The organism is Azospirillum palustre (genome assembly GCF_002573965.1).
Classification (GTDB): domain Bacteria; phylum Pseudomonadota; class Alphaproteobacteria; order Azospirillales; family Azospirillaceae; genus Azospirillum; species Azospirillum palustre.
The window spans coordinates 1,223,591-1,281,261 of sequence record NZ_PDKW01000043.1; the positions used below are offsets into that span (position 1 = coordinate 1,223,591).

A 57,671-nucleotide genomic window follows, 5' to 3' on the forward strand; every position below is an offset into this window, starting at 1 on the left:
GATGCCCAGCTTGTCCGCCACAGGTCCCAGCAGGGGAACGATGATGAAGGCCAGCTCGAAGAAATCGAGGAAGAAGGCCAGGACGAAGACCAGGATGTTGCAGACGATCAGGAAGCCCAGCTCACCGCCCGGCAGGCCGATCAGCAGATGTTCCACCCAGAGGTCGCCGTTGACGGCGCGGAACACCAGGCCGAACACGGTCGAGCCGATCAGGATAAACACCACGAAGGACGACAGCTTGGCGGTCGAATCCATCGCCTGGCGCATCAGGTTCCAGCTGAGCTGGCGCTTGGCGAGCGCCAGCAGGATGGCGCCGGCGGCACCCATGGCGCCGCCCTCCGTCGGGGTGGCGATGCCGATGAAGATGGTGCCCAGCACCAGGAAGATCAGCACCAGCGGCGGAACCAGCGAGGTGATGACCCGAAGCAGAAGCTGGGCCCCGCGCAGCGTGCGGGCTTCCGGCGGCAGGGCCGGAACCATCTCCGGCTTGATGATGCTGGTGAGCAGGATATAGCCGGTATAGAGGCCGGTCAGCACCAGACCGGGGATCAAGGCGCCGGCATACATGTCGCCGACCGACCGGCCGAGCTGGTCGGCCAGCACGATCAGCACCAGCGACGGCGGGATGATCTGGGCCAGCGTGCCCGATGCCGCGATGACGCCCGACGCGACCCGGCGGTCATAGCCGTAGCGCAGCATGATCGGCAGCGAGATCAGGCCCATGGAGATGACCGAGGCCGCGACCACGCCGGTCGTCGCCGCCAGCAGCGCGCCGACGAAGATCACCGCATAGGCCAGACCGCCGCGGATCGGACCGAACAGCTGCCCGATGGTGTCGAGCAGATCCTCGGCCATGCCGGACCGCTCCAGAATCAGGCCCATGAAGGTGAAGAAGGGAATCGCCAGCAGCGTGTCGTTGCGCATGATGCCGAACACACGTTCCGGCAGCGCCTGCATCAGCGCCGGAGTCAGCAGCCCCAGCTCGATGCCGATCAGGCCGAACACCAGACCGTTGGCCGCCAGGGCGAAGGCGACCGGAAATCCCATCAACAGGAAAAGCACCAGGGCGCCGAACATCACCGGCGCCATATTGGCGGATATGAACTCTACCATCTGGGGGCTCCCGGTCCTTACGAATGGCTGTGCATCTTCTCGCCCGGCTCGTCACGATGGCCGGTGAGAAAGGCGATGCGCTTGATCAGTTCCGACACACCCTGTGCGGTGAGCAGGAAGAAGCCGACCGGGACCAGAAGCTTCGCGGGCCAGCGGATCAGACCGCCGGCGTCGCTCGACATTTCGTTGGTCAGGAAACTGTCCATGAACATGGGCCAGGACAGCACCATGATGAGGATCGTCATCGGGAACATGAAGACCAGGATGCCGAAGATGTCGACCCAAGCCTGGAATCGCCTCGAGAAACGGCCCAGCACGATGTCGATGCGGATATGTTCATTGCGCAGGAAAGTATAGCCGGCGCAGAGCAGGAACACCGCCGAGAACAAATACCATTGGAGTTCCAGCCAAGCGTTGGAACTGGTGTTCAATCCATAGCGGATGACCGCATTGGCCGAGCTGACGATGACGGCGACCAGCACGAGCCAGTAGGCGAGCTTGCCGATGCCTTCGTTCATGGCATCGATCAGCCCGCTCAGTCTGAGCAGACCTCTCAAAGGAGAAACCTCCCTGTTGCGGGGGCGCGGCCTTCGCCGTCCCCTTTTGCTTTTGTTGCAGCCGCATAGACACGGCAGTTCGCAACCCTCTCTCGTTCGGAGGGTATACCAAAAGATAGGATTTGAAGGGACTATTCCTTTCCCGCCTCCCAGCGGCAAGGGCTACGTTGGAGCTACGTAGAATCCCGTAGATCCCTGTCTTCCATGTTGAGTCCGGACCGGGTCCAAGGCACGGAAACCGCAGGCATTTTGCAAAATGCAATCCGCATATTGCCAAATCGCGACAATCGGAGGCGCGGCCTGTGATCGAGGAAAAGCAGATAGAGTATTGGATTCAAACAATATTTGATCTGCAGGAATCGCCAAGCCCTATGGCGCGCCTTTTGCTCAATTTGCGGGGAAGGAGAGCGCACATGCCTCACTTCCGTAAGGGTTGAGGGAGCAGTCTAACCAGCACCCTTACTCAGATGAAATACAGGTCGAGAGAAACCTCAGATCAGGAGCACCAGCCATGGCATGGATTTCGAACCTTTCAGTCAAGTCACGGACGCTTCTTTCGATCCTAACCCTTCTGCTATGCACGGCTGGCCTCGGCGTCTTTTCTTTGACCAAGCTCTCGACGATCAACGATGAAGCTGCTGATGTGCGCGATAACTGGCTGCCATCGGTCTCGGCAATTTCCAGACTTTACACCACCTTCGACTATTATCGCACATTGGAAGGCGCCCATCTGATCGCATCCACCGATGACGATATTAAGAGCGAGGACAAAGCACTTCTGGAAAGCGCCGACAGGATCGAACAACGGCGGATGGATTACCAAAAGCTTTTGACACCGGGCTGGGAAACCGAGACCTACCAGAAATTCGTGAAGAGCTATCAAGCCTACATGAAGATCAGCCAGGAGCAGCTTCTGCCGCTGTCGCGCAAGAACGATAATGATGGCGCCGGTGCCATATATCGTGGTTCGTCGCGGGATGAGTTCCGAACCTCCAAGGATCTTCTCCAGTCTCTGATGGACTTCAACGCCACCGAAGGCAAACGTGCGGCTGACCGCGGTGAACAGGTCTACCAAACCAGCAAGCTGTGGGTCACCGCTATCCTGGTGCTGGTCGTCGCCATCTGCGTGGGCGCGGCCTGGATGATCGTCCGCACGGTGATCCGGCCGATTCAGGCGATCACGTGGATGATGGGGCGCCTTGCCGACCGCGACATGACGGTTTCCATCGACGGGACCGACCGTGGCGACGAACTGGGCGCCATGGCCCGTGCGGTGCAAGTGTTCAAGGACAACATGATCGAGGCCGACCGCCTCGCCGCCGTCGAAGCTGCCGAGCAGCAGGCCAAGCTGCGCCGCGCCCAAGCCGTCGAGCGCTTGCTCACCGGCTTCGAGAATTCGTCGACGGCCGCCCTGCGCACCGTGGCAGCGGCCGCATCGGAGTTGGACGCCACCGCGCACAGCATGTCGGCAATGGCGCAGCAGACCAGCACCCAGGCGACCGTCGTGGCGTCGGCCGCCGAACAGACCAGCGCCAACGTCCAGACCGTCGCCACCGCCACCGAGGAAATGGCCAGTTCGATCCGCGAGATCGGCACCCAGATCGCCCGCTCCGCGCGGAGCGGGCGATCTGGGTGCCGATCTCGCGGATCGAACTGGCCATTTCCTCGGTGGCGGTGGCGACGGTCTGGACATTCGCGCTGGTCTGCTCGGCCGCCGACGCCACGACGGTGGCCTGGGTGCTGGTCTGCTGTGCCATCGCCGACATGCTGTGCGCGGTGGCGTCCAACTCCGATGCGGCCGCTGCCACGGTGCGCAGGGCAGCCGTCGACGAATTCTCGAATCCGGTGAGCAATCGCTCGACGGCTTGGGCGCGGCGCAGCTTGGCCTGCTGCTCGGCGGCTTCGACGGCGGCGAGGCGGTCGGCCTCGATCATGTTGTCCTTGAAGACCTGAACGGCGCGGGCCATGGCGCCCAGTTCGTCCTGCCGTGCCGTCCCGGGGATCTCGGTGCTCATCTCCCGGTTCGCCAAGCGGCCCATGGTGCCGGTCAGCGCGTGGAGCGGCTTCACGACCGCGTTCAGGATCAGCAGAGCGGCGCCGACACCAGCCATCGCTGCTACCAGTATTGCAAAGACGATCCAGTTACGGGAGGTGCTATAGATTTTGGCGCCGTTGTCCGCCGCCTTAACCCCCTCGACCCTGTTGAAGTTCACCAGCTCTTCCAGAATTGCCACGGCAGTGCGGAATTCCTTTCGCGACTCGCCGACGAACAGTCCGGAGGTCGCCGCCGTGTCGTTCGTGCGTGCGAGAGGGCGGAGCCTGTCCCGGCTTATGGCAAAATACCGATTGAGCGAATCGACGAGATTTCGATAGGTCTCGGTTTCCCATCCCGGCGTCAGCAAGCCTTCATACACGGCACGCTTTTGCTCGATGGTGCGGATGGTCTTTTCCAGGCTTTCTTCTTCCTTGCGGATTTGGGCCTCGTCCTGCACCGCGATCAACGCACCTTCGCCGGTCCGGTAGGAATAGAAGGTCGAATAGAGGTCGGAGACGGCGACGACCGAAGGCAGCCAGTTATCGCGAATATCAGCCGCTTCGTCATTCACAGATGACATGCGGTTGATCCCGAACAGGCCAAGCAGCGCGGTACAGATCAACAGCACCGTGAATGCTGCAACCACTTTCGCTCGGACAGACGCATTCATCAACCGGTCCATGGGCAACCCCCTTTATCTCCGACTGTTTTGAGTCTTAATAGGATCATAGGGAGATTAAATTGGGGCTTGCCCTTATCGCTTTCCTTTCATGGATTACGAAGGAAAACTACGAGAAGGGGAGCGAACTTCGCTTAAGCGCGGTTCAAAGCGCCACATTCATGTGGCCTGCAGCAATTCGCTGTTTTTGCTGGATAGGGACTTGGAAGGATGGTGATCCGGGTGGGATTCGAACCCACGGCCACATGATTAAAAGTCACGTGCTCTACCGACTGAGCTACCGGATCATCCAGCGCGGCGGTGGGAAACTGGCCCCCGCCGGAAGTGGGCGCACCATAGAAAGACGCGCCGCAAAGGTCAACCATGGGCTTGATGGCGGATGCAGGATTTTGCATCGAGCCCGCCGATCAAACCCATGGCTTCGAAGGTCAGGTCTGGCTGGTCGTCGGAACGGTGCCGTTGCCGGCCTCCAGCGCGAAGCGTTCGGCCAGCCGCTCGGCGACACGGGCCGAGACGAAATGGCGGATGTCGCCGCCCAGGCGCCCGATCTCCTTGACGAAGCGCGAGGAGATGAACTGGTGCTTCTCCGACGACATCAGGAAGATCGTCTCGACCTTCGGGTTCAGCCGGGCGTTCATGCCCGCCATCTGGAATTCATATTCGAAGTCCGAGACGGCGCGCAGGCCGCGGATGATGACGCGGGCGTTCATCTCAATGGCGAAATGCATCAGCAGATTGTCGAACGCCCGCACCTCGATGCTGGCCCCGCCGGCGTTCAGCCCGGCCACATCCTCGCGAACCATGGCGACCCGCTCGTCCGTGGAGTAGAGCGGCCCTTTGCCGGCATTCCTGGCGACGCCGATGATCAGGTGGTCGACCTGTCGGGCGGCGCGCTGAATGATGTCCATGTGACCGTTGGTGATCGGATCGAAGGTGCCTGGATAGACACCGATTCGATGCCCCTTGCTGATCTCGGCCTTGCTGGTCTCGGTCTGGCTGGTCGCCATGGGTTCCCCTTTAGGCCCGTCCGTTATTCGTTCGGCCCGGCGGTGCCGCCGGCTTCGCCGACCGACCCGACCGAACCGTTGGCGTCACCGCCGTCCTCGACCCCAGTCTCCCCGACGCCGTTCTCACCCACGCCATTCTCGCCCTCTTCCTCGGCGATGGTGGCGACGGACACCACGCGTTCGTCCGCCCCCACGCGGAACAGCGTGACGCCCAGCGTCTTGCGGCCTGCAACCCGCACATCGTGCAGCGGCATGCGGATCACCTGGCCGCCGTTGGTGACCATCATCACCTGATGGTTCGATTCGACCGGGAAGGCGGCGACGATGGAGCCGTTACGCTCACCCATCTCCATGTTCCAGATGCCCTGGCCCCCGCGTCCGGCGGTGCGATACTCGTAGGACGAGCTGCGCTTGCCATAGCCGCGGTCGGAGACGGTGAGAATATACTGTTCCTTTTGTTTCAATTCTTCGTACCGCTCCTGCGACAGGGTGACGCTGTCGGTCGGCACCTCGTCCGCCTCCGGAGCGGCCTCGCCCTCCATCTCCAGCCCCTCGTCGCGCTTCATCTTGAAGAAGGCGGCGCGTTCCTCGGGCGTGGCGTCGACATGGGCCAGGATCGACAGCGACACCACCTCGTCCCCGTCGGCCAGCTTTATGCCGCGCACGCCGGTCGAGGTGCGGCCGGCGAAGACGCGCACGTCGTCGACCGGGAAGCGGATGCACTTGCCGCCGCGGGTCGCCAGCAGGATGTCGTCGGTTTCCGAGCAGGTGTGGACGCCGATCAGCCGCTCGCCTTCCTCCTCCAGCTTCATGGCGATCAGGCCGTTGGAGCGGATGTTGGCGAAGTCGGACATGCGGTTGCGGCGCACGTTGCCCTTCGACGTGGCGAAGACGACGTGCAGATCGGACCAGGCGGCCTCGTCCTCCGGCAGCGGCAGGACGGTGGTGATGGTCTCCCCGTCGATCAGCGGCAGTAGGTTGACGAAGGCCTTGCCCCGCGCCTGCGGGTTGCCCAGCGGCAGCCGGTAGACCTTCAGCTTGTAGACCATGCCGCGGTTCGAGAAGAGCAGCAGCGGTGTGTGGGTGTTGGCGACGAACAGGTCGCTGACCGCATCCTCCGCCTTCATCGACATGCCGGAGCGGCCCTTGCCGCCGCGCTTCTGCGCACGGTAGGTCGACAGCGGCACCCGCTTCACATAGCCGGACTGGCTGACGGTGACGACCATGTCCTCGCGCTGGATCAGGTCCTCGATGTCGGACTCGAACTCCAGATCCTGGATTTCGGTGCGGCGCGGGGTGCCGAACCGCTCCTTCATCTCGACCAGCTCGTCGCGAAGGATCCCCATCAGCTTCGGCCGGTTGGCCAGCGTGGCGAGGAAATCGGCGATCTGGTCGGTGACGTCGGTCAGCTCGGCGCCGATCTTGTCGCGCTCCAGCCCGGTCAGGCGGTGCAGGCGCAGGTCGAGAATGGCGCGGGCCTGGACCTCGGACAGCCGGTAGGTGCCCTGTTCGCTGACGCCGCGGCCCGGCTCGTCGATCAGTTCGATCAGCGGGCCGACGTCATGGACCGGCCACTCGCGGTTCATCATCTCCTCGCGCGCCCAGACCGGGTCGGGAGCGCTGCGGATCAACTCGATCATCGCATCCAGGTTGGCGACGGCGACCGCCAGACCGACCAAGGTGTGCGCACGCTCGCGGGCCTTGCCCAGCAGGAACTCGGTCCGGCGGGTGATGACCTGTTCGCGGAAGCGGATGAAGGCGCCGATGATCTGTAGGAGATTCATCAGCTCCGGACGGCCGCCGTTCAACGCCAGCATGTTGACGCCGAAGGAGGTCTGGAGCTGGGTGTGGCGGAACAGCTGGGCCAGCACGACGTCGGGGACCGCGTCGCGCTTCAGCTCGATCACCACGCGCACGCCGTCACGGTCCGATTCGTCGCGCAGGTCGGCGATGCCCTCGATCGTCTTGTCGTTCACCACCTCGCCGATGCGTTCCATCAGCTTGGCTTTGTTGACCTGATAGGGGATCTCGGTCGCGACGATGGCGGTGCGGTCCTTGCGCACCTCCTCGAAATGGGTCTTTGCGCGCAGGATGACCGAGCCGCGCCCCTGGAGCAGCGCCGCCCGGCTGCCCGACCGGCCGAGAATCAGGCCGCCCGTCGGGAAGTCGGGGCCGGGGACGATCTCCAGCAGTTCCTCGTCGGTGACGTCGGGGTTGTCGATGTAGGCGCAGCAGGCGTCGATCACCTCGCCCAGATTGTGGGGCGGAATGTTGGTCGCCATGCCGACGGCGATGCCGCCGGCGCCGTTCACCAGCAGGTTCGGGAAGCGGGCGGGGACGACCGTCGGCTCGCGGCCCGAATCGTCGTAGCTCGCCTGGAAATCGATGGTGTCCTTGTCGATGTCGTCGAGCAGCGCTTCCGCCGACTTGGCCAAGCGCGCCTCGGTGTAGCGCATCGCCGCGGCCGGATCGCCGTCCATCGAGCCGAAGTTGCCCTGGCCGTCGATCAGCGGCAGGCGCATCGAGAAGTCCTGCGCCATGCGGACCATGGCGTCGTAGATCGCGCTGTCGCCGTGCGGGTGGTATTTACCCATCACGTCGCCGACGATGCGCGCCGACTTCTTATAGGGCTTGGTCGAGTCGTACCCGCCCTCCTTCATCGCGTAGAGGATGCGCCGGTGCACCGGCTTCAGCCCGTCGCGGACGTCGGGCAGGGCACGGCTCACGATCACGCTCATCGCGTAGTCGAGATACGATTTCCGCATCTCGTCTTCGATGTTGATCGGCGCGATGTCGGAGGCGGGAGGAAGGGGCGTATTGCTCAAGCAGGACACTCATTCTTCGTATGCGCCGCCGCTTGACGAATCCGCGGCAGTCACTGGCCTTGCGGGCCGAAGGTTTTGCCCAGGATATATAGCAACTCTCGCAATTGCACACAACGATTCGGGGCTGAAAAGCCGGCTCAACGCCGGCTCAGATACGCGAATCGAAGCGAGAGGATGGTGACCGATACCAGACTGGCGATCAGGATTCCCTCGAACAGCCCATGGGCACCATGGCCGAGGCCGAAAACCAGGAAGGCCGACACCGGAATCATCACCACGGCGTAGGAGGAGAAGTGCAGCGCCGTCGGGATCCAGGCATCGTGCCGGCCGCGCAGCGCGTTAGCCATCACCGTCTGGCCGCCGTCGGCGATCAGGATCCAGGCGGTGAAGGCGATCAGCGGCACCACCGCCTCCAGCAGTTGCGGGTCGTTGGAGTAGATGGCGCCCAGCGCGTCGGGCATGCTGCGATAGAGGATGCCGACGCAGGCCAGGATGGCGCTGGTGACGCCGAGGCCGGTCCAGCCGGCCAGCGCCATGTCGCTGCGATCGCCGCGGCCATAGGCGACGCCGACCCGCACCGCTGTGGCCGAGGCAAGACCGACCGCGGCCATGAAGGGCAGGGCGGTCAGGTTCAGCCCGACCGTGTAGGCCCCCAGCGCCAGCGGGGAGATCATGCCGGCGAACAGGCCGAGCCCGCCGAAAGCCCCGCTCTCCACCCCGATGCTGAGCCCGGCGGCATAGCCGAGGTGACGCTGGCGCGCGGCGCCGCTCCACCAGTCGGACACCGGCCGGCGGACCTGCCAGCGGTCATGGTCGCGCATCCACCAGACATAGGCGACGAGCCCCAGCCCCATGGCCCAGCGCACCACGGTGGTCGCCCAGGCGGAGCCGACCGCGCCCAGCGGTTCCAGCCCGACATGGCCCCACACCAAGGCCCAGGCCAGCGCCGCATTGACGATGTTGCCGATCACCATGGCGACCATGCCCGGCCATGGGCGCTTGACGCCCTCCAGGAAGAAGCCAGTGGTGATGTAGAGCATCATGCCCGGCGCGCCGAGACCCAGCACCGCCAGCACATGGGCGCCGCCGGCGGACATCTCCGCGGTCTGGCCGCCGGCCTGGAAGAGCGGAACGCCCAGCAGCGAGACCAGGGCGAACAGCACCCCCAGCAGCAGCGCATAGGGGACCGACCGCCGCCATGCCCGCCCGCAGTCCGCATCGTTGCCGGCGCCGAAGGCGTGGGCGGTGATCATCACGGTGCCCATCAGCAGACCGACCCCGGTGCCCACCATGATGTTGCCGGGCAGGTGGGCCAGCCCGTAATAGGCCAGCTCCTGAGCGGAGAAACGGCCGACGATGGCGGTGTCGACCGCCATCATCACCATCAGGCCGGCGCGGGAGACGATGACCGGCGCCGCCAGCCGCAGCAGTTCGCCGATGTGGGCGGCAAGGCGCGCGCGCAACGGCTCCGGGGCGGGCAGGGTGGCGGTGCTCATGACGAAACCTGTGGTGGAAGAGGGTGGTGTCGCGGCCTGTGCCGTGCCGCCGGACCGTAAGGCTTGACCGGAAAGCGGGCAGACTGCGCAAAAGCTGGTCATCTTGCCCGGTGGGCGTACCGCGTCAAGGTTTTCGGGCGTCTCGAAAGGACCGTTGCATTCACTGCATGGCGGCGAGGCCGGGTGCGGAACCAAGCCGCTGTCATTCCGTTGTCAGAAACAGAGACAAACGACGCCCCGGCCATCGCCCGATCACAATCGCTGATTTCCTTCTCCCAGCCCCACCCCAGACCGGAGAGACACCATGCAGCACGCCAAGAACCGCCGGCAGCGCGCCACCGCCCGCGCCATCCCGTTCCCCGCGCGCGAGATGGTGATCCTGACTTTCCTTATGGCTCTGGCGGCCATGCTGACCGGCTGCAACACGGTCGAGGGGGCCGGGCAGGACGTCCAGGCCGGGGGGCGGGCGATTGAACGGACTGTCGACTGACGCGTTATCCCAGGGCTACCCCCAGGGCCACCCTTTCGAAGGAGTTCCCGTATGAGCGAACCGCAGAAGCCGTCCACCCCCGGCGAGATTCCGCCACCGTCCAATCCGAACCCGCCGCAGCCCGACCGGCCGACGACGCCCGACCCCTATCCGGTGCCCGACAACCCCGGCATCCTGCCGGAAGTCCCCCCGCCGGCCGACGAGCCGATGCCGGGCATGCCCAATCCGACGACGGCGTGACGGCCTCGTTGCACTGTAAAGGACGGGGGAGGGGGCTTTGTCGCCGCTCCCTCCCCAAACCCAACTGCTTAGCGCCTAAGATCCTTGTCCAGGTTCGGCTCGGCCCGGTCGCCGTTGAGGCGGGCGCGATAGACCTGCACCGCCTCCAGCACGCGCTGGACATAGTTGCGGGTTTCGGAGATCGGGATCAGTTCGATCCAGTCGACCACGTCGATGGTCTCCGTGCGCGGATCGCCATAGGTCTGCAACCACTGGCGCACCCGGTTTGGACCGGCGTTGTAGCCGGCGATCGCCAGCACCCACGACCCGTTGAAGCGGTCGATCAGTTCGGCCAGATAGGCCGAGCCCAGCGTGACGTTGTAGCCGGGGTCGGAGGTCAGCCGAGCGTTCGTGTGCTTCAGCCCCAGCTTTCCCGCCACCAGCTGCGCCGTCGTCGGCATCAGCTGCATCAGCCCGCGCGCACCGGCGGACGAGACGATGGTGGGGTTGAAGGTGCTTTCCTGCCGGATGATGCCGTGGATCAGCGCCAGTTCCGGTGCGGCCGGCCGGGCGTCGATCATCGGATAGCCGGCCTCGACCAGGAAAACCTCGTTCTGGGCGGCGTCCTTGGCGGCGGCTACGGCCAGATCGCGGCGGCCGACGTCGCTGGCCAGCCGGGCGGTGAGCGCGTAATCAGCCGGCGTCTTGGCATCCAGGCTCAGGCGGCGAACGAACCCGGTCACCTGATCGGACGCATTGCCGCCGATCTCCGCCAGCAGGCGGGCGACGCGCACCACCTCGCGCCTGTTGAAGGCGGCCGTCTCGGCGCTGGACACGGTCGGCGGCGTCGGCAGGGTCACGGCACCCCCGGAGACATGGCGGAAGGCCAGCTGACCGTAGAAGGTAGTGGGGTAGGTCGCCGCCTTGGCGTACCAGTCGCGCGCCGGTCCGGTCTGGCCCAGCGCTTCCGCGGCACGGCCGCACCAGTAAGCACCGCGCGCCTTGCTGATCGGTGCGGTGACGGAGCGGTACAGCTTGTGGAAGTGGGTGAAGGCCTCCGACGGCTTGTCGAGGAAGCGGAGCGCCAGGAAGCCCGAGAGGAACTCCGCGTCGGCGAAGGAACTGCCCTCGCTCATCCCGTTGGCGCTGACCAGACGGTAGGCGAGATTGTAGTCGCCGCGCTCCATCGCCCGGCGGGCCAGCAGATGCCGTTCCGACCACCAGGATTGCGGGCGGCCCATGTCGGTGCCGGCCTTGGCGATGATTTCCAGCGCGCCGGCATCGTCCCCCTTGCGCCGCAGGTAGCGGGCACGGTCGTACATCAGGCCGGGATCGGTCAGCAGGCTGGGCGGCACGCGCGACAGGATCGCCTCGGCGCCCGCACTGTCGCCGTCCAGCGCGATGCGCGCCTCGATCAGCGCGTCATAGGCCTCATCGAAGAAGGGCAGCATCCGGCGGACCGGAGCCTCCTGCTTGGCCCAGAGCAGCCGGTCGATGCGCGCCTTGTGGTCCTGCTGGCGCAGATAGGGCGTGTAATGGGAGAGGAAGGTGGCTTCCTCGTCGGCGGTGAAGGTGGCGTCGGCCCACTGCTTGCGGATCAGGCTGGTCGCACGCTCCACACTGCCGGTTGCGATCAGCGCGTCGGCATAGCGGACGAAGCCGTCGTTTGTCTGCGGCGGGCTCTGGCGGAACCACTCCACCACGTCGGCCGGCGGGATGTCGGGCATCGCCATTTCCGCCTGACGGCGCAGCGCCGCCATGTTCGGCCAATCCGGATTCTCGCGGATGAAGGCGGCGATATCGGTGAAGCTGCCGCCGCCCGGGTTGGCGAGCGCGATCCAGCGCAGAACCTTCGCCGGTAACGGGTCCTGCGCGCTCGACGCCGACGCTAGGGCTTCGGAAAGCCGCTCGTCATTGGCGAGCCTGAAGGCCTCGCGGTAGATCGCGATGTCCTGCGGGCTCAGCGCCGCAGCGGGAAGGGCGCCGGGAAGCGCCGCGAAAAGGGTGAGGAGACCCGCAAAAACAGAGGTCCGGGCGCTCTTGCCGAGGGCGGCGGGGAGGGATAATGTGCGCAACTCTTTTTTCCAGCTAAGCCGACTGAGGAGGCAGCCATGTTCCACGGTTCCATCGTCGCCCTTCTGACTCCGTTCAAGGGCGGGAAAGTGGACGAGAAGGCCTTCCAGTCCTTCGTGGAGTGGCAGGTCGCGCAGGGCACGCACGGTCTTGTGCCCTGCGGCACCACCGGCGAGTCGCCGACCCTGTCCCACGAAGAACACAACCGCGTCGTGGAGCTGTGCATCGAGGCGGCCGGCGGCAAGGTTCCGGTGATGGCCGGAACCGGTTCCAACTCGACCGACGAAGCCATTGCCCTGACCCGCCATGCCCGCCAAGCTGGCGCGCAGGCGGCGCTCGTTGTCACGCCCTACTACAACAAGCCGTCTCAAGAAGGTCTGTACCAGCATTTCAAGGCGATCCATGACGCGGCGGATTTGCCGATCTTCATTTACAACATTCCGGGCCGGAGTGTCGTGGATATGTCTGTGGCGACGATGGCCCGGCTTGCAAAGCTGCCCAACATCGTCGGCGTGAAGGACGCGACCGCCGATCTGTCCCGCCCGTCCCGCCTGCTGCAGGAGGTCGGCCCCGACTTCATCCAGCTGTCGGGCGAGGATGCCACGGCTCTGGCCTTCAACGCGCAGGGCGGCGTCGGCTGCATCTCCGTCACCGCGAACATCGCGCCGGCGCTGTGCTCCGCCATGCAGACCGCCTGGGCCAAGGGCGACCTGAAGGAAGCCTTCCGCCTGCGCGACGTGCTGTCGCCGGTCCACGACTCGATGTTCGTCGAGACCAGCCCGGCGCCGGTCAAGTTCGCCGCCAGCCTGCTTGGCCTCGGCAGCGACGAGGTGCGCCTGCCGCTGGTTCCGGCGACCGAGACCGCCCGTGCCGCCGTGCGTGGAGCCATGACGAAAGCCGGCCTGTTGTCCTGAGTGACGGAACGGGCCGTATAGGAGAGAGATTTGGCGACGCGCGAGGAAGCTAAAAAATACGCGGCGCAGAACCGCCGCGCGCGGTTCGACTTCTTCATCGATGATGTCCTCGAAGCCGGGATCATGCTGACCGGGTCCGAGGTGAAGTCGTTGCGCGGCGGCCGCGCCAGTGTGAACGAGGCCTACGCCGGCCTGAAGAGCGGGGAGCTGTACCTGTTCAACGCGTACATCCCCGAATATCTCCAGGCCGGCCGCATCGATCAGCATGAGCCGAAGCGGCCGCGCAAGCTGCTGGTCCGTCGCCGCGAGTTGGACAAGCTCGCGGCCGGGATCAAGCAGAAGGGCGTCACGCTGGTGCCGATGTCGGTCTATTTCAACGACCGCGGCTATGCCAAGGTCGAGATCGGCCTCGCCACCGGCAAGAAGAAGCATGACAAGCGTCAGAGTGAGAAAGACCGTAGCTGGCAGCGCGACAAGGCGCGGCTGATGCGCGACAAGGGTTAATACGGTGGCACGTCTCGACAATCGGGCCACGGACCGCGACTCAACCGTTGCTGCCGTGGCCGCGGAAGCCCTGTCCGACATCCGGCCGCAGGGCCGGATTCTCGTCGCCTTCGACAGTGACGGCGCCATCGCCGAAGCGCTCCGCGAAGGCGGGGCGGATGTGGTGGTGTGGAACCGGCTCGCAACAGGCGGGCAGGCCGCCACCCCCTGGCCGGCGGAGGGGCCGTTCGACGGCGCCGTGCTGCGCCTGCCACGCGGCTGGGCCGGGTTCGAGATGGCCTTGCATGCGCTTGCCTCCCGCCTTGCCCCCGGTGCCCCGCTGTGGATCGCCGGCGGCAACGACGAAGGCGTAACCAGTGCCGCGAAGCATCTGGACGGGCTGGCGGAAGAGCCGGAAACGCTGATCATCAAGCGGCGCGCCCGGCTGCTGCTGACCCGGCGCACCGATGCACCGGCCAAGGGGGCGTTGGAGGATTGGCGGCAGACCGTCACCCTCACTCTGCCCGACCGGACGCTGGAGCTGGTGTCCTATCCGGGCCTGTTTGCCCACGGCCATCTGGATGCCGGCACCGAGTGCCTGCTGAAGGTGCTGCCGGAGGTGGCAGCTGGCGCCCGCGTGCTGGATTTCGGCTGCGGCGCCGGGGTGATCGCACGGGCCGTGCGTGAACGCCAGCCCGACGCGCCACTGACCCTGCTGGACATCGACGCGGTGGCCCTGCACGCAGCCCGCCAGAATGTGCCGGACGCCGAACTGGTGCTGAGCGACGGCTTGGCCGGCCTGGGCACCCGCGAGCGTTTCGGCCTGATCCTGTCCAACCCGCCGCTCCACCGCGGCAAGGACGAGGATTTCGGCATGCTCGACGCGCTGGTGGCGGGGACGAAGCAGTATCTGAAGCTGCGCGGCACGCTGGTGGCGGTGACGCAACGGACTGCCGGCGTCGGCAAGCTGTTCAAAACGGCGTTCGGCCACAGCGACATGCTGATGGAAACCACGCAGTTCCAGGTCTGGTCGGGAACGCCGAAGTAGGATGTATAGGATATGGGAGGCGGCAGATCATGCCGCCTCCCATCGTCCGTCATCGCGCCTTACACATTCACCCCGCGCATCCCCTCCGCGGTGTAGCGGTCCCCCGCCGCCGCCCCTGGCGGCAGCGCGTCGCTCAGCGCCTTGGCCTCCGCATCGGTCAGCGTCACCGCAGCGGCGCCGACATTCTCCTCCAGATACTTGATCCGCTTGGTGCCTGGGATCGGCAGAATGTCCGGCCCCTGGGCCAGCAGCCAGGCCAGCGCCACTTGCCCCGGCGTGCAGCACTTCTGCACAGCCAGTGCCTTGACCTGTTCGACCAGGGCCAGATTGCGGTCGAAATTGTCGGCGGCGAAGCGTGGTGCCACGCGGCGGAAGTCGTTTTCGGCGAACTGGTCGGGGCTGCTGACCGCCCCGGTCAGCATGCCGCGGCCGAGCGGTGCATAGGCGACCAGCGAGATGCCGAGGTCGCGGCAGGCCGGCAGCACCGCAGCCTCCACATCGCGGGTCCACAGCGAATATTCGCTCTGCACCGCGGCGATGGGATGGACGGCGTGGGCACGGCGCAGGGTGGCCGCGGACACCTCCGACAGGCCGAGCGCACGGACCTTGCCCGCCTTGACCAGACCGGCCATGGCGCCGACTGTCTCTTCCACCGGGATGTCCGGGTTGATGCGGTGTGCGTAATAGAGGTCGATGGTCTCCACCCCCAGCCGCTTCAGCGAAGCGTCGCAGGCCTGGGCCACATAGGCCGGGCTGGTATCGACCCGGCGGGAATACTCGCCGGGCTGGCGGACGATGCCGAACTTGGTGGCAATCGTCACCCGGTCGCGCTTGCCGGCCAGGAAGCGCGCAAGCAGCGTTTCATTGTGTCCACTGCCATACATGTCGGCGGTGTCGTAGTGGGTGACGCCAAGCTCCAACGCCCGTTCCAGCGTGGTGAGCGACTGGGCATCGTCGGTCGGGCCATAGAACTCCGACATGCCCATGCAGCCGAGGCCGATTTCGGATACCGAGAGAATGCCACCGATGTTGCGCTGTTTCATCGCTTTACCCCTCCCGTGCCGCGGCCGGGCGGATTACCCTGGGAGCCTGCGGCAACAACTACACTACACTGTGCAGTGTACTTCGAGGGTGGGGAATGTCAACGTCTCAGGCGGGGTCTCAGGCGGGGGGTGCCGCGCGCGGTTCGGTCAAGCGGGATGCGGTGGTGGAGGCGGCGACGCGCGCCTTCCTGACGCACGGCTACGAGGCGTCGTCGATGGACGCCATCGCCGCCGACGCCAACGTGTCGAAGCGCACCGTCTACAACCATTTCCCCGGCAAGCGGGAGCTGTTCCAGGCCGTTGTGTCGGAACTCTACGAGGGGTTCCGCAGCGAGGACGGACAAAGCCTGCTGCGCCACGACCAGCCGCCGGAGCGGGCCCTGCCGGCATTCCTGCGCTCTCTGCTGGCCCATACCGGCCGGCCTGAGGTGCGCGGCCTCCTGCGTCTGGTGATCGCGGAGCACCAACGATTTCCCGAACTGTCGCAGGACTACCTGGAGGGCGGCAAGAGCCACGCCTATGCGCTGCTGGACGACTACATCGCCGCCCAGCACGCCCGCGGCCGGCTGAACGCCCCGGATCCGCATGTGGTGGCGACCCAACTGCTGGGCGGCATGAAGGAGGTTCTGTTCTGGCCGACCATGTTGGGCCTGCCGGTCACCGCCGACCCGGAGACGGTGATCGCCGATTCGGTCGCGGCTCTGATCCGCGCCTACGGTGCTGCACCGGTCAGCGTCCCCGCAGGTTCGACGGATTGACGCCCATCGCTTCCCTGATTCGGCGGGCGAAGTGGGAGCGGTTGGCATAACCGCAGGCCTCCGCCGCCTCCTGCACGCTCAGCCCTTCGCTTTCCAGCAGGTCGCGGGCGTGGGCAACTCGTTCTTCCGTCAGGATGCTGCGGACCGAGCACCCCTCGTCGCTCAAGCGGCGGCGCAGCGTGCCGGTGCTGAGGTTGAGCGCACCGGCCACGCGCTCAGCGGTCCAGGGAATGTCGGGCTGGGTGCGCAGCAATTGGCGCACCGCGTCGGCGGTCCCGGTCGGTGCCACCGGTCCCAGCCACCAGACACCATCCTCCAGCAAGGCCAGCAGCACCTCCATGAAGCGATGCTCCGCCAGCTTGGGCGGGAGCGGAGGGTCGGCGGTGAGACCGGCGGCGGCATGGTGGATGGCATCGGTCAGGGACGGCGTCAGGGTGACATGCCAGTCGCCGGGTCGGGCGCGCTGAGTCAGCCCATCCGTGCCATGGGCGCGCAGAAGCCGCCGCACCATCTCCGCCGGGAACTCCAGCACCAGCGCACGGTAACGTCCGCCAGCACTGGGATCGTTCACCACCGCCCCGGACCAGCCCGGCGGCAGAAGCATGGCGCTGCCGGCCGGGAAGCGGCGGGTCGTGCCGGTTTGGTCGGTCAGCTCCTTGGTGCCCTCCAGCACCGCGATCAGGGCGGTGCGTTCGATCTGCACCTCGGCCAGACGCTCGCGGTCATGGGCGACGAAGGCCCACAGTTCCGGCCGGTGCGGCCGGTCGCCGCCGCCGGGACGCAGGTCGCGGGCGGCGAAGCGGGACAGGCGGGCGAGCAGATCGGGACCCATGGCGTTCATCCTTTGGCCTCGGCCGATTCTAGGGCTGGTCGGCTCGGGCGATCAACGGCCGTAACGGGCCGTCAGCGTCGCCTTGCCCAAGCCTGCGGCGTTCAGGTTGAAGCCGACCATGGCGCCCGATGCGTCTGCGGGGAGGGGCAGGCTGTCGACCTTCAGCGCGTGGACGGTGACGACATAGCGGTGCGGCTTGTCGCCCTGCGGCGGGCAGGGACCGCCGTAGCCGGGGGTGCCGAAGTCGGTACGGCTCTGCATGGCGCCGGCTGGCAGGTTCGGCTTGGCCGCATCGCCGGCACCGGCGGGCAGGCCGCGGCTGTCGGGCGGCAGGTTGAACACCACCCAGTGCCACCAGCCGCTGCCGGTCGGCGCATCCGGATCGTAGATGGTCACCGCGAGGCTGCGGGTGCCGGCCGGCGGTGCCGTCCAGCTCAGGGCCGGCGACTGGTTGGCGCCGTTACAGCCGAAACCGGCGAAGACATTGCGCCCGGGGATCGGCGACGTGTCGGTGAAATCGGGGCTGTGCAGTTCGAACGCCGCAACGGGCGAGGCGGCCAGCAGCAGGGCGGTCAGCAGAGCCATGCGGAAAGGAAATCCATTGGTCATCGGGCATCTCCGTTGTTCGGGATGACCTGACGATAAAAGGCCGCGGATCGCTCCGCGGCCCCGAACGGCTCAAAGATGGTCCTGAACTGCTCAGCCCTGCTTGAGCAGCCTCGCCGCGTCCACCGCGCCATAGGTCAGGATGGCGTCGCAGCCGGCCCGCTTGAAGCCCATCAGCGTTTCCAGCAGAGCCTTGTCGTAGTTCAGCCAGCCGTTGCCCGACGCGGCACGCAGCATCGCGTATTCGCCCGACACGTGGTAGGCGAAGGTCGGGACCGCGAACTGATCCTTCACGCGCCGGATGACGTCGAGATAGGGCAGGCCCGGCTTCACCATCACCATGTCCGCGCCCTCCTGCAGGTCGCAGGCGACCTCGCGCAGGGCCTCGTCGGTGTTGGCGGGATCCATCTGATAAGTGGTCTTGTCGCCCTTCAGGAACCCGCCGGAATTCACCGCGTCGCGGAACGGACCATAGAAGGCGGAGGCATATTTGGCGGCGTAGGAGCAGACACGGGTCAGCTGATACCCCTCGGCGTCCAGCGTGTCGCGGATGGCGCCGATGCGGCCGTCCATCATGTCGGACGGGGCGACGATGTCGACGCCGGCCTCCGCCTGCGACAGGGCCTGACGGATCAGGACCTCGACCGTCTCGTCATTCTGGATGTAGCCGTCGCGCAGGAGGCCGTCATGGCCATGCGTCGTGTAGGGGTCCAGCGCCACGTCGCCCAGGATGCCGACATCGGGGGCGGCGGCCTTCACCGCGCGGATGGCACGGTTCATCAGATTTTCGGGATTGTAGGCTTCCGCCGCATCCTCCGACTTGCCCTCGGAGCCGACGACCGGAAACAGCGCGATGCAGGGAATGCCCAGCGCGCCGGCTTCCACCACCGCCTCGCACAGCAGGTCGATGGTCATGCGCTCCACGCCGGGCATCGAGGCGACCGGCTCCCGCCGGTTCTCGCCTTCGATCACGAAGACCGGCCAGATCAGATCGTCGGCGGTCAGCGTGTTCTCGGCGACCAGACGGCGGGTCCAGGCATCGGCGCGGTTGCGGCGCAGACGGGTGCGCGGGAAGGCGGCGGGCAGGGTGATCGGCATCGGGAGAACCATGCACTTAGAACGAGTGCGGCGATCCTACGCCTTCCCTGATCGTGAACTCAAGCCGCGGGGGCCGTTCCAGTGCTTAGGGACCGGGCATGAGCCTTGCGCTGGTCTCATGCCCCGCCATGGGCTTCCCCGCTTGCATGTCGGGCAACCGACTCCCACCGCGTGGCCATCGGGTCGGCTGCGGTGGGGGCGTCGGAGCCGACCGGCCGGAAGCCGGTGTCCTGTGCCTGCAGGGCCCAGCGGCTGCCTTCCTTGCGGTAACTGGACACCAGTCCGCCGGTAAAGGCCGCACCCTCCCACGACCTCACCTCGAACGTCACAGTGGGGTGGGCGACGGTGATCAGGTTATAGGCGTTCGCCTCGTTCCGCAGGCGGGTCGAGGTGGCGGTGGAGGCCTGGGCGACCAGGATGGACCGGGCGACCTGGGTGTGGAAGCTCATGATGTCGCCGGAATAGGCCTTGTGCAGATGCCCGGCCAGCAGCAGGTCGACGCCGCAGCTTTCCAACGCGGGCAGTGCCAGCTTGTGGCGGCCGACCAACTGGGTCTTGGGCAGGTCCGGCGGCGGCAGGAAGGGATGGTGGGTGAACAGCACCTTGAACACCCTGTCCGGCATTCCACAGAAAACCTCGCGGACCCGCGCAATCTGCCGCTTGTTCATCCGTCCTTCGGAAAAATCCATGATGACGGGCCGGGCGGTGTTGATGCCCAGCACCGCGATCTCGTCATCGATGTGCAGCGGACTGAAGTCGCTGGTGATGTAGCGCCGGTAATGGCCGAACGGGTCGGTGAAGCGCTTGAACACATTGTAAACCGGGATGTCATGATTCCCCGGTACAGCCATGTAAGGAAACGGCAATTTTTGCAGGAAGGCCCGCGCCTCCTCGAAGTGGCGCGGCTTGGCCCGCTGCACGAAATCGCCTGAGATGACGATCAGGTCGGGAGCCTGCGCCGTCAGGTCGGCCAGCAGGCCATCGACCACGCGCGGGTCGATCCGCCCGAAATGCAGGTCGGAGATGTGAGCAAGCCGTTTCACGCCATCCTCATCCTTTCTGTCAGCCGGGCGCCAGAACCTTCAGGGCACCGGGGAGAATCCGATAATGCAGCGGGGCGTGCAGTTTCCGGATCTCGCCATCGTTGACCATCTTCAGGTGGTGCCTGCGGCTGTGGACCGTCAGGCTGGTAACCGCATAGGTCTCCAGCCCTTCGTCCTGCTTCCACGAACCGGCAACCAGACGTCCCATCAACCGCAACATCGCGAAGGCGTTCCGTTCGCGGGCCACATAAACCCCGAGTTTCCCGGCATCGAGCGCCTGACGGGAGAGGACGAGGCCGAACCCGTCGTCATAGACGTTGTTCGACACCACCAGGATCGGCGTGCGCATCCGGCGCGGACCCTCGCCCCAGTCCAGCCGCACATCCAGCATCGGCATCCGATACAGCGTCTTCGCCAGGGCCACGGCGGCACCGGGCCATTTCAGCAGCCGGTGCTGCTTGCGCTGGCGTTCACGTTCCTGAACCACCTGCGGATAGAAGCCGAGAACCGAACTGTTGGTGTAGGGCTCCCCGTTCACCTCGGCGATGTCGATGGCGCGGATCCGGCCCGCCGCCAGTGCCTCGGCTGCATCCTCCAGTTCCAGTGGAACATGAAGATCACGGGCTAACAGGTTGAGAGTCCCCAAGGGAATCACGCCAAGCGTCTTGCCCTTCGGGAGCGCCAGCTTCACCGCGCTGTGCAGCGTGCCGTCACCGCCGCCGACCACGACGGCTTCGGCATCGGAATCCAGCACCCGTCGGATCGTGTCAGTACATTGCGCCCCGTCGACGGTGTGGAGGTCCACGGTCGCGCCATGCCGTTCGAATGCTGTGCGGATCGCCGTCTCGGCGCGGTCGATGGGCCGATCGACCAATGAACCCGCCTGCCGGTTCAGGACGATTCCGATCTTCATGGCGCACCCGGCAGGCTGTTGAACGGCATCGGCATCTGATCTTCCCTGAGAAGTCGAATGGGGTCTCGTCTTCAGATGAGAGCGTGAGCGCAACGGTCCAAGAGGGGCGATGTTCCTGATTGGCCCTGCGGGACCCTCACGGGCGAACATCCGGATCCGTATGGTGGGTTTGACAGCGCCGCCCGCTCCCGTATCATCGCTACCGGCCAATGCTGCCGTCCTGACGCGCAAAGGGATGCACGGCAGGGATGGCGCAGGTGGCCCGCCACCGCCCGATTCGCAACGATAATTGAGAAAATACAAGACGATGAGCGACGCTGCTGAGATTCTGTTCGAACGTCGGGGCGCCATCGGCCTCGTCACGCTCAACCGGCCCAAGGCGCTGAACGCGCTGACGCTGGGCATGATCAGGCTGTTCGATCCGCAGCTGCGGGCCTGGAACGCCGATCCGGAGGTCAAGGCCGTCGTGATTCGCGGTGCCGGCGAAAAGGCCTTCTGCGCCGGTGGCGACGTCGTCAGCCTGTATGAGGCTGGCAAGGCCGCCAAGGAGGGGCGTGGCGACACCGGGCCGGTCCGCGCCTTCTTCAGTGAGGAATATGTGCTGAACCGGCTGATCAAGCGCCTCTCCAAGCCCTATATCGCGCTGGTCGACGGCATATCCATGGGCGGCGGCGTCGGACTGTCGGTGCACGGCACCCACCGCATCGTTACCGAGCGCACCCTGTTCGCCATGCCGGAAACCGGCATCGGCCTCTATCCCGACGTCGGCGGCACCTATTTCCTGCCGCGCCTGCCGGGGCAGGTCGGCATCTGGCTGGGGCTGACCGGCGACAGGCTGAAGGCGGCCGACCTGCTTGCCATCGGTGCCGCCGACGCCTTCGTACCGAGCGCCAGGATCGAGGCCCTGATCGACGATCTGGCTGCCGGCGTCCCGGCCGACGAGGCCGTCGCCACCCACCGCGGCGAAGCGGGCGATGCGGCGGTGAGCGGCATCCGCGCGGCGGTCGACCGCTGCTACGCCTTCGACAGTGTCGAAGCCATCGTCAAGGCGCTGGAGGCCGAGGGAACCGAGTGGGCGGCCGGTCAGATCGCCATCCTGCGCCGGGTGTCGCCGACCAGTCTGAAGGTGACGCTGGCCGCCCTGCGCCGAGGCGCCAAGCTGGATTTCGAAGGCTGCATGGTGCAGGAACTGCGCCTCAGCCTCGCCTGTCTGGCCGGCGACGATTTCTACGAGGGTATCCGCGCCGTGCTGGTCGACAAGGACAAGAACCCGAAATGGAAGCCGGCCGAGCTGACCGATGTCGGTCCGTCGGATGTCGAGCGGCACTTCGCCGAACCGGCTGGCGGCGATCTCGTGTTCCGGGACTGACCATAGGCGATGCCGAGGGGATGAAGGTCACGCACCGACTGCGCGGCCTTCCCCTTTTTGCTTATGCGGGACCTGCCGCCCGGCCGAAAGCCTTTCGCCGGGGGCACCCTGCGAAAGGGGCCTGTACAGACGGGTTGTGCCAGACTTTTTCTGGAATTATTAAGATGATTGCCGACGAATGATCGGTTAATCTCGCCTTAAGGTCCCGGTATCGTCCTTGCGCGGGGAACGGCCGGTTAGAGCCAAAGGAGACCGCGGTGCGCAAACCCTATTATGAGAGCATTCTGTTGATCGAGCGGCTTCACCGCCACTTTCTTGAAGTGCTCAAGACTGAGTTGGACCGGCTCGGCATCCAGGACATCAACAACGTCCAGAGCCTGATCCTGTACAACATCGGCGAAGACGAGATGACGGTCGGCGAACTGACCGCGCGCGGTTATTATCTGGGTTCCAACGTCTCCTATAACGTCAAGAAGATGGTCGAGAACGGCTATCTCGGCCAGGAACGCTCCCCGCACGACCGCCGGTCGGTCCGTGTCCGCCTGTCGGAGAAGGGCCTGGATCTGCGCGAGAAGATCAGCGTCATGTTCGAACGTCACCTGACCGCCCTGGAAAAGGCCGGCTTCAGCGACGAGGAACTGACCAAGGCCAACGAGACCCTGCGCAAGCTGGAACGTTTCTGGTCGGCCTCTCTCGACTACAGCGGCTTTCCGATGACCTCGGCGGCCTGACCGGCCGATTTTGCGACGGCCCCCGCGGTTCCGGCTCCCGCGGGCGGCATCGGGTTCAAGCGTCCCAGTGGCCCTCCAGTTCGGGCAGGGAAGCGCGACCGATTGAGCCGGTACCTTTTCGGCATCCATTCCGCCCATCCATTCCACAAGCCTTCTTGTGCCCGGGCTGAACCCATTCGCGACGTCGTGCGTTGTCGTGGATTGGCCTTGGCGCGGCCCTGTTGCCGTGCCGATGCGATCTCGGCAATGGGCGGCGCATGTCTTACACGGTCATGTTGGTTGGGCTGGGATTCCTGATCCTGCTGGTGGCGTGGCTGCCGATGGTGCTGAGGGAACTGCCGCTGTCCCTGCCGATCATCTGCGTCGGTCTCGGCTTTCTGGTCTTCGGAACGCTGGAACTGGAAAACCCGGAGCCGCTGGCCTTTCCGGAAGCGACCGAGCGGCTGACCGAGCTGATCGTCATCATTTCCCTGATGGGGGCGGGGCTGAAGCTGGACCGCCGCATCGGCTGGCGGCGCTGGATCATCACGTGGCGCCTGCTGGGCATCACCATGCCGTTGTCGATTCTCATGATCGCCCTGATCGGCTGGTACTGGCTCGATTTCCCTCTTCCGGCCTCGATCCTGCTGGGGGCGGCTCTGGCGCCCACCGATCCGGTCCTCGCCTCCGACATCCAGGTCGGCCCGCCGAAATCGGGGGAGGAGGACGAGATCCGGTTCAGCCTGACTTCCGAGGCCGGGCTGAATGACGGCCTGGCCTTTCCCTTCGTCCATCTCGCCATCGGGGTGGCGCTGCTCAACGGCAACCCGCCCTGGGACCTGCTGGAACATTGGGTGCTGCTGGACGTGGTCTGGAAGCTGATTGCCGGAGTGGGTGTCGGCTGGCTGGTCGGGCGCTTCCTCGGCTATGTCACCTTCCGCGTGCCGAACCGCGCCAACCTGTCACGGACCGGCGACGGGTTCGTATCGCTCGGCATCACGCTGATCGCCTATGGCCTGACGGAACTTGCCAGCGGATATGGGTTCGTCGCCGTCTTCGTCGCCGCGCTTGCCCTGCGCGATGCGGAACGCAACAGCGAATACCACGAGCGCCTTCACGACTTCGTCGAGCAGACCGAGCGGCTGATGATGATGATGATGCTCGTTCTGTTCGGCGGGACGATTGCGCATGGCCTGATCGACGCGCTGTCCTGGAGCGCCGTGGGTGCAGCGGTGGTCATCCTGCTTCTGGTGCGTCCGGTGGCGGGGGTGGTCGGGCTGACCGGCGTGGCGATGCCGGTCGGCGAGAAGCTGGCCATCGGCTTCTTCGGCATCCGCGGCATGGGCAGCATCTATTACATCGCCTATGCGCTGAACGCCGCGGAGTTCGATGTGCCGAATGCGCTGTGGGCGATCACCGGGTTGATCGTGCTGCTCTCGATTCTCGTTCACGGCACCACGGTGACGCCGATCATGCAGCGGATCGACCGCCGCCGGCAGGTTGCCGACCCGCCGCCGGACGCCTCCATACACCGCCGAATGGAAAAAGCGGGTGTTTCGGTGGACCCTTGATGAAAATTGTTCGTTAAGCTGAAATTCAGCTTTTCGTACAAGGCGATGCCCCTGCATAGTGGGCGTGAAGGGACGGCGCGCACGGCCTGACGGTTTCCGATGAAACCAAATGAGAAGGCCGGCACGACCGTCCGGGACCCGCCGGACGAACCGATCCAAGCGATCCATCCGGATGGGCGCCCGCACTATGCGCAACGCAACGCTGAGGGGGAGGAATTCACGCATGATCGCACGTCTTCTGGCCGGTGCCGCCCTTGCTGCCCTGACGATCGGTGTCATGTCCGCCGGGCCTGCCATGGCCCAGCAGGGCAAGCTGTCCGGCGACATGGTCAAGATCGGTGTGCTGAATGACCGTTCGGGCCTCTATGCCGACCTCGGCGGCGAGGGATCGGTCATCGCCGCCCGCATGGCGGCGGAGGAGTTCGGCAACAAGATTCTGGGCAAGCCCATCGAGATCATCTCCGCCGACCACCAGAACAAGCCGGACATCGGCGCCAACCTCGCGCGCCAATGGATCGACCAGGACGGCGTCGATGTGATCGTCGATGTGCCCAACTCCGGCGTGGCGCTGGCCGTGCAGGAAGTGACCAAGGAGAAGAAGAAGATCTTCCTGATGGAAGGTCCGGCCACCTCGCGCCTGACCGGCGATGCCTGTTCCCCCACCGGCTTCCACTGGCCGTATGACACCCACGCGCTGGCCGTCGGCACCGGTCAGGCGATGGTGAAGGAGGGCGGCGACAGCTGGTTCTTCATCACCGCCGATTATGCCTTCGGCCATCAGCTGGAGGCCGACACCTCGGTCGAGGTGAAGAAGGCGGGCGGCAAGGTCGTCGGTTCGGTGAAGGCGCCGCTCAACTCCGCCGATTTCTCCTCCTTCCTGCTCCAGGCGCAGGCGTCGGGCGCCAAGATCGTCGGCCTTGCCAACGCCGGCGGCGACACCATCACCTCGATCAAGCAGGCGTCGGAATTCGGCCTGACGCAGGGTGGCCAGCAGAAGCTCGCCGGTCTGCTGATCTTCCTGTCCGACGTGCATGCGCTGGGGCTTCAGGTCGCCCAGGATCTGGTGCTGACCACCGGCTTCTATTGGGACCGCGACGACGAATCGCGTGCCTGGTCCAAGAAGTTCTTCGACCGCTACGGCAAGATGCCGACGATGGTGCAGGCCGGCAGCTATTCCGCCGTGCGCCATTATCTGAAAGCCATCGAGGCTGCCGGGACCGACGACGGCCCGACCGTCGCCGCCAAGATGAAGGAGATGCCGGTCAACGACATGTTCGCCAAGAACGGCACCATCCTGCCGAATGGGCGCATGGTCCACGACATGTATCTGGCCCGCGTGAAGAAGCCGTCCGAATCGAAGGGCGCCTGGGACTATTACCAGATCCTGCGCACCATCCCCGGCAAGGAAGCCTTCGCAAGCTTCGAGGAGAGCGGCTGCAAACTGCCGAAATGACAGTGCCGAAGTGATGGCCGGCTGGCACAAGCCATGACGTGACGGAGCGGCATCTCCGCCCTGGCGGTCCCTGGAGGGCCGATTCGGCGGAGATGCCGTTGGGGAGAGCGACGCTCATGATCGGAACGATTTTCGGCATTCCGCCTCAGGCACTGTTCGGCCAGCTTTTGCTGGGGCTGATCAACGGATCGTTTTACGCGCTGCTCAGCCTGGGGCTGGCGGTGATCTTCGGCATGTTGAACGTCATCAACTTCGCCCATGGCGCGCTTTACATGATGGGGGCCTTCGTCGCCTGGCTGCTGCTGACCCAGCTTGGCATCGGTTACTGGTGGGCGCTGCCGCTGGCGCCGCTGGTCGTCGGGCTGTTCGGGGCGGCGCTGGAAAAGACGCTGCTGTCGCGGCTTTACAAGCTGGACCATCTCTACGGCCTGCTGCTAACCTTCGGGCTGGCGCTGATCGTCGAGGGCGCGTTTCGCCACCAGTATGGCGTCTCGGGGCAGCCTTACCCAATCCCCGACGCGCTGAAGGGCGGTCAGAATCTCGGCTTCATGTTCCTGCCCAACTATCGCGGCTGGGTGGTCGTCGCTTCCCTGATTGTCTGCATCAGCACCTGGATCGCCATCGAGAAGACGAAGCTGGGCGCCTATCTGCGTGCGGCGACGGAAAATCCGGTGCTGGTCCAGGCCTTCGGCATCAATGTCCCGCGGATGATCACGCTGACCTACGCCTTCGGCGTGGCGTTGGCCGGACTTGCCGGCGTGCTGGCGGCACCGATCTACCAAGTGTCGCCGCTGATGGGATCGAACCTGATCATCGTGGTCTTCGCGGTGGTGGTGATCGGCGGCATGGGGTCGATCCTGGGCGCCGTGCTGACCGGCTATGGGCTTGGCCTGCTGGAGGGGCTGACCAAGGTCTTCTACCCGGAGGCCTCCAACATCGTGGTCTTCGTCATCATGGCGGTGGTGCTGATGATCAAGCCTGCCGGCCTGTTCGGACGGGAGAGGTGAGTGCATGAGCCTTCATTCGCAAAGCGGCATCCGGGCATCCGGGAAGGCTTCCCAAGCGTCGGCGGCGGGGTCGACGCTGGCGCGGGTCGGCGCCCTTGCGGTGCTGGTGGCGCTGCTGGCGGTTCCCTTTCTGCTCTATCCCGTCTTCCTGATGAAGGTGCTGTGTTTCGCGCTGTTCGCCTGCGCCTTCAACCTGCTGATCGGCTTCGGCGGTCTGCTCAGCTTCGGCCACGCCGCCTTCTTCGGCAGCGCCGCCTATGTCACCGCCCATACGGTGAAGGTGTGGGGACTGTCGCCGGAACTGGGGATTCTGCTTGGCACCGCGGCCTCGGCATTCCTCGGCATCCTGTTCGGCAGCATCGCGATCCGTCGCCAGGGCATCTATTTCGCCATGATCACGCTGGCGCTGAGCCAGATGGTGTTCTTCCTGGCCTTGCAATTGCCCTTCACCCATGGTGAGGATGGCATCCAGGCGGTTCCGCGCGGCGTGCTGTTCGGCGTCTTCGATCTGAACAACCCGCTGGCGATGTATTATACGGTGCTGGGCGTTTTCCTGATCGGCTTCGCCATCATCTGGCGGACCGTGCATTCGCCCTTCGGACAGGTTCTGAAGGCGATTCGTGAGAATGAACCGCGCGCCATTTCGCTGGGTTATCGCACCGAGCGCTACAAGCTGATGGCATTCGTCCTGTCGGCGACGCTGGCCGGGTTGGCCGGCGGCACCAAGGCGATCGTGTTTCAATTGGCGACGCTGACCGATGTGACGTGGCAGATGTCGGGTGAGGTCGTGCTGATGACGCTGCTGGGCGGCATGGGCACGCTGGCCGGCCCGGTGATCGGAGCCGCTCTGGTGGTGACCCTGGAGAATTATCTGGCGGCGACCAGCCTTCCCGTGCCGGTGGTGATCGGTTGCATCTTCGTCGCCTGCGTTCTGGTCTTCCGCCGCGGCATTGCCGGGGAAATCCAGGCGCGGTTTGGAAAGCAGAGCCGTTCCGGATAACCGCTCTGATTAAGATTGACCAAATCGAATAAGAACTGTTTCACACAAAAGACGGTTCGATTTCAAAATACCGCATACCTCGAAAGAAAGTATGCGGCGCTATTATTTTGCGTCGTGGAACGTTCTGTTTGCCGGGTGTTATAGGAGTGAACTCGTTCGGCGGTGCAGCATAAATGGCCGACGCGAGATATGGGACGAAGCGTCCTCTTGGACGAAAATATTCGAGGAGCATCCCGCATGGCTATGGACAAGGACACCACAACCGGTGTGCGCGAAACCGCCGACCTGGCGAAGGGCACGCTCGACGACATGATGCGCGCCGGCGAGACCACCACCCGCCGCGCCGCCGATGCCGCGCGCTCGATCGGTGGAACCGCGACGGAAACGGGAGTCCACGCTGTCGATGCCGGTCTGGGCGCCGGTCAGAAGGCGATGGATGCCGGTGCCGACATGACCCGCCGTGGCGCCGAAGCCGCCAAGTCCGCGATGGGCTCCGCCGCCGATGTCGCCGGCCGCAAGACGGAGCAGTTCCAGCGCGCTCTGGGCCTGTCCAAGGAAGCCCAGGGCGAAGTCGCCAGCCAGACCCGCGAGACCATGGACGTCATGGTCCAGTGCAGCAGCGTGCTGGCCGACGGTCTCCAGACTGCCTGGCGTGAATGGATGGGGTTGGCCCAGGAGGTCGCCTCCCGCAACGCGGAGGGCGTGAACGCCCTGATGCGCAGCCGGAGCGTTCCCGACTTCTACGCCGCGCAGAGCCGCATGCTGAAGGACAACATGCAGCTGGTTCTCAGCCGCAGCGTCAAAATTTCCGAGCTGTCGGCGAACACCGCCAACACCGCCATCGGCAAGCTGAACGCCCGCCTGGAAGGCGCGGCCCAGCAGGCGGAGCGCCGGTTCTGACCACCGCGCCGCCGATGACGGCACGTCATCGATAACGAACGGTCTCCATCCTGACTTGAACCCCGGCCCGACAGGACCGGGGTTTTTTCTGCGCTCGGACCGGCTTTCCCCGAATTGGCTTTCCTTACGACGCCTCGGGCGTCAGCCAGCTGACCGCCACGCCGCCGCCGGTGGTGGGCAGGGCATCGTGCAAGGCCGGCAGCATTCCCTTGAGCGTCTCGTCCAACTGCCAGGGGGGATTGACGATCAGCAGGCCGGAGCCGTTCAGCCGGAGATGGGTGTCTTCGGAGTGCCAAGTCAGTTCGGCGATCAGCACTTTCGGGATGCCGGTCTTTTCAACCGCATCCTGGAACCGCCAGACAGCCGCGCGTTCCTTGATCGGATACCATAGGGCGAAGATGCCGGTGGACCAGCGGCGGTGCGCCAGTGCCAACCCCTCCGCCATGCGGGCGAACTCGTCCGGCTGTTCGAAAGGAGGATCGATCAGGACAAGCCCGCGCTTCTCCTTAGGCGGAAGATGGGCCTTTAGCGCGGTGTAGGCATCCGACTGATGGACGGCGACCGCGCGGTCGCCGGCGAACTCCGCTTTCAGGGTGTGGGCGTCGTCAGGATGGAGCTCCACCAGCACCATGCGGTCCTGCGGCCGCAGGACCGCGCGGGCGACACGGGGAGAACCCGGGTACCAGCGCAAGGCCCCGTCCGGATTCAGCGCCTGCACGGCGTCGAGATAGGGTGCCAGGGCAGGGTGCGGCAGGGGATGGCCGAACAGCCGGCCGATGCCCTCGTCGCTCTCCGCCGTCTTGCGGGCCGCTTCGGATGTCAGGTCGTAGCGGCCGATCCCGGCATGTGTGTCGAGCACGCAGAACGGCGCCGGCTTGGCGCGCAGATGATCCAGGATCAGCGCCAGGACGGCGTGCTTCATCACGTCGGCCGGGTTGCCGGCGTGGAAGATATGGCGGTAGTTCATGCGTCGGGGTTTACCCGATCCGGCAGCGCCGCGCCAGCGCTCTCACAGCGGCCGTCACGCAGCATGGCTGTCGGGTGGCCGGCTATCAGTTGATGGCCGCGACCTGCTGGGCGTTGCGGAAGCTGCGGCGGGTGCGCGGGGCGACACTGACGGGATCGCTGTCTTCACAACGGGAAGAGGCCAGCAGCTTGGCGCTCTGCGTGTCCAGTTCGGACAGGCTCTGCCAGATCTTGCAGACATAGGCCTGGGCGCGGCGGCCCGAGCTGCCATTGTAGCGGGTCAGCGCGGTCTTCCAGTTGCCTTCCTCGCCGTGGAAGCGGACGAGAAGCTGGCCAGCGTAAAACACATTGTCGCGCGGCTCGACGATCTTCTCCAGCGGCTGGAACTCGCCCCGGTGAGTCGCGACCGAAAGCTGCATGCAGCCGACATAGGTGTTGCTGCGAAGCTGGCCGCGATGGTCGCGCAGGTGGCGGGCAGCGTCGCTGACATTGCGGGCGTAATAGGGGCGACCCTGGACGCTCATCGCGAACGGGTGGGGGGCGCCGTCCTGGCCGCTTTCAACCAGGGCGATGGCGACCAGCATGCCGGACGGAATACCCAGCTTCTGCTCGGCTTCCACTGCGTGGGTGACGCAGCTTTCCTTCGACTGGGTCGCGGTCTGGGCCTGGGCCGTGCCGGAAACGGTGAGGACAGCCATGGAAGCCGTCAGCAGTCCCGCAGCCAGTGCGAAGCGTCCACACCCTGTGGCGCCTACGCGCTGATTTCGTCCCCGCATCCCAAACCTCCTTCTGCTGTAGCCCCGTGTTCTACGGCGGCTGTTTGACCCCCCGCGCGGGGCCGTTGTTCCGGTCACCGAGTCGCTTACGGCGACCGCCTCCTACCCAGATGTTCAGCGCCTCCCAATTGGGCGCCGGGGCCACACTTCCAAAAATTTGATCCATCGTCAACCCGCTTGCACCCTGGTAATACCACAGCTTTCGTCCGGCAGATGCCACGCGGAGCCCTGAAACGGACGGCTTAGGCCCTTCGGCATGGGCCATAAGCCATTGAATCGCCACATTTGCCGGCGATAACGATAGGGTTAGCCAAGCCAGCTCCATTATCCTTTTGAACAGGGTCCGCAAACAGGGCTACTGCGACCGCGTGTCGCCTGAATCACACTTCGGAAGGATTTTCGCTCCCCCCTTGCGCAGCGCAGCATGTTGGGGCAGTAAACTCCGCCGCCTTATTTCCCGGGACTCGGATACCTGGGATTTGGCGGAGCCGCAGCGTCGCCCGGGACGGCCCGATGGCGGGCGGAGGCGGGTTCTCCGGGCCGGCGGCATTATCCCTGGCCGAAGCCCGACACCAGAGGACATTCATCCGTGTCAGCGGATCCCTCCTTCGGCGACGAGCCGCAAATCTACAATCTCGATCAAATGTTCCGGATTGGATACGACCGGCTCTATGCCGGGCATCACGCCGGGGCAGGGCTCGCATTCCGTGCCGCCGTCATTGTCGATCCCGACAACGGCGAAGCATGGTCCGCGCTGGCTGAAGCCGAAGGCGCACATGGTCCGGCGGGGCAGGCCGCAGCCTGTTTCCGGCACGCCGTCGCGCTTGAGCCGGCCAACTGGGCATGGCGGTCGATGCTTGCCGATGCCCTGCGGCAGTGCGGCGAAATCGATGCTGCACATGCGCTTTTCCACACCCTGGCGGCGGAACGGAGCGATTCGGCACAGGTTCGACTCGGGCTCGCCCACTGTCTCGCTGCACTTGGCCGGTCCGATGAGGCGTTGGAGGAATTCCGGGAGGCGGTGGCTTTGCGCCCCAACGACCGCGATGCCGTGCTGGCGCTGGCCGAAACACTGACCGCATCCGGCGATGCGCTGGCGGCAGTCGAACTGCTTCAGCCGCTCGCCCGCCGGTACGAGGAGGATTCGGCTGTCCATCATGCGCTGGGGCGCAGCTGGCTTGCCCTTCGCGAACCGGTGAAGGCTCTGGCTGCGCTCCGTCATGCCCGGGACCTCGCTGAGGGGGATGAGACGGCGGCCATAGAACGGTTGATCGCCGCCCTGGAAGCCGGGGAGGGGGCCGACCTGTCGGCCGCCTATGTCCGTGCCCTGTTCGACCGCTATGCCGACCGCTTCGACCAGGATCTGGTCGGCAAGCTCGGCTATGCGGCGCCGGACCTGCTGCGCTCGGCGGTCGACCGGGCGATGCCCGGCGCCGCGGCTCTGCGGATTCTCGATCTTGGCTGTGGCACCGGGCTGGCGGGGGTGACCTTCAAACCGCTTGCAGCACATCTGGCCGGGGTCGACCTGTCGCCGAGGATGGTCGAGAAGGCGCGCCAGCGCATGCTCTATGACGAGTTGAGTGTCGGCGACGTGGTGGAGGCTATGGAGCGGACGCCCGGCGGCTGGGACCTGCTGGTCGCTGCCGATGTCCTTGTCTATATCGGCGATCTCGCAGCCGTCTTTGCTGCGGCGGCCCGCGCTCTGGTGCCAGGAGGTTGTTTCACCGCGACCGTGGAGCGTCTGGCGGACGAAGCGGCGGTCGATCCCTTTGTCCTCGGTGCCACCCGGCGATATGCCCATGCCGAAGGCTATGTCCGGGAAACTGCGGGCATGGCCGGGTTCACGATCCACCTGATGGAGCCCTGCACGCCGCGCCGGGAGAAGGGCGTGCCGGTTCCCGGCCTGCTGTTCGTGGTGGAGCGGGCTGTGCCATAGGAGAGGTGCCGCAGACCTCGACACTCTCTTTGGCGGATGACCCTTTCAGATGGCTTGGGTGTAACGGCCGCCATCGCCGGGCAGGCACCAGCGGGCATGCAGTTGACCCTTCGCATCGAAGCTGCACGCGATCCATCCGGCCCCCCGCAGCAGGCGCCGCCCGTTTTCCGCGAAAGGCGCCATCTCGAACCGGTAGGCCGGCAGGGGATGATCGGGGCGGATCGCCAGCAGCTCCGCCAGCCGCGACCGCCGGCCGGCCGGCCGGCCGGTCGCGGTGAAAGCGGGGGCATAGAGCTGCCACATCTCCAGCCCGCCGCCGCGCAGCACGCCCCGCGCTCCCGCTCCGTCCGCCAGGCCCCGGGACGCGATGGCGATGCGGCAGCCGCTGCGCCGGGAAAAATCGCCCAGGGTGCGCAGCATCCTCTCCCAATCGGCATGGCGTCCGGCCGACGACAGGCGGTCCCCCAGCCGGCCCTCCAGCCGGTTGCGCATCCGGGCCGGAATTGCGCTGCCCAGGCGGTCGAGTAAGGCGGCGGCCGGAGACAGGAGCGGCCCACCGCTGACCAGGATCAGATGCCGGCATCCGGCGAAGCGGTCGAGCCAGTCGGACAACAGGCTCCAGTCCCGTTCGGACAGCAGGCGCCGGCTGTTGCGGTCGGTCCAGAGATCGAGCGCAAGAAGGCCGGCTTCGCCCAGGACGAAGCCCTGCGCCAGCGTTCCGCAGGCGGACCCCCACAGGCAATCCGGCGGGCTGTCCGCCACCGAGCCGGTCTGGAACAGCTGGACCTGACGCCGCACCGCCATCAGCAGCGGACGCAGGCTGCGCGATGTGGAGTCGCCCTCCTCCCGGCCGCTCCAGGCGCCCGCCAGCAGACGGCCGAGATCGGCGCCGTCCCACATCATCACCGATGGGATGGAGGCGAGCGCCGAGGCCACGGCGGCACCGCTCCAGACCCGCAGCATCCGGTCGAAGCCGGCGGTCATCAGCTCCTCCGCCACGCCGGGCAGGGCGGGGCCGAGCCGCCGCGAGGCATCCGTCAGCAATCCCCGGGCCTGGGCGGAGGCTGACATCACCGCGTCGCCATCGATCTGCCCGCCCGCCTGAACCAACAGGTGATAGCGGTCGGCGGCATGCCGGGAGATCAGGTCTGGCCAGAGAGCGGTCGGCGCATTGGTGTCTGGGTCGGCATCTCCACTCATTCCGCTCCCGTAAAGAATAGCGAGGCGGGGAAATGAGTGACGGCCCGGAACGATCACGTTCCAGCGGGGACCGTCAGGAAAGCCGTATGTGACATCGGTGTCGCGCATGCCGCGGGGAACGGCGAAGTCGAAGCGCCAGACTTGCCGGCGGCGCCAGACCATCAGGTGACGCGGCGGGACGGGCAGGGTGACGCCGTCCACCCGCAGATCGTCGGGCTCAACGTCCCCATCCAGAACGAACAGCGCCGACAGCCACCAGCGGTCGCGCTGTTCCCCACGGAAGTACAGGATCGGGCCGAGCAGGATGCTCGGCTCCGCTCGTCTGGGCGCCATGCTTCATCCGTCCGAACCGGCCCTTCCCCCAAAGATGGGCCTGCCGCATGCAATAGCGCAATGTGCTGCCGGACGGAGAAAAAATAACGCGGGGGCGCGCCGGTGGAGCGTTAGCCGTTCCGCTTGCGCAGCAGCTCCAGCATTCGGGAGGGCACCTCTTCGCTCAGGACCGGGTCGTAAAGGCGATGAAGCTCCTCGACATGCTGGCGATGCTGAGCGAGCAGCGCCTTTGCGTCGGGATCGCTCTCGACCACGCTTTCGAATTCGGCGCGTTCCCGTTCGTCCAGGGCGCCGTCCAGATAGGCGTTTATATCGGTCATTGTTACACGCTTCATCTCTGTCGTTCCCGGATGGGTCGCCGGGGTTCTCCCCTGGGACACGATCAACCGTGACACGTCCGGTGGCTCCACCGCCTGCGAATGGCTCGGCCGAAAGGACGCTTAGCCCATCTTATGGGCATGATCCTCGGCCATACCAGTCCGACAAACGGCGCGATCATTGCTCACTTTCGAGGCGAGCAATCCGGCACTGCCATCCTCTTTCGCGTCGCCCGGCCAAGTAACAAGGCAATGTCGCCGATTGTTCCGGCGCTCTTCTGTGAGGAACGCCGTGCATTGGGGTTTGTTGTGAATGTGCAACTCATCCCATCCATACCCGAACGGCTTGCCAACCAAGGGGAATACCTATGACTCAACCGGAAAGCAGGCGGCCGCGCCAGCATCAGGAAACCCAGCCCGGCCATCAGGGTCCCATGGTACCGCAGCCCTCGGAAACCCGGCCCGGCTATCGCGGCAGTGGCAAGCTGCGCGACAAGGTTGCGCTGATCACCGGCGGCGACAGCGGCATCGGCCGGGCCATCGCCGTGCTGTACGCGCGTGAGGGTGCGAAGGTTGGCATCCTGTACCTGAACGAGGATGACGACGCTCGCGAGACCCGCCGGCTGGTCGAAGCCGAAGGTCAACCCTGCACAATTCTGAGCGGCGATGTCGGCGACGAGGAGATTTGCCGCAAGGCGGTGGAACAGCTTATCGGCGAGCATGGCCGCATCGACATCGTCATCAACAACGCGGCCGAACAGCATCCGCAGAAATCGATCGAGGACATCACCGCCGAACAGTTGGAGCGAACCTTCCGCACCAACATCTTCGGCCAATTCTATATGGTGAAGGCCGCGCTGCCGCACATGCACGAGGGGGCCTGCATCATCAACACCACCTCGGTCACCGCCTATAAGGGCAGTCCGGAATTGCTGGACTACTCCGCGACCAAGGGCGCCATCGTCGCCTTCACCCGGTCGCTGTCGATGTCGCTGGCCGACCGCGGCATCCGCGTCAATGCGGTGGCGCCCGGTCCGATCTGGACCCCGCTGATCCCGTCCACTTTCGACGAGGAGAAGGTGGAGAAGTTCGGCAGCAACGTGCCGATGAAACGTGCCGGCCAACCGGACGAGGTGGCACCGGCTTATGTGTTCCTCGCATCCGATGATTCTTCTTATATGTCCGGTCAGGTGCTGCACCCGAATGGCGGCACCGTGGTGAATGGCTGACGGACGACAGGTGGAAGGCTCCGACGCCAGCGGCACCCGAGCTTTCCCTGGTCTTCCCGCGCTGTCGGTATCTTCCGGGGCGCGGCCTGGAAAAGCCCCATATAACGCGAACGCCCCCCGCAGCGGAGTGCGGAGGGCGTTCATGGCCGATCTGGCGCGGACGAAGCGCCAATGTGGAGGAGTTCCGGTCGATCAGGCGGCCATCAGGTTGTTCAGCCGTTCCCGCGCCCGGCACAGGCGCGAGCGGATGGTGCCGATCGACACATTCAGCGTCTCCGCCGCTTCCTGATAGGGGCGGCCTTCGATGGCGACCAGCTTCACGACCTTGCGCTGGCTGGGGGTGAGGGAGGAAAAAGCGCGGTCGACATCGCGGAAAACCAGCCGCGACATCTGCGCCGCATCGACCGACATGGCGCCGTCCCACAGTTCCACCTTCGTCACATGGCGGTCGCGCTGCAGGTTATTGAAGTGCAGGTTCTTCAGCATCGTGGTGAGCCACGCCTGCATATTGGTGCCGGGTTCGAAACGATGCTGGCGTGACAAGGCGCGAGCCAGGCAGTCCTGCAGCAGGTCCTCTGCGGCGTTGGCGTCACGGGTCAGCTTGCAGGCATAGCGCTGCAGGTTCGGCATGCAGCGAATCAGTTCGTTCTCGAACGAGTACGCCATGGTCTTTCCTTCCTCCACAGTCTGTGTACGTCTCCCGCCGGGCCGGTCGGCGGCGGCGCCCGTCGCGGTCAGGCGGGGCGCGGAGCGGGGACGGCGTTGGGCTTTCCGGCGCGCAAAGACGGCGCCACCGGTTCGAAGGGCTGACAGTGCTTTTTTCGGTCTTGAGCGTTCAGGGCGCGAGCGTTCAGGGTACCCTGGGAATGGTCTCCCGGGTGCCCATGGGCCGGCCCGTCATCTGGCGCGGGTCGGCGGCCCCTGCGGGGTGTTGTGGAACGATCCGGTCGGCGGTGGCGTCATTGAGGCGGTCCCGTTGTTGCCCGTCGTTGATCGTGTCGGCAGCTAAACGCGCCGCGCGCCGGGGATGTTCCACCACAGGATTCGGAAAGAGTGACATCGGTGGCAGAATCCGGCGATTCCGGTCCAGGCTCCGCTTGCCGGGCTTACCACCATCGAATGCGGCTGCCGGTGCGCCCCTGCAACAGTCAGTGGCCTGGACTTAGGAGCTTTTCCAGGCGCAGCGCCGCCATTCCGTCCTCGTAATAATCCGGATAGACGGAGAAACGGCGGTAGCCGGCGGCGGTGTAGAGGGCGATTGCCGCATCATTGTCGGCCCGCACCTCCAGCCTGATGCCGCGACAGCCATGGTCGGCGGCGACTTTCTCCAGGGCGGCAAGCAGGCTGCGGCCGAGTCCCTTCCCACGTTCATCCGGGGCCACGGCGAAGGAGGTCAGCCGGGCGAAGGGCGTCCCGGCATGGAAACCGACGACCCCATAGGCGCCGGGCTGATTGCAGGGCGGCCTTTCCTGCACCTTCGGTACTTGGCGGTATGCCACAAGGACCACACCTTTTGCTTGCCGGATCGCATAACGGAAGTTGCGTTGCGTCATCCGGTCGGTCGCGAAGCTCTGCTCCTCGATCGCCAGCAGCGCAGGAATATCGGCCGATTCGGCGTGGCGGATGCCGATGCATGCTGCATCGCAGTGGACAGGATCGGATTCGTGACGCATCGTTGATGGGAAATAGGGAAGGGGATGACAACCTACTCCCTTTTACCACAGCGAAACGACGGTAGGCTCCATCTGGGGAAAGCTTTGCTTAACCAACAGGGCAGACACTTCCCCAATATACGGAGCGCCGTCCTTCCAGCCGCCCGCTCCTATTGGCCTTTCACGCAGAAAGTCAGGACATGGACGCTCGGTTCAAATCTCGCGACATCGAACGCCGCAGCCTCGATGTCGATGGCCTCAAACGGTCGTTCCTGGAATGGCTGGTTTACTCGGTCGGCAAGGATGCACGCGCCGCCACGCGCCGCGACTGGTTCCACACCGTGGCGCTGGCCGTCCGCGACCGCGTCGTCGACCGTTGGATGGACACGACCCGCAGCTATTATCATGAAGACGCCAAGCGCGTTTATTACCTTTCCCTGGAGTTCCTGATCGGGCGCCTGCTGACCAACAGCCTGTCGAACCTGGGCATCGTGGACGAGTGCCGTCAGGCGCTCGACCGCCTCGGCCTGTCGATGGAGGATGTGGTCGATGCCGAGCCGGACGCGGCGCTCGGCAACGGCGGCCTCGGCCGTCTGGCCGCCTGTTTCCTCGACAGCATGGCGTCCCAGGGCCTGCCCGGCTATGGCTATGGCATCCGCTACGAGTTCGGCCTGTTCGAGCAGCGCTTCGAAAACGGCTGGCAGGTCGAATATCCCGAACAGTGGCTGCAATTCGGCAATCCGTGGGAATTCGCCCGTCCGGAGGTGCTGTATCCGGTCCAGTTCTATGGCCGCGTCGAGGAGTTCCGCGACAGCGTCGGCGAGCGCGCCTACCGCTGGGTCGATGCCGACCGCGTGCTGGCGATGGCCTATGACACGCCGGTCGTCGGATTCGGCGGCGAGACGATCAACACGCTGCGCCTGTGGTCGGCCCGTGCCACCCGCGACTTCAACTTCGGCCACTTCAACGACGGCGCCTATATGAAGGCGGTCGAACAGAAGATCCTGTCGGAGAATCTCAGCCGCGTCCTCTATCCCAACGACGCGACGGAGACCGGCAAGGAGCTGCGGCTCAAGCAGGAGTATTTCTTCACCTCCGCTTCCTTGCAGGACATCCTGCGCCGCTACCTCCAGCATCACACCACCTTCGAAAACCTGCCCAACAAGGCGGCGATCCAGCTGAACGACACCCATCCGGCCATCGGCATTGCCGAACTGATGCGCCTGCTGGTCGATCAGCACGCGCTGCGCTGGGACGACGCGTGGGAGATCACCCGCGCCACCTTCGCCTACACCAACCACACCCTGCTGCCCGAGGCGCTGGAAGCCTGGCCGGTGCGGATGATCGAGCGGGTGCTGCCGCGCCACATGCAGATCATCTACGAGATCAATGCCAAGTTCCTGAACCGTACCAAGGCGAAGGCAGCAGGGGACAATGCCAGGCTGTCGCGGCTGTCGCTGATCGACGAGCGCGGCGAGCGCCGCGTGCGCATGGGCAACCTCGCCTTCCTCGGTTCGCACAAGGTCAACGGGGTGTCGGCCCTGCACACCGACCTGATGAAGCAGACGGTGTTCGCCGACTTCCACGAGGAATTCCCGGACCGCATCAACAACAAGACCAACGGCATCACCCCGCGCCGCTGGCTGAAGCAGGCCAACCCGGCCCTGTCGGAGCTGATCACCACCCGCATCGGCGAAGGCTGGATCTCCGACCTGTCGCAGATCGCGGCGCTGCGCGAGAAGGCCGACGACGTGGTGTTCCGCGAGGAATTCCGCCGGGCCAAGCGCAAGAACAAGAAGCGTCTGGCCGCCTACATCGCCCGCCAGACCGGCGAGGAGGTGCTGGTCGACAGCATCTTCGACGTGCAGGTCAAGCGCATGCACGAATACAAGCGCCAGCTGTTGAACGTGCTGCACACCATCGCGCTCTACAACGAGATGCGCGACAACCCTACGGTCAGCTGGGTTCCGGTGACCAAGGTGTTCGCCGGCAAGGCGGCGCCCTCCTACCACATGGCCAAGCTGATCATCAAACTGATCAACGACGTCGCCAAGGTGGTGAACCACGACCCGTCGGTGCACGACAACCTGAAAGTCGTCCTGCTGCCGAACTACAACGTCACCGCGGCGGAAATCATCATTCCGGCCGCCGACCTGTCGGAGCAGATCTCCACCGCCGGCATGGAGGCGTCGGGCACCGGCAACATGAAGCTGGCCCTGAACGGCGCGCTGACCATCGGCACGCTGGACGGCGCCAACGTCGAGATCCGCGAGCATGTGGGTGCGGACAACATCTTCATCTTCGGCATGACCGCGGACGAGGTGAACGACCTGCGTGCCAGCGGCGGCTTCAACCCGCGCGAGGTGATCGCGTCGAACCCCAGCCTGAAGCGGGCGCTCGACATGATCTCGACCGGTGCCTTCTCGCCGGACGACCGCAACCGCTACCACCCCATCGTCCAGGCGCTGACCGACGGCGGCGACCATTTCCTGGTGACGGCGGACTTCGCCGACTATTGCCGGGCGCAGGATGCTGCGATGCAGCTGTACCGCGACCCGGAGGAATGGACCCGCAAGGCCATCCTGAACACGGCCAACATGGGCTGGTTCTCGTCCGACCGTACGGTCAACGAGTATGCCGGCGAGATCTGGGACGTACACCCGGTCAAGCCGAGCCATGACGGCGAAGGGTTCCGGTGAAGCCGGTAATTTCTGAAAGGGCGAACGCGCAGGCGCTTTACAATGCCTGCGCATTCGGATAAGAAGGCGTCATGAACCGCAAGGCCATCACCATCACTACGACCAAAAAAGCGACTCGCTTCGGCGGGCAGCGTCGTGGTGCGTGCTGATCGGATCGACCAGCGTTTCTTCCACGAGGCAGGCCCCGCCGGACAACGGACGGGGCCTCGTCGTATCCGGGGTCCGCTGTCCGAACGACCGATAGGCCGGTCCGATCAACAGTGCGATAGACAGGACGGAACCCCGCCATGAGCAGCAGCAACGCCTCCGCTTCTTCCAAGCCCCTCCGCGTCGCCGTGGTCGGCGCCACTGGCGCCGTCGGCCGCGAGATGGTCAAGGTCCTTCACGACCGCAACTTCCCGGTCGCCGAACTCGGCCTGTTCGCCTCCGAGCGGTCCGCCGGCAAGGTGCAGGAGACCCCCTACGGCGCCCTGACCCTGAAGGCCTTCGATGCCGCGGTGGTGAAGGGGTATGACGTTGTCCTGCTGGCGGTGTCGGGCGATTTCGCCAAGGCGCATGCCAAGGATCTGGCCTCGGCCGGCGCGCTGGTGATCGACAACAGCTCCGCCTTCCGCTACGACGCCGACATCCCGCTGATCGTTCCGGAAATCAACGCCCACGTCTTCCGCGAGGCGTACGCCGCGGGGTCGCGCCTGATCGCCAACCCGAACTGCACCACGGCCATCGCCGTCGTGGCGCTCGGTCCGCTGCACAAGGCCTTCGGCATCAAGCGCGCCATCGTCTCCACCTATCAGGCCACCAGCGGCGCCGGCGCCGAGGGCATGGCCGAGCTGGAGGAGCAGACGCGCAACCAGCTGGACGGCAAGCCGGTCACCAACAGCGTGTTCCGCCACCCGATCCCCTTCAACCTGATCCCCCAGATCGACGCCTTCCAGGAGAACGGCTACACGAAGGAGGAGATGAAGGTGACGTGGGAGACGCGGAAGATCATGGAGGTTCCGGATCTGCCGCTCAGCTGCACCGCCGTCCGCATCCCGACCTACCGCGCCCATTCCGAGGCCATCACGCTGGAGACCATCCAACCGGTCACGCCCGACGCCGCCCGCGCCGTCCTGGCCGATGCCGCCGGCGTGAAGGTGGTGGACGATCCGGCCAACGGCGCCTACCCGATGCCGCTGAACGCCACCGGCCAGTATGACGTCGAGGTCGGCCGCATCCGCAACAACATCGTCTTCGGCGACCATGGCCTGGACTTGTTCGTCTGCGGCGACCAGCTGCTGAAGGGCGCCGCCCTGAACGCGGTGCAGATCGCCGAGTTGGCGCTGTAAGGCGACCGGCCGAGGCCGATCCCAGGGCCGATCCCAAGGCTCTGGAATCCCAGGGCCGGCACTGCTATGTAATGCGACGGGGGCCGACGGGCGTGTTTCGCCTGTCGGCCCTTTCGCCGTTCGTACCGTATAACGCCTTCAAGTCACGGGATTCTGCGCATGTCCGAACTTCAGGACGCCGTCTCCCGCCGTCGGACCTTCGCCATCATCGCGCACCCCGACGCCGGTAAGACCACGCTCACCGAAAAGCTGCTGCTGTTCGGCGGCGCCATCCAGATGGCCGGTGCCGTCAAGGCGCGCGGCGAGCAGCGGCGCGCCAAGTCGGACTGGATGAAGGTGGAGCGCGAGCGCGGCATCTCGGTGACCGCCTCCGTCATGACATTCGATTTCGACGGGCGCACCTTCAATCTGCTCGACACGCCGGGCCACGAGGACTTCTCGGAGGACACCTACCGGACGTTGACCGCGGTCGACAGCGCGGTGATGGTGATCGACGGCGCGAAGGGCATCGAGACGCAGACGCTGAAGCTGTTCGAGGTCTGCCGTCTGCGCGACGTGCCGATCATGACCTTCTGCAACAAGATGGACCGCGAGGCGCGCGATCCCTTCGACTTGATCTCGGAGATCGAAAGCGCGCTGGCGCTGGAGGTCACGCCGGCCAGCTGGCCCATCGGCATGGGCCGCGACTTCCTGGGCTGCTACGACCTGATCCGCGACCGGCTGATCCTGATGGACCGCAGCAAGGGCGACGAGATCGACGATGGCATCGAGTGCAACGGCCTGGACGATCCCCGCCTGGACGAACTGCTTCCCGCCCACGCCGTCGCCAAGCTGCGCGAAGAGGTGGAGATGGCGCGCGGCCTGATGCCGGCCTTCGATCTGGAGGCCTATCGCGCCGGCCATCTGACCCCGATCTATTTCGGCTCCGCCATCAACAATTTCGGCGTGCGCGAGCTGCTGTCCGGCCTGGCGGAGAACGCCCCGCCGCCGCGTCCGCAGCCGGCCGATCCGCGCACCGTCGAGCCGGACGAGGAGAAGGTCACCGGCTTCGTGTTCAAGGTCCAGGCCAACATGGACCCGAACCACCGCGACCGCATCGCCTTCGTCCGTCTCTGCTCCGGCCGTTACAAGCGTGGCGCCAAGCTGAAGCACATCCGCTCCGGCAAGCTGATGGCGGTGAACAACGCCGTTCTGTTCCTGGCCCGCGACCGCGAGGTTGCGGAGGAGGCTTGGCCCGGCGACATCATGGGCATCCCCAACCATGGCAGCCTTCGCATCGGCGACACGCTGACCGAGGGCGAGGATCTGCGCTTCACCGGCGTGCCGAGCTTCGCGCCGGAACTGTTGCAGCGTGTCCGCCCGGACGACCCGATGCGGGTGAAGCACCTGCGCAAGGCGCTGGAGCATTTCGCCGAAGAAGGCGCTTCCCAGGTGTTCAAGCCACTGACCGGCGCCGACTGGGTCGTCGGTGTCGTCGGCCAGCTGCAGTTCGAGGTTCTGGCCTCGCGCATCGAGGCGGAATACGGCATCGCCGCCCGATTCGAGGGTGCCGGGCTGGACGCCGCCCGCTGGGTCGAGACCGACGACAAGGTTCAGTTGGAAAAATTCATCGAGCTGAACCGCTCGGCGCTGGCCGAGGACCATGACGGCGCGCTGGTGTTCCTCGCCCGCAACGCCTGGCACCTGAACCGCGCGCAGGAGGATTTCCCGGCGCTGCGCTTCCTGAAGACACGTGAGCAGAACCGTAAGGTCCACACCGCCGCGTGACGCAAACGCCCGCTCACGTCGCCGTGGTCACGGAGCGGGCGTCCTTTCAGTAGAGAAACCTCACAAGACCTGCCCTAACGGATTGACGGCTTGACGGAGTCGGTCCGGTGGCGGAACGTGTGCCGATGTGTCAGATGGTTTCGACGCATAATCAACGTCCTCCGTCGGACGGGCACGGTTGGAAAAGAGGCGGACATGGCAGTGGGACTGGAAGAGCTTCTGGACACCAGCGGTTTCGTGCCCCATGGGGTCTGCCTGCTCTGGCGCTCCGATATCCTGATGCTGCATGTCGCGTCGGACGTGCTGATCGGCCTGTCCTATTTCTCGATCCCGGTGGCCCTGATCTATTTCGTGATGCGCCGCCGCGACGTGGCCTTCGGCTGGATGGCGCTGCTGTTCGCTCTGTTCATCATCGCCTGCGGCACCACCCATTTCCTGTCGGTCTGGACCTTGTGGACACCGGACTATGTGCTCGAAGGTCTGGTGAAGCTGATCACCGCCTTCGCCTCACTGGCGACCGCCGCGGCGCTCTGGTGGTTGATGCCGCGCCTGCTGGCCCTGCCCAGTCCGCGGCAGCTTGAGGCCAGCAACCGCGCGCTGGAGCTGGAGGTGGCGACCCGCCGCGAAATGGAGGCCCGGTATTCGGGCTTCTTCAACAACCTGGGCGAGGCGCTGTTCATCGTTCAGGTTCTTCCCGACGGTGATTTTGCCTATGAAGCCATCAACCCGGCATTGGCGCGGATCGGCGGCTTGGATCCCGACCGGCTGCGTGAGCGCCGTGTCCGGGATGCGGTGAAGCCGGAACTGGCCGATCTGGTCATCCCCCGCTACACCGCCTGCCGCGACAGCGGCAAAACCATCGATTACGAAGAGACGCTGGACATGCCGGCCGGCCAGCGCGTCTTCCACACCATGCTGGTGCCGGTCAAGGACGCCGCCGGCCGGGTCGTCCAGATCCTCGGCAGCGGCCGCGACGTGACCGAACGCAAGCGCCTGCAGGAGGAGGTGATCCAAACCTCCAAGCTGGCGACGCTGGGAACGCTGGCTGCGGGCATGGCGCACGAGATGAGCCAGCCGCTGAACGTCATCCGTCTGTGGACGGAAAACACCCTGACCCGCCTGCATGACAATCTGCTTGAACCCGCCCGTGCGGAGAAGGCCTTGAGGCTGGTGATCGAGCAGACCGAGCGCATGGGCAAGCTGATCGACCATGTCCGCATGTTCGGGCGGCGGGACGGCGGCGGCATGCAGATCTTCCATCCCGCCAACTGCGTCCAGAGCGCGGTCGAGCTTGTCCGCCATCAATATCGTCAGGAAGACATCGATATCGTCGAAAAAGGATGGGCTGCGCAACTGGCGGTATCCGGACGGCCACTTGAATTGGAGCAGGTGATCCTCAACCTGTTTTCGAACGCGCGCGATGCAATCGTTGCGCTTCGTGCAAAGGGGGGGGCGGCAGGACGCATCGTGGTGGCGGTCAGCGACGATCCAGACGGGTATAGCGTGGTCATACAGGTGACCGACGATGGCGGCGGGATCGATCCTGCGGTGCTGCCACAGATATTCGATCCCTTCTTCACCACCAAGGAAGTCGGCAAGGGATCCGGCCTCGGGCTGTCGATCGGCTATGGAATCATCGACGGCATGGGTGGGCGGATCGAAGCGCGCAACGTCGATCTGGAGGGGGGAGGCCGTGGCGTCCGCTTCACCATCACGTTGCCGGGCCAGCCGGTCTCCTCAGTCGACAGGGAGTTCTCGCATGCCTGATCGGTTCCATATCCTGATCGCGGAGGACGAGGTGCTGGCGGCCATGGCGCTGGAGGATTTCCTGTCCTTCAAGGGCTTCCGGGTGACCGTCGCCGCCAATGGGGTGGAGGCGCTGGAGCGCTATGCCAGCGAGCGGGTACACGCGCTGGTGACCGACCTGCGCATGCCGCGCATGGATGGCGAGACGCTGATCCGGGAAATCCGTGACCGCGACGCCACCCTGCCGGTGGTGGTGATGACCGGTTACCTGACGGAAGACAGCGACCTGAAGCAGGAGCGCTGGAAGCCGCTGGAGATCTTCAGCAAGCCGGTCAACCCGCGCACCATCTGCACCACGCTGCACCGTATGCTCGGCATAACGCTGGAAGCCTGAGGCTTTCCCCTCAATCTTCCAGCGGCTCAACGTCCACGCTGACGGTCAGGCCATGGCCGGCTCCGCCCAGCAGAATGCCGCGGGCCGGGCTGACATCGTCGTAATCGCGTCCCCAGGCCATCGTGATGAAGTCTCGGTTGGCGATGCAGGCGTTGGTCGGGCAGATGTCGAGCCAGCCGGCGGTCGCCCCGCACCAGACCGAGGCCCAGGCATGGCTGACGTCCGCACCCACCAGCCGCGGCTGGCCGGGCGGGGGCAGGGTGCGCAGATAACCGGAGACATAGCGTGCCGGCAGCCCGATGGCGCGGGCGCAGCCGACGGCGATATGGGCGAAGTCCTGGCAGACGCCCCGGCGGTTGCGCATCACGGACGCCAGCGGAGTCGCGACCGTGGTGGCCGTGGGATCGAAGGCGAACTCGCGGTTGATGCGGTTCATCAGGTCGATGGCCGCCGCGACCGCCGGACGGCCCGGCGTGAAACTTCCCCGGACATAGTCCAGCAGTTCCGGACTGGAGGCGACCAGCGCGCTGTCGAAGCAGTATTGCGTGATCTCCGCACCGTCGTCCGGCCCGGCCAGGCCGCGCAGGCTATCGCGCACATGCTCCCACGATGGCGAATCGCCGGGCGCCAATGCGGGCGGATCGAACACCTCCACCTCGCTTTCGGCGATGACGGAGAAGGTCCGGTGCGGCTCCTGCACGGCGACGTAGGTGACGGTGTTGCCGAAATAGTCCACCCGCTCCGTCCGCACGGCCGGGACCGGGTCGATGGTCAGCAGGCTGCGCCGGATGCGCTGGCGCGGGTGCGGCCGGGCGGTCAGGTGCAGCAGATGGTGGGAGATCGGCACATCCTCGCCATAGTCGTAGGCGGTGGCGTGGCGCAGGCGATAGCGGGTGGAAAGACCGCTGCTGCCCGAAGCGGGAGCGGAGGGCGGAGGCGTCATCGCGTCAGGCCGATCTTGCGAAGGCATGGCTGAAATAGGCGTGAGCCAGGAAATTCGACACGTCCGGCAGCGTCATCGCCAGCGTGTCCAGCAGCGTGCGCAGCGCCTCGCTGGAGGCCATGGCGTCGGTGCGTTCCAGGCTGTTGCGCGCGGCGGCGACGATGGCCAGCGCACCGCCGGTCGGGTCCGTCCCGGTGCCGACGCCCTGGCTGGGCAGCGCCCGCATGTGCCGGTCGAGTGCCGCCAGCTGGAAAGCCAGCGCGCGGGGGTTGGCTTCCTCGCCCAGCAGCAGGTCCAGCACAGGCGTGCGCAGCACGCTGGTCAGGTGGCGGGCGCGATAGGTCATCACGCTCTCGCCCAGCTCCAGCAGCACCGACAGGGTGGCGGCCTGCATCGGCTCGTCCTGGCGGTCGAGATCGGCGACATGGACCCCGCGCATCAGTGCCACCATATGCAGCGACCGCTCGATCCGCCGGCCGATGTCGAGGAAGCGCCAGCCGGCCCCCCGCGTCATGCTGTCCTGTTCAAGACCGGAGAAGGCGGCCAGCATGATCATCGCATCGTCCAGCCGCAGCAGCAGCGAGGCCGCGTCCATCCGTCCCTTCGGCTGCTGGGTCTGGCGGTCGATTGCCGATACCACCCGCCACATGTCCATCGACAGACGGTCGCGCACCGAATAGGCGGTGCGGTGCAGCCGCAGCACCTGGGCACGCAGGCTGTTGGGATGGTCCGGGTCCGTCACCGCCGCATGCAGCGCATCGCGCAGGCCGCGGCTGGTGCCGCTTTCCGTCACCCGCGCCAGTTCCGCCGGGATCATGCCGAGCGAGCCGAGCAGGTCGAGCAGCGGACGCTGCTGCAAGGTGGCGCCCGGCATGTTGCTGTCGATCAGGCGGCTTTGCGTCGCGCGCAGCAGGCGCAGCGCCCCCTCCGCCCGTTCGGCATAGCGGCCGAGCCAATAGAGGCCGTCGGCAACGCGGCTGGGCAGGTCGTTGGCGGATGGACGCGCACCGCTGGCCGTCGGCTCCATTGCCAGCGCCGACGGGCGCGGCTGGCCGGATGCCACGTCGGCACGCCGCGGCGCCAGGATCCAGGTATCCTTGCTGCCGCCGCCGCTCTGCATCGACACGACCAGCCGCCCCGATTCGCTGGACACGCGGGTCAGGCCGCCGGGCATCACCGCATAGCCGCCGCTGGGGGTGGCGCAGAGGAAGACGCGCAGCACAAGCGGGCGAGGCTGGAGCCGGCCGTCCTGCCAGACCGGGGCGGTGGAGAGCGCCATCTGCTCCTGCGCCACGAAATACCAGGGGCGGCGCTTGATCCGTTCGGTCAGCGCAGAGCGTTCGGCAGCCGACAGCTGGGCGCCGAAGATCGGCTCGAAGGACAGCGACGGGAAGGCCGGCTTGATCACCAGTCCGTCGAGATGGTCGATGACGTAGGCACGTTCGGCATCGTTGCCGCACCACCAGCTGGCGACGCCGGGCAGCCGCAGCTCCTCCCCCAGCAGGTGGCGGCAGAGCGTCGGCAGCGACGACTTCATCGCCATCGATTCCATCAGGCCGGAGCCGAGGGCGTTGGCCATCACGACGGTGCCGGCGCGGACCGCCTCGATCAGCCCGGCGACGCCGAGCGAACTGTCGGCGCGCATCTCCAGCGGGTCGGCGAAATCGGCGTCGAGCCGGCGCAGGATGACGTCGACCTGCTCCAGCCCGGACAGCGTCTTCAGATAGACGGTCCGGTCGCGCACCGTCAGATCCGCCCCTTCCACCAGGGTCAGACCGAGATAGCGGGCGAGATAGACATGCTCGAAATAGGTTTCGTTGTAGGGGCCGGGGGTCAGCAGAACCACGCGCGGCAATCGCCCGGCGGCGCTCGTCCGCGGCGCGATGGAGAAAAGCGTGTCCTTGAAAGTGTCGAAGAAGCCGCTCAGCCGCTCCACCTGGCAATGGCGGAAGCTGTCGGGCAGGACCTTGGCGATCACCGCGCGGTTTTCCAGCGCATAGCCGCTGCCGCTCGGCGCCTGGGTCCGGTCGGACAGCACCCACCAGCGACCGTCGGGCGCACGGGCGAGGTCGACGGCATAGAAATGCAGATGGACGTCGTTCGGAACCCGGATGCCGTGGACCGCGCGGCGGAAGCCGGGGTCGGCATGAATCACCGACGGCGGCAGCCGGCCATAGCGGGTCAGCGTCTGCGGTCCATAGATGTCGGTCAGGATGGCGTTCAGCAGCGACGCCCGCTGGATCAGCCCCGATTCGATGGCCTTCCATTCATGGGCCGGCAGCAGAAGCGGCATCATGTCGAGCGGCCAGGGCCGCTCCATCCCGTTGGGATCGCCGTAGATATTGTAGGTGACGCCGTTCTGGTGCAGAAGCCGCCGCGCCTCCTCCCAGCGTTGCGCCATCTGTTCGGAGTCGAGCGGCCCCAGCGAACTCATGAAGGTCTGCCAGTGCGGTCGCAGCCGGCCCTGGCCGTTCACCATCTCGTCATAGACCTGCCCGGAGCCATAGCCGATGGCATCGGCCTCGCCGAACAGCGATCCCTGGGTGAAAGGGACCGGCGGCATCCCGGACGGGACCACGGATGCCGGCGCGCGGAATGGCTGATCGGGCTGGGACAAGGTCTGACTGGTGCGTATTGCCTATGAAGGAAGCAACAGTCTGAACGTCCCAGCCCGTCTATGCAAGGCTGGTGGACCCTGGATCCATCCGAAAGAGGAAAGATTCCGTGGCGATCCCGTCATTGATCGATGATCGCAGGCCGATGTCCTGAAACGAAAAAACCGGAGCGCCGCGCAAGGCGACGCTCCGGCTTGCCGGAAATTGCGGACCGATCCGACGCCGTCGGGACTCAGCCCCGCCGCAGATCCAGCGTCATCGGGAATTGCGGGTTGCGCTCCTCCGCCGGGCTGTCCATCGGGCCGGGGGTGTGGCCGAAGGGGAAGAAGCGGGCCAGACGGCGCCCTTCCGCCTCGTTGGCATTGACCGGGAAGGTCTCGTAGTTGCGTCCGCCCGGATGCATGACGTGATAGGTGCAGCCGCCGATGGACCGGCCCGCCCAGCTGTCCAGGATGTCGAAGATCAGCGGGGTGTGGACTGGGATCGTCGGATGCAGGCAGGAGGGGGGCTGCCACGCACGGTACCGCACGCCGCCGACGAACTCGCCCTCCACCCCGGTCGGGATCAGCGGCACACGCCGGCCTTTGCAGGTGATGACATGGCGGGCGTCGATCAGGCCGCTGACGCGGACCTGCACCCGCTCCACCGAGCTGTCGACATAGCGCACCGTACCGCCGCCGCCCGGCTCCTCGCCCAGGACGTGCCAGGGTTCCAGCGCCATGCGCAGTTCCATGGTGATGCCGCGCTGGTTGACATGGCCGTAGACCGGGAAGCGGAAGTTGAAGTGCGGCGCGAACCAGCTGTCCTCCAGCGGATAGCCATGGTCGCGCAGATCCTGCAACACGTCGGCCATGTCCTGCTGGAGGAAGTGCGGCAGCATGAAGCGGTCGTGCAGGTCGGTGCCCCAGCGCACCAGACGGCCTTTGTAGGGATGCTTCCAGAAGCGCGCGACCAGCGCCCGCATCAGAAGCTGCTGGGTCAGGCTCATCTCCGCATGCGGCGGCATCTCGAAGGCGCGGAACTCGACAAGGCCGAGGCGGCCGGTGGAGCTGTCCGGCGAATAGAGCTTGTCGATGCAGAACTCCGCCCGGTGGGTGTTGCCCTGCACGTCGACCAGCAGGTTGCGCAGCACCCGGTCGACCAGCCAGGGCGGGCAATTGCCGCTCGCCGCCGCCTGATCGATCTGGTTGAAGGCGATTTCCAGCTCATAGAGCTGGTCGTCGCGCGCCTCGTCCACCCGCGGCGCCTGGCTGGTCGGGCCGATGAACAGGCCGGAGAAGACGTAGGACAGGGCAGGGTGGTTCTGCCAGTAGGTGATCAGGCTGCGCAGCAGGTCGGGGCGGCGCAGGAAGGGGCTGTCGGCCGCGGTGGCGCCGCCCATCACCACATGGTTGCCGCCGCCGGTGCCGCAATGGCGCCCGTCGATCATGAACTTCTCCGCCCCCAGGCGGGACTGGCGCGCATCCTCGTAGAGGGTGATGGTGTTGCGCACCAGATCGTCCCAGCTGTGGGCCGGGTGGATGTTCACCTCGATCACGCCGGGGTCCGGGGTGACGGCCAGCGAGTTCAGCCGCGGGTCCTTCGGCGGCTGGTAGCCCTCGATGACCACCGGCATCTCAAGCTCGACCGCCGTCGCCTCGATCTCCGCCAGCATCGCCAGATAGTCTTCCAGCGTGCTCATCGGCGGCATGAACAGGTGCAGGCGCCCGTTGCGCGCCTCGCAGCTCAGGGCGGTGCGCACCACCCACCAGGCCGACTTGCCGTCCTCCGGCAGTTCGTCGCGGATTTCCGCCATGATGCGCTGGCGTTGGGCGATCCGCTTGTCCGTGTGGACGCCACGGTCGGATTCCTGAACGGCGCCGCGGATCTCCTGCCGGCGCTGCACCGGATGCGGGGGCAAGGGGCCGCGATCCTCGAACGGGTCGGTTTCCCAGGCATAGGGATAGTCGGACTTCGACACCCAGGGCAGGGACCCCAGCGGCAGGCGGTAGCCGACCGGGCTGTCGCCGGGGATCAGCAGCAGCTTTTCCTGGCGCAGCGGCCATGTGCTCGATAGCCAGACCGGGCCCTGCTGGGTCATGCGGCGGTTGATCGGCATGACGAAGCCCACCGGCTCCGCCAGGCCGCGGGTGAAGATGCGGGTCAGCCGTTCCCGCTCCTCCTTGTCCTCCAGCTTGCTGTTCAGCGGATCGACATTGACGGGGAGCTGCGATTCCTTGCGCAGGTAGTGCCAGGGATCCTCATAGGCGCCGAGCACGAGGTTCGGGTCGAGGCCCAGCCGCTTCGCCAGCGCCATCAGGAAGACGCCGGCATCCTGCGCCGTATGGCCGTAATCGGTGTCCTCGCGCGCCAGCAGGTCGCTGTTCGCCCACAGCGCCCCGCCATCGCGGCGCCAATAGACGGTCATCGCCCAGCGCGGCAGCGACTCGCCGGGATACCATTTGCCCTGGCCGAAATGCAGCAGCCCCCCGGGGGCGAAGCGCGCCATCAGCCGATGGATCAGGTCGGCGGCCATCTTGCGCTTTTGCGGACCGAGGGCCGTCGTGTTCCATTCCGCGCCGTCCATGTCGTCGATCGACACGAAGGTCGGCTCGCCCCCCATGGTCAGGCGGACATCCTCGGCCTTCAGATCCTCGTCGACGCGGTGGCCCAGCGCCTCGATGGCCGCCCATTGCTGCGGGGTGTAGGGCTTGGTGACGCGCGGCGCCTCATAGATGCGGGTGACCGACATCTCATGGCCGAATTCGACCTCCGCCTCATCGACGAGGCCGGAAATGGGAGCGGCGGAAGACGCATCGGGGGTGCAGGCCAGCGGGATGTGCCCTTCGCCCGCCAGCAGGCCGGAGGTCGGATCCAGCCCGACCCAGCCGGCACCGGGGAGGAACACCTCCACCCAGGCATGCAGGTCGGTGAAGTCGCTTTCCGGGCCGGACGGGCCGTCCAGCGCCTTCTGGTCGGCGGTCAACTGGATCAGGTAGCCGGAGACGAAACGGGTGGCGAGCCCGAGGTGACGCAGGATCTGCACCAGCAGCCAGGCCGAATCGCGGCAGGATCCGGTGCGCTTGGTCAGCGTGTCCTCACAGCTCTGGATGCCGGGTTCCAGCCGGATGACATAGCCGATGTCCTGCTGAAGCCGCTGGTTCACCGCCACCAGGAAGTCGATGGTCGGCGTCCTGTCCCGCGGGATGTCCGTCAGGTAGGCGACCAGTTCCCGACCCGGCTCCTCCGTCTCCAGATAGGGGCGCAACTCGCGTTGCAGCCAGTCCTCGTAGGCGAAGGGGATGTGGCTCGCCTTCTCCTCAAGGAAGAAGTCGAACGGGTTGATCGCGGCGATCTCGGCGACCAGATCGACCTCGACGACGAACTCGCGGGTCTTTTCCGGGAAAACGAATCGGGCCTGGAAATTCGATTGCGGGTCCTGCTGCCAGTTCAGGAAATGCTGCTTGGGCGTGACCTTCAGGGAATAGCTGAGGATCGGTGTCCGGCAATGGGGCGCCGGGCGCAGCCGGATGATCTGGGGGCCGAGGGAGACCGGCCGGTCGTAGCGATAGATCGTCTTGTGGTTCAGCGCGACGTGGATCGCCATTGAAAACCCCGCCTCATACCTGTTCGATGATGTTCGCGCCATGGTTTGGTCCAGGGTCGCCGCCGCAACGGTAACACCGATAAATCCGCCCCGACAGGGTGCCCCGGCGCCGATCCTACCGCAGTTGCGAAAAAGTCACGAAGTTGCCTGTGACGCGCGCTGCGGCTTTCTTCCGTTCGCGTTACCCTTTATATCCTAAGCGAACGGGCTGGCGTTGCGGCGGTGATTCGCGTCTGGATGGTGTCGGTGGCGGCTTTTTCATCAGCGGGCGGCAACCGGGGTTCCGGCGGTGTGGGCGACGCGGGTCCGGGCGGCGCCGGACGGGGCGTCGTCACCGGGAAATATTTCAATTTCAAGCCGCTGCCGCCTCCGGCCGACATCCTCGGCAACCCGCTGGTGGTGCCCAACCTGCCGACGCACAAGCTGCCGAAAGAGACCTTCGGCAGCCGGGTGAAGCGGTTTCTTGCCCGGATGAATCTGGGAAGCCAGTCGGCGGAGACCCGCCTGCGCTGGAAACTGTACGACACCATCCAGGCGACGATCGCGTCGCTGTCGCCGGCCGTCACGCTGGTTGCGGAGAAACGGGCGCCGGCAAAGAGCAAGAAGCTGTCGGTTCCCGTCGTCGTCGTGCGCCATCCCTATCACCTGCGCCACGTGTTCGAGATGCTGCCGAACATCCCCGACACTCACGCGGCGGAACGGCGTTTTCTTGAGTTGCTGATGACCCGTGCGTTGAAGCGCTACGGTGAGCAGATGGCGCTGGTCAAAGGCAGTCCCTTCTCCTTCGAGCATGAGGCGCGGGAGTATTTTTTCGCCGGATTCCGGCTGGAAAAGCAGATCAAGAAGGTCAACAGTCCCGACGAGCGCTTCGCCGCGTTGCAAGCCATCCACACCAGCTATTTCCACGGCCGCAATTATTACTATTTCGCTCTGCTCCGGCGGGAAAAGCTGGCGCCCGACAACAAACTGTTCATGCTGTTCGCCCGAGCCGTCTATTTCATGGCCCGTGTCGACTGGAATGGCGAACTGCTGGACAAGCCCAACCCGCGCATGCTGCCCAGCCGCGACGACATGCTGTTTTTCGTGGAGCGTGACAAGTCGGTCGTGACGCGCTATCGCACCGACCAGGATTTCCAGCGTCAGGTCAAGGCCGTGCTGGAGGCTTTCCCCGCTTCGTGACGTCCCGTTTCCCCATCCAAGGTTTCCTGCGATGCGCGCCCTGTCCCTGGTTGGCGGTTTTCTTGCTGCCGGCTCCCTGCTCTCGGTCATGACCGCGGTCCCCGCCCTTTCGGCTTCGGCGGATACCCCGTCGCCCGAAGCGGCGGCTCCGGCTGCGCCCGCCTGCGAAGCGGCGGAGACCCCGGTGGCGCAGCTGATGTGCCGCGATCCGAAGCTTTCGGAAGCCAATGCGGCGATGGATGCCGCGCTGGCGGCGCTGGGGACCACCACCGACGACACCGGGCGTGCGGCGATTGCGGATGCCCAGACCGTCTGGCGGGCACGCCGGGACGAGGCCTGTCAGGTGACCGCGGCCGATCTTGCCGACTCGAAGGCCAGCAAGACCCGCAGCGATTGTCTGTTGCGCGTTCTTCGCCAGCGCACGGCCGCGCTGGAGACGGAGCGTCAGGCGCGCTCGCATCCGGTCGCCGACCTGCCGCTGTCCGTCACCGGTGCCGCCGCCCGCCGGTTCGACGCGCCCGAGCCGCATATCCCCGCGTTCAGCCGCAAGGTGGCGCTGTCGACACTCGCCGGCCGCTGGGCCAAGGCCGATCCGACCGACCGCGCCGCCATCGACGATTGCCGCAGCTCCTATCTGGAGATCGGGGCAGACCGCGGCCTGCACGCGGTGGATGCTCGGCTGCCGCAGTTTCCGCTGAACGGCACGCTGGCGGCCGACGGCGATCCGCTCCGGGGGGTGGCGCTGCTGCCCGCCGGTCCGGCGGAAGGCACACCGGCTCCCCTGGCGACCCTGCGGCTGTTGCCGGCCGATTCGCCGCGCCTCGACCGGCTGGTTCTGCGCCTGCAGCCGCCGGCGACCTTCGCCGCTGAATTCGTGCGCTGCCGCTAAAGCCGCGACAGCAGGAAGCGGACGGTCAAGGACAGCCGTTCGCCCGGGGGCAGGGCGATGACGCCGGCGTCGGGCTCCTGCGGGCGATTCAGCGCGTCGGTCATGTGGGTGACCGGCTCCAGGCACAGGTATGGCTCTTCCGCCGGCGCATAGACGATCAGGTGAGCGGCCGGCCCGTCGGCGAGCATGGTCAGGCGCAGCCGCTCCTGCGGACGGTCGAGCGTCGCCGAACCGTTCCAGCCGGTGAAGCCATTGTCCAGCGCCACACGGTCCATCGTCACGCCGTGGCGGAAATCCCAGGCCGGGGGCAGCGGGCGCTTGCGGCAGGGCAGGATGGTCTCGTCATTCTCCCACATGCTGCCGACATCGGCAGTCACCCGGCTGCCCGGCGTCTTGACGAAATAGGGGTGTAGGCCCAATCCGGCCGGCATGTCGCTGTCGGCCTCGTTGATGAGGTCCAGGGTGACGGTCAGCCCTTCGCCGTCCAGCGCCACCGTCTGCGCCGCGCGATAGCTCCAGGGCCAATCGTCCGCCCTGTGGGTGAAGCCCATCCGCAAGGCATCGTCGGTCACAGCCTCGACGCTCCAGGGGATGGACCAGCCATGGCCGTGGATGCGGTGCGGCGATCCTGGATCGGTCGCCAATCTCACCTCCCGGCCCTGGAAGACGAAGCGGCCGCCGCCGATGCGGTTGGAAAAGGGAACCAGGGGAAAACAGGCCATGTCGGGGGCGAAATCGCCGGCCAGCGCCCGGTCGGACGCCCGCCGGAACAGCTCCACCGGACCATCGGGGGTGGACAGACTCCAACTCGCCAGCGAGCCACCGCAGTGGGGGGCCGCCGTGAGGGTCATCGGCCCGTGTCGCAACGCGATGATGGTGCCGTTCCGGATCATGCGTTTCTCCCATCGTCAGCGTTCCGATTTTTTATCGCACATGCGAAGAGCGAAGGGAACGGGCCCCGCAGTCAACAGGCGGCATGGCGCAATGCTGACACAACTCTTGTGTTTTTGATGAAAAATGCGGGTATCGTACACCCGTCATTTACCCTCGCTGCGCAACCATGCTTCTCCGGCGGTATGGTCCGGCGGCGTGCCCTGCCCGGTGCGTCACGCCGGCTCGATCGACAACGCAGGCGCGGCGCCTTTGTTGCGCCCCGGCTGCACCATCCGCCATCCGATGGAAAGACCCTGAGTGTCCAGTCCCCAGCTCAGCCGCGCAACACCGACACCCCATCCGGCCATGGCTATGCTCGATGAGACGGAGCTGTGCGGCGCGCTGGCGGATTACCATGCGCTGCCGGCGCGTCTGGTGATCGGGGTGGCGATGCGGTCGTATCTGGACCCGCTGCTTCTGACGCCGACCGAGCTGATCCATCTCGCCAAGCCGCTGAAATCCTGCCTGGAGCAAGGCTCCCTGGTCGAGGCGGCCATCACCAGGATCGCGACGATCCAGGCACGCGCGCCGGGGCAGGATCTTCAGCTTCGCCGCCGCGCCATCCGCGCAGCGGTGGACGAGAGCTGGGCAAAGGCCAGGGTCGCCCAGGTTGCCTTCGCCGCCATGCCGCGCGGCCGCACCTCCGTCGACTGGCTGCTGTCGCAGGGGAGCAAGACACCGACCGGCGATGCGGATTACGACCTGCGCGTCGCCATCGGCCTGGAGCTTGTCGACCTCAAGACCTGGAACGGCAAGCTGGACCGGCTGCTGGAACTGCACCAGCGGGATCGGGACGAACGGCTGGCCGCGGCCGTCGATGGGGTGATCGGCGACATCCTGGCCTCTTCCGCGGCAGGTGCGGAGCTGTTCGGCGCCAACCTGTTGCCCGGCACGCTGCTGGGAACCCTGTGCGACCTGCTGTTCGGCCGGATCGGCATGGAGGCCATCGGACCGAACCGCGTCGGTGTGCTGAACGCCCTGTTCCGCCAGAACAAGCTTCCCCAGGCCAAGGCCGCGGTGCTCGACCGCATCCGCCGCCAGTTGAAGGCGCCCCAGCCGCTGGGCCGTGGCGCCTTCGATCAGGAAGCGGAGATGCTGAAGACGCTGGTCGGCCATCTGCTGACCCGCGACGGGTTGATCGGCGGTGCCGCAATGGCCGATGCATTGACCGTGCGCTATTCGCGCCGGCTGGAGCAGGGGGGAGCCAGCGCCTATCGCCGGTCGATCGTCGGGCTTGGCGAGGGGCAGTCGGACCTGATCTGTCGCATCCATTACCTGACCCGCGTCGCTGCGGCCCCCGCCGCCGAACGGCATGCCGACGAGATCCTCGCCTCGCTGGAGGCTGCCGTCTGCAACGAGCTGCTGATCGAGAACATGCTGGTGCAGACGCCCGACACGGCTCTGCTGGAGCGGGATTTCGTCCGCGCGCTGGCGGCCCTCCGCTCCGCTCCGCTGCCGGCCGACGCCTGCGAGCGGATCGCCGCGAAAGCCGAACGGTCGGTGGACGATTATGTGAAGACCGGCCAGCTCGCCGTCCGCCTGCGGCAGGTGGAGCCGGTCCTGCGCCGCCGCACCGTCCGGCTGGCGGAGGTCGCCTGCTCCAGTCTGATCCGCGAGGATGGGGCGCTGCCGCTGATGCGCCAGCACATCCTTGAGATCGTCCGCCAACCGCAGTTCCAGGCCGAGCTTGCCCAGCCGGAGAGCGAGGTCGCCCAGGCCGAGGTCCGGCGTCTGTTGGAACTGCTGGATCGGCTGCGCCAGTTGGCGACGGCACCAGCCCCCCCGCCCGTTCTGCCGCCTGTTTTCCCAGCCGGCGTTTCCGCTGCCCTCGTTTCCCAGGCAGCCGTGCAGCCCACCTTGGAGGTGGCGCAGCTTTCGCCCCAGGGGCCTTCGCCGCAGGGTCTTCCGCCGAAAGGCATGCGCGGTGCCGAGACCATCCTT

Annotated in this window: 48 protein-coding genes, 1 tRNA gene and 1 pseudogene (2 of these 50 running past the window's edge); 25 read left to right on the forward strand and 25 right to left on the reverse strand. The window is 65.9% G+C overall.

All coding sequences use genetic code 11. From position 1 onward, the window contains the following. Both CRT60_RS28135 and CRT60_RS28140 read right to left on the reverse strand, forming a co-directional pair. On the reverse strand, positions 1-1,113 hold the 5' portion of the coding sequence (locus CRT60_RS28135; protein WP_098739773.1) for a TRAP transporter large permease. Its footprint begins 399 nt before the window's first position; the window shows 1,113 of its 1,512 coding nt (coding positions 1-1,113); its start codon is at positions 1,111-1,113; the stop codon falls past the left edge of the window. A gap of 17 nt (positions 1,114-1,130) precedes the next feature. Further along, positions 1,131-1,670 (reverse strand): TRAP transporter small permease subunit, encoded by a 540-nt coding sequence (locus tag CRT60_RS28140; RefSeq protein ID WP_098739774.1) that lies wholly within the window; start codon positions 1,668-1,670, stop codon positions 1,131-1,133. Positions 1,671-2,181: 511 nt separating this feature from the next. On the opposite strand from CRT60_RS28140, the gene CRT60_RS37265 reads away from it, so the two are divergent. After that, positions 2,182-3,519 (forward strand): MCP four helix bundle domain-containing protein, encoded by a 1,338-nt coding sequence (locus tag CRT60_RS37265; protein WP_098739775.1) that lies wholly within the window; start codon positions 2,182-2,184, stop codon positions 3,517-3,519. 142 nt (positions 3,520-3,661) lie between these two features. Here the strand turns inward: CRT60_RS37265 and CRT60_RS37830 are convergent. The 5 genes and pseudogenes from CRT60_RS37830 to CRT60_RS28175 all read right to left on the reverse strand — a co-directional run. Continuing rightward, positions 3,662-4,387, reverse strand: a pseudogene (locus CRT60_RS37830) (MCP four helix bundle domain-containing protein); the annotation flags it as partial. Between the two features lie 208 nt (positions 4,388-4,595). Beyond that, a tRNA-Lys gene (locus CRT60_RS28160) sits at positions 4,596-4,671 on the reverse strand. Between the two features lie 141 nt (positions 4,672-4,812). Beyond that, positions 4,813-5,391 carry a pantetheine-phosphate adenylyltransferase gene (gene coaD / locus CRT60_RS28165; RefSeq protein ID WP_098739776.1) on the reverse strand — a complete coding sequence of 193 codons (579 nt, stop codon included), beginning with the start codon at positions 5,389-5,391 and terminating at the stop codon, positions 4,813-4,815. A 23-nt stretch (positions 5,392-5,414) separates the two neighbouring features. Then, positions 5,415-8,216, reverse strand: a complete 2,802-nt coding sequence (gene gyrA / locus CRT60_RS28170; protein WP_098739777.1) for a DNA gyrase subunit A — start codon at positions 8,214-8,216, stop codon at positions 5,415-5,417. 137 nt (positions 8,217-8,353) lie between these two features. Then, positions 8,354-9,712, reverse strand: coding sequence for an MATE family efflux transporter (locus CRT60_RS28175; RefSeq protein WP_098739778.1), 1,359 nt, complete (start codon positions 9,710-9,712; stop codon positions 8,354-8,356). 304 nt (positions 9,713-10,016) lie between these two features. On the opposite strand from CRT60_RS28175, the gene CRT60_RS37275 reads away from it, so the two are divergent. Together CRT60_RS37275 and CRT60_RS28185 are read left to right on the forward strand one after the other, a co-directional pair. Next, complete coding sequence (locus tag CRT60_RS37275) at positions 10,017-10,202, forward strand: entericidin A/B family lipoprotein (protein ID WP_098739779.1); 186 nt, start codon at positions 10,017-10,019, stop codon at positions 10,200-10,202. A gap of 51 nt (positions 10,203-10,253) precedes the next feature. Further along, complete coding sequence (locus CRT60_RS28185; protein ID WP_014247578.1) at positions 10,254-10,442, forward strand: hypothetical protein; 189 nt, start codon at positions 10,254-10,256, stop codon at positions 10,440-10,442. Between the two features lie 68 nt (positions 10,443-10,510). Here the strand turns inward: CRT60_RS28185 and CRT60_RS28190 are convergent, their stop codons facing one another. Next, positions 10,511-12,496: a lytic transglycosylase domain-containing protein gene (locus CRT60_RS28190; protein WP_244592810.1), complete on the reverse strand. Its 1,986-nt coding sequence runs from the start codon at positions 12,494-12,496 to the stop codon at positions 10,511-10,513. A gap of 36 nt (positions 12,497-12,532) precedes the next feature. Here CRT60_RS28190 and dapA point away from each other — a divergent pair, with 36 nt between their 5' ends. Genes dapA through CRT60_RS28205 form a run of 3 tightly spaced genes read left to right on the forward strand, consistent with a single transcriptional unit; the run spans position 12,533 to position 14,939 of the window. After that, a complete protein-coding gene (gene dapA / locus CRT60_RS28195; protein ID WP_098739781.1) occupies positions 12,533-13,408 on the forward strand; it encodes a 4-hydroxy-tetrahydrodipicolinate synthase in 876 nt (291 codons plus the stop codon). Positions 13,409-13,438: 30 nt separating this feature from the next. Further along, positions 13,439-13,912 (forward strand): SsrA-binding protein SmpB, encoded by a 474-nt coding sequence (gene smpB / locus CRT60_RS28200; protein WP_098739782.1) that lies wholly within the window; start codon positions 13,439-13,441, stop codon positions 13,910-13,912. Between the two features lie 55 nt (positions 13,913-13,967). After that, positions 13,968-14,939 carry a class I SAM-dependent methyltransferase gene (locus CRT60_RS28205; RefSeq protein ID WP_244592811.1) on the forward strand — a complete coding sequence of 324 codons (972 nt, stop codon included), beginning with the start codon at positions 13,968-13,970 and terminating at the stop codon, positions 14,937-14,939. A 59-nt stretch (positions 14,940-14,998) separates the two neighbouring features. On the opposite strand, the gene CRT60_RS28210 is transcribed toward CRT60_RS28205, so the two are convergent. Next, positions 14,999-15,982 carry an aldo/keto reductase gene (locus tag CRT60_RS28210; RefSeq protein ID WP_098739784.1) on the reverse strand — a complete coding sequence of 328 codons (984 nt, stop codon included), beginning with the start codon at positions 15,980-15,982 and terminating at the stop codon, positions 14,999-15,001. Between the two features lie 95 nt (positions 15,983-16,077). On the opposite strand from CRT60_RS28210, the gene CRT60_RS28215 reads away from it, so the two are divergent. Further along, positions 16,078-16,740 (forward strand): TetR/AcrR family transcriptional regulator, encoded by a 663-nt coding sequence (locus tag CRT60_RS28215; protein ID WP_098739785.1) that lies wholly within the window; start codon positions 16,078-16,080, stop codon positions 16,738-16,740. On the opposite strand, the gene CRT60_RS28220 is transcribed toward CRT60_RS28215, so the two are convergent. The 5 genes from CRT60_RS28220 to CRT60_RS28240 form a co-directional block, all read right to left on the reverse strand. Next, positions 16,712-17,572, reverse strand: a complete 861-nt coding sequence (locus CRT60_RS28220; RefSeq protein WP_098739786.1) for a helix-turn-helix transcriptional regulator — start codon at positions 17,570-17,572, stop codon at positions 16,712-16,714. The genes CRT60_RS28215 and CRT60_RS28220 overlap by 29 nt on opposite strands. A gap of 51 nt (positions 17,573-17,623) precedes the next feature. After that, entirely contained in the window at positions 17,624-18,181 is a 558-nt protein-coding gene (locus CRT60_RS28225) for a YbhB/YbcL family Raf kinase inhibitor-like protein (RefSeq protein ID WP_098739787.1), read from the reverse strand. A gap of 90 nt (positions 18,182-18,271) precedes the next feature. Continuing rightward, positions 18,272-19,276 (reverse strand): porphobilinogen synthase, encoded by a 1,005-nt coding sequence (gene hemB, locus CRT60_RS28230; protein WP_244592812.1) that lies wholly within the window; start codon positions 19,274-19,276, stop codon positions 18,272-18,274. Positions 19,277-19,392: 116 nt separating this feature from the next. Beyond that, the gene (locus tag CRT60_RS28235; RefSeq protein WP_244592813.1) at positions 19,393-20,319 is read right to left on the reverse strand and encodes a metallophosphoesterase family protein; all 927 of its coding nucleotides are present in this window, start codon (positions 20,317-20,319) and stop codon (positions 19,393-19,395) included. A 19-nt stretch (positions 20,320-20,338) separates the two neighbouring features. Beyond that, entirely contained in the window at positions 20,339-21,232 is an 894-nt protein-coding gene (locus CRT60_RS28240; protein ID WP_098739789.1) for a diacylglycerol/lipid kinase family protein, read from the reverse strand. Positions 21,233-21,539: 307 nt separating this feature from the next. Here CRT60_RS28240 and CRT60_RS28245 point away from each other — a divergent pair, with 307 nt between their 5' ends. From CRT60_RS28245 to CRT60_RS28275, 7 genes are all read left to right on the forward strand, one after another. Then, the gene (locus CRT60_RS28245; RefSeq protein WP_098739790.1) at positions 21,540-22,601 is read left to right on the forward strand and encodes an enoyl-CoA hydratase/isomerase family protein; all 1,062 of its coding nucleotides are present in this window, start codon (positions 21,540-21,542) and stop codon (positions 22,599-22,601) included. 257 nt (positions 22,602-22,858) lie between these two features. Then, the gene (locus CRT60_RS28250) at positions 22,859-23,332 is read left to right on the forward strand and encodes a MarR family winged helix-turn-helix transcriptional regulator (RefSeq protein WP_045580172.1); all 474 of its coding nucleotides are present in this window, start codon (positions 22,859-22,861) and stop codon (positions 23,330-23,332) included. Between the two features lie 257 nt (positions 23,333-23,589). Continuing rightward, on the forward strand, positions 23,590-24,882 hold the full coding sequence (locus CRT60_RS28255; protein WP_098739791.1) for a cation:proton antiporter: 1,293 nt from the start codon (positions 23,590-23,592) through the stop codon (positions 24,880-24,882). A gap of 223 nt (positions 24,883-25,105) precedes the next feature. Continuing rightward, a complete protein-coding gene (locus CRT60_RS28260) occupies positions 25,106-26,335 on the forward strand; it encodes an ABC transporter substrate-binding protein (RefSeq protein WP_098739792.1) in 1,230 nt (409 codons plus the stop codon). 116 nt (positions 26,336-26,451) lie between these two features. Then, positions 26,452-27,342, forward strand: a complete 891-nt coding sequence (locus tag CRT60_RS28265; RefSeq protein ID WP_204562103.1) for a branched-chain amino acid ABC transporter permease — start codon at positions 26,452-26,454, stop codon at positions 27,340-27,342. Between the two features lie 4 nt (positions 27,343-27,346). After that, a complete protein-coding gene (locus tag CRT60_RS28270) occupies positions 27,347-28,342 on the forward strand; it encodes a branched-chain amino acid ABC transporter permease (RefSeq protein WP_098739793.1) in 996 nt (331 codons plus the stop codon). Positions 28,343-28,579: 237 nt separating this feature from the next. After that, positions 28,580-29,242, forward strand: a complete 663-nt coding sequence (locus CRT60_RS28275; RefSeq protein WP_098739794.1) for a phasin family protein — start codon at positions 28,580-28,582, stop codon at positions 29,240-29,242. Between the two features lie 124 nt (positions 29,243-29,366). On the opposite strand, the gene CRT60_RS28280 is transcribed toward CRT60_RS28275, so the two are convergent. Beyond that, positions 29,367-30,209: a 23S rRNA (adenine(2030)-N(6))-methyltransferase RlmJ gene (locus tag CRT60_RS28280; protein ID WP_098739795.1), complete on the reverse strand. Its 843-nt coding sequence runs from the start codon at positions 30,207-30,209 to the stop codon at positions 29,367-29,369. A gap of 85 nt (positions 30,210-30,294) precedes the next feature. Next, positions 30,295-30,906, reverse strand: coding sequence for a transglycosylase SLT domain-containing protein (locus tag CRT60_RS28285; RefSeq protein ID WP_244592814.1), 612 nt, complete (start codon positions 30,904-30,906; stop codon positions 30,295-30,297). Between the two features lie 721 nt (positions 30,907-31,627). Between CRT60_RS28285 and CRT60_RS28290 the strand changes: the two genes are divergently transcribed. Further along, entirely contained in the window at positions 31,628-32,920 is a 1,293-nt protein-coding gene (locus tag CRT60_RS28290; RefSeq protein ID WP_244592934.1) for a tetratricopeptide repeat protein, read from the forward strand. A 45-nt stretch (positions 32,921-32,965) separates the two neighbouring features. Here CRT60_RS28290 and CRT60_RS28295 read toward each other — a convergent pair whose 3' ends face one another. Continuing rightward, positions 32,966-34,453, reverse strand: coding sequence for a hypothetical protein (locus CRT60_RS28295; protein ID WP_098739798.1), 1,488 nt, complete (start codon positions 34,451-34,453; stop codon positions 32,966-32,968). 110 nt (positions 34,454-34,563) lie between these two features. Then, complete coding sequence (locus CRT60_RS28300; RefSeq protein WP_244592815.1) at positions 34,564-34,773, reverse strand: anti-sigma factor family protein; 210 nt, start codon at positions 34,771-34,773, stop codon at positions 34,564-34,566. A gap of 132 nt (positions 34,774-34,905) precedes the next feature. On the opposite strand from CRT60_RS28300, the gene CRT60_RS35900 reads away from it, so the two are divergent. Both CRT60_RS35900 and CRT60_RS28305 read left to right on the forward strand, forming a co-directional pair. After that, entirely contained in the window at positions 34,906-35,142 is a 237-nt protein-coding gene (locus CRT60_RS35900; protein ID WP_143273403.1) for a hypothetical protein, read from the forward strand. Then, a complete protein-coding gene (locus tag CRT60_RS28305) occupies positions 35,139-35,999 on the forward strand; it encodes an SDR family oxidoreductase (protein WP_098739800.1) in 861 nt (286 codons plus the stop codon). Before CRT60_RS35900 ends, CRT60_RS28305 begins: the two co-directional genes overlap by 4 nt. A 192-nt stretch (positions 36,000-36,191) precedes the next feature. On the opposite strand, the gene CRT60_RS28310 is transcribed toward CRT60_RS28305, so the two are convergent. The 3 genes from CRT60_RS28310 to CRT60_RS28315 form a co-directional block, all read right to left on the reverse strand. Continuing rightward, positions 36,192-36,665 (reverse strand): sigma-70 family RNA polymerase sigma factor, encoded by a 474-nt coding sequence (locus CRT60_RS28310; RefSeq protein WP_042695558.1) that lies wholly within the window; start codon positions 36,663-36,665, stop codon positions 36,192-36,194. A gap of 184 nt (positions 36,666-36,849) precedes the next feature. Next, positions 36,850-37,059: a hypothetical protein gene (locus CRT60_RS35905; protein WP_143273405.1), complete on the reverse strand. Its 210-nt coding sequence runs from the start codon at positions 37,057-37,059 to the stop codon at positions 36,850-36,852. Between the two features lie 88 nt (positions 37,060-37,147). Then, positions 37,148-37,672, reverse strand: coding sequence for a GNAT family N-acetyltransferase (locus CRT60_RS28315; RefSeq protein WP_098739801.1), 525 nt, complete (start codon positions 37,670-37,672; stop codon positions 37,148-37,150). A 179-nt stretch (positions 37,673-37,851) separates the two neighbouring features. Here CRT60_RS28315 and CRT60_RS28320 point away from each other — a divergent pair, with 179 nt between their 5' ends. The 5 genes from CRT60_RS28320 to CRT60_RS28340 all read left to right on the forward strand — a co-directional run bounded on the left by CRT60_RS28320 (position 37,852) and on the right by CRT60_RS28340 (position 45,585). Then, positions 37,852-40,350 carry a glycogen/starch/alpha-glucan phosphorylase gene (locus CRT60_RS28320; RefSeq protein ID WP_098739802.1) on the forward strand — a complete coding sequence of 833 codons (2,499 nt, stop codon included), beginning with the start codon at positions 37,852-37,854 and terminating at the stop codon, positions 40,348-40,350. A gap of 287 nt (positions 40,351-40,637) precedes the next feature. Next, entirely contained in the window at positions 40,638-41,678 is a 1,041-nt protein-coding gene (locus CRT60_RS28325) for an aspartate-semialdehyde dehydrogenase (protein ID WP_098739803.1), read from the forward strand. A 159-nt stretch (positions 41,679-41,837) separates the two neighbouring features. Next, on the forward strand, positions 41,838-43,445 hold the full coding sequence (locus CRT60_RS28330; protein ID WP_098739804.1) for a peptide chain release factor 3: 1,608 nt from the start codon (positions 41,838-41,840) through the stop codon (positions 43,443-43,445). Between the two features lie 195 nt (positions 43,446-43,640). After that, entirely contained in the window at positions 43,641-45,212 is a 1,572-nt protein-coding gene (locus CRT60_RS28335) for a sensor histidine kinase (RefSeq protein ID WP_098739805.1), read from the forward strand. Further along, positions 45,205-45,585, forward strand: a complete 381-nt coding sequence (locus tag CRT60_RS28340) for a response regulator (RefSeq protein ID WP_098739806.1) — start codon at positions 45,205-45,207, stop codon at positions 45,583-45,585. Before CRT60_RS28335 ends, CRT60_RS28340 begins: the two co-directional genes overlap by 8 nt. 10 nt (positions 45,586-45,595) lie before the next feature. Here the strand turns inward: CRT60_RS28340 and CRT60_RS28345 are convergent, their stop codons facing one another. The 3 genes from CRT60_RS28345 to CRT60_RS28355 all read right to left on the reverse strand — a co-directional run bounded on the left by CRT60_RS28345 (position 45,596) and on the right by CRT60_RS28355 (position 52,729). Then, complete coding sequence (locus CRT60_RS28345) at positions 45,596-46,528, reverse strand: transglutaminase family protein (RefSeq protein ID WP_098739807.1); 933 nt, start codon at positions 46,526-46,528, stop codon at positions 45,596-45,598. A 4-nt stretch (positions 46,529-46,532) separates the two neighbouring features. Next, the gene (locus CRT60_RS28350) at positions 46,533-49,091 is read right to left on the reverse strand and encodes a circularly permuted type 2 ATP-grasp protein (RefSeq protein ID WP_098739808.1); all 2,559 of its coding nucleotides are present in this window, start codon (positions 49,089-49,091) and stop codon (positions 46,533-46,535) included. Positions 49,092-49,375: 284 nt separating this feature from the next. Then, positions 49,376-52,729 carry a transglutaminase family protein gene (locus CRT60_RS28355; protein WP_098739809.1) on the reverse strand — a complete coding sequence of 1,118 codons (3,354 nt, stop codon included), beginning with the start codon at positions 52,727-52,729 and terminating at the stop codon, positions 49,376-49,378. Between the two features lie 291 nt (positions 52,730-53,020). Here CRT60_RS28355 and CRT60_RS28360 point away from each other — a divergent pair, with 291 nt between their 5' ends. Together CRT60_RS28360 and CRT60_RS28365 are read left to right on the forward strand one after the other, a co-directional pair. After that, complete coding sequence (locus CRT60_RS28360; protein ID WP_244592816.1) at positions 53,021-53,908, forward strand: hypothetical protein; 888 nt, start codon at positions 53,021-53,023, stop codon at positions 53,906-53,908. Between the two features lie 31 nt (positions 53,909-53,939). After that, positions 53,940-54,797 (forward strand): lysozyme inhibitor LprI family protein, encoded by an 858-nt coding sequence (locus CRT60_RS28365; protein WP_098739810.1) that lies wholly within the window; start codon positions 53,940-53,942, stop codon positions 54,795-54,797. Here CRT60_RS28365 and CRT60_RS28370 read toward each other — a convergent pair. Further along, on the reverse strand, positions 54,794-55,690 hold the full coding sequence (locus tag CRT60_RS28370) for an aldose 1-epimerase (protein WP_098739811.1): 897 nt from the start codon (positions 55,688-55,690) through the stop codon (positions 54,794-54,796). The genes CRT60_RS28365 and CRT60_RS28370 overlap by 4 nt on opposite strands. A gap of 346 nt (positions 55,691-56,036) precedes the next feature. Here CRT60_RS28370 and CRT60_RS28375 point away from each other — a divergent pair, with 346 nt between their 5' ends. Next, on the forward strand, positions 56,037-57,671 hold the 5' portion of the coding sequence (locus CRT60_RS28375) for a serine/threonine-protein kinase (RefSeq protein WP_098739812.1). The gene runs 1,050 nt beyond the window's last position; 1,635 of the gene's 2,685 nt are visible here — the first part of the coding sequence; it begins with the start codon at positions 56,037-56,039; the stop codon falls past the right edge of the window.

Bases quoted from the DNA above. Each gene is read 5' to 3' on its own strand.
- CRT60_RS37265 (WP_098739775.1), top strand. From the start codon at position 2,182: ATGGCATGGATTTCGAACCTTTCAGTCAAGTCACGGACGCTTCTTTCG.
- coaD (WP_098739776.1), bottom strand. From the start codon at position 5,391: ATGGCGACCAGCCAGACCGAGACCAGCAAGGCCGAGATCAGCAAGGGG.
- CRT60_RS28175 (WP_098739778.1), bottom strand. From the start codon at position 9,712: ATGAGCACCGCCACCCTGCCCGCCCCGGAGCCGTTGCGCGCGCGCCTT.
- CRT60_RS37275 (WP_098739779.1), top strand. From the start codon at position 10,017: ATGCAGCACGCCAAGAACCGCCGGCAGCGCGCCACCGCCCGCGCCATC.
- CRT60_RS28185 (WP_014247578.1), top strand. From the start codon at position 10,254: ATGAGCGAACCGCAGAAGCCGTCCACCCCCGGCGAGATTCCGCCACCG.
- dapA (WP_098739781.1), top strand. From the start codon at position 12,533: ATGTTCCACGGTTCCATCGTCGCCCTTCTGACTCCGTTCAAGGGCGGG.
- CRT60_RS28210 (WP_098739784.1), bottom strand. From the start codon at position 15,982: ATGAAACAGCGCAACATCGGTGGCATTCTCTCGGTATCCGAAATCGGC.
- CRT60_RS28215 (WP_098739785.1), top strand. From the start codon at position 16,078: ATGTCAACGTCTCAGGCGGGGTCTCAGGCGGGGGGTGCCGCGCGCGGT.
- CRT60_RS28220 (WP_098739786.1), bottom strand. From the start codon at position 17,572: ATGGGTCCCGATCTGCTCGCCCGCCTGTCCCGCTTCGCCGCCCGCGAC.
- CRT60_RS28225 (WP_098739787.1), bottom strand. From the start codon at position 18,181: ATGACCAATGGATTTCCTTTCCGCATGGCTCTGCTGACCGCCCTGCTG.
- hemB (WP_244592812.1), bottom strand. From the start codon at position 19,276: ATGCCGATCACCCTGCCCGCCGCCTTCCCGCGCACCCGTCTGCGCCGC.
- CRT60_RS28240 (WP_098739789.1), bottom strand. From the start codon at position 21,232: ATGAAGATCGGAATCGTCCTGAACCGGCAGGCGGGTTCATTGGTCGAT.
- CRT60_RS28245 (WP_098739790.1), top strand. From the start codon at position 21,540: ATGAGCGACGCTGCTGAGATTCTGTTCGAACGTCGGGGCGCCATCGGC.
- CRT60_RS28255 (WP_098739791.1), top strand. From the start codon at position 23,590: ATGTCTTACACGGTCATGTTGGTTGGGCTGGGATTCCTGATCCTGCTG.
- CRT60_RS28260 (WP_098739792.1), top strand. From the start codon at position 25,106: ATGATCGCACGTCTTCTGGCCGGTGCCGCCCTTGCTGCCCTGACGATC.
- CRT60_RS28265 (WP_204562103.1), top strand. From the start codon at position 26,452: ATGATCGGAACGATTTTCGGCATTCCGCCTCAGGCACTGTTCGGCCAG.
- CRT60_RS28270 (WP_098739793.1), top strand. From the start codon at position 27,347: ATGAGCCTTCATTCGCAAAGCGGCATCCGGGCATCCGGGAAGGCTTCC.
- CRT60_RS28275 (WP_098739794.1), top strand. From the start codon at position 28,580: ATGGCTATGGACAAGGACACCACAACCGGTGTGCGCGAAACCGCCGAC.
- CRT60_RS28280 (WP_098739795.1), bottom strand. From the start codon at position 30,209: ATGAACTACCGCCATATCTTCCACGCCGGCAACCCGGCCGACGTGATG.
- CRT60_RS28285 (WP_244592814.1), bottom strand. From the start codon at position 30,906: ATGGCTGTCCTCACCGTTTCCGGCACGGCCCAGGCCCAGACCGCGACC.
- CRT60_RS28290 (WP_244592934.1), top strand. From the start codon at position 31,628: ATGTTCCGGATTGGATACGACCGGCTCTATGCCGGGCATCACGCCGGG.
- CRT60_RS28295 (WP_098739798.1), bottom strand. From the start codon at position 34,453: ATGGCGCCCAGACGAGCGGAGCCGAGCATCCTGCTCGGCCCGATCCTG.
- CRT60_RS28300 (WP_244592815.1), bottom strand. From the start codon at position 34,773: ATGACCGATATAAACGCCTATCTGGACGGCGCCCTGGACGAACGGGAA.
- CRT60_RS35900 (WP_143273403.1), top strand. From the start codon at position 34,906: ATGGGCATGATCCTCGGCCATACCAGTCCGACAAACGGCGCGATCATT.
- CRT60_RS28305 (WP_098739800.1), top strand. From the start codon at position 35,139: ATGACTCAACCGGAAAGCAGGCGGCCGCGCCAGCATCAGGAAACCCAG.
- CRT60_RS28310 (WP_042695558.1), bottom strand. From the start codon at position 36,665: ATGGCGTACTCGTTCGAGAACGAACTGATTCGCTGCATGCCGAACCTG.
- CRT60_RS35905 (WP_143273405.1), bottom strand. From the start codon at position 37,059: ATGTCACTCTTTCCGAATCCTGTGGTGGAACATCCCCGGCGCGCGGCG.
- CRT60_RS28315 (WP_098739801.1), bottom strand. From the start codon at position 37,672: ATGCGTCACGAATCCGATCCTGTCCACTGCGATGCAGCATGCATCGGC.
- CRT60_RS28320 (WP_098739802.1), top strand. From the start codon at position 37,852: ATGGACGCTCGGTTCAAATCTCGCGACATCGAACGCCGCAGCCTCGAT.
- CRT60_RS28325 (WP_098739803.1), top strand. From the start codon at position 40,638: ATGAGCAGCAGCAACGCCTCCGCTTCTTCCAAGCCCCTCCGCGTCGCC.
- CRT60_RS28330 (WP_098739804.1), top strand. From the start codon at position 41,838: ATGTCCGAACTTCAGGACGCCGTCTCCCGCCGTCGGACCTTCGCCATC.
- CRT60_RS28335 (WP_098739805.1), top strand. From the start codon at position 43,641: ATGGCAGTGGGACTGGAAGAGCTTCTGGACACCAGCGGTTTCGTGCCC.
- CRT60_RS28340 (WP_098739806.1), top strand. From the start codon at position 45,205: ATGCCTGATCGGTTCCATATCCTGATCGCGGAGGACGAGGTGCTGGCG.
- CRT60_RS28345 (WP_098739807.1), bottom strand. From the start codon at position 46,528: ATGACGCCTCCGCCCTCCGCTCCCGCTTCGGGCAGCAGCGGTCTTTCC.
- CRT60_RS28350 (WP_098739808.1), bottom strand. From the start codon at position 49,091: ATGCCGCCGGTCCCTTTCACCCAGGGATCGCTGTTCGGCGAGGCCGAT.
- CRT60_RS28355 (WP_098739809.1), bottom strand. From the start codon at position 52,729: ATGGCGATCCACGTCGCGCTGAACCACAAGACGATCTATCGCTACGAC.
- CRT60_RS28365 (WP_098739810.1), top strand. From the start codon at position 53,940: ATGCGCGCCCTGTCCCTGGTTGGCGGTTTTCTTGCTGCCGGCTCCCTG.
- CRT60_RS28370 (WP_098739811.1), bottom strand. From the start codon at position 55,690: ATGATCCGGAACGGCACCATCATCGCGTTGCGACACGGGCCGATGACC.